Source organism: Actinoplanes awajinensis subsp. mycoplanecinus, assembly GCF_001509495.1.
GTDB classification, from domain to species: Bacteria; Actinomycetota; Actinomycetes; order Mycobacteriales; family Micromonosporaceae; genus Actinoplanes; species Actinoplanes palleronii.
In genome coordinates, this window is the sequence record NZ_LLZH01000318.1 from 57010 (window position 1) to 114680 (window position 57671).

The following is a 57671-nucleotide window of genomic DNA, read 5'->3' on the forward strand; positions in this document are numbered from 1 at the left end:
TCCGCCGCGCGCATCGGGCGGATTCTGCCAGAGCCACCTGACCGTCCGGCAAACGCGGCGCAGCTGCGGGGCACGGTGTGAGGTGCGCTTACGCTTCCGCTGAGGTCCTTCTCACCCCTTTTCCGGTACGAGGTGAAAGCCGCCCGGTCACCCGCCCGGGCAGCTCTGCCCCTCGTACCGGAAAAAGGGTCAGTGCGGCCGGCGGCGCGGAGCGGTCGCCAAGCGGACGGTCCGGCGCCGGCTCTCCACCGCGACCTCGCGCCGCAGCTTCCGCCAGCTGTCCAGGCGGCGAGGCGGCAGGACGCCGTCGGCGAGCGCGGCCTGCACGGCGCACCCGGGTTCGGCCTCGTGCCCGCAGTCGTCGAAGCGGCAGTGCCCGGCCAGCTCGACCACGTCGGCGAACGCCCGTTCCAGGCCGGAGCCGGTGTCGAGCAGGCCGACCCCGCGGATGCCCGGGGTGTCCAGCACGCAGCCGCCACCCGGCACGGTGACCAGATTCCGGTACGCCGTGGTGTGCCGGCCCTTGCCGTCCGCGTCCCGGATCGCCTGCACGGGCATCACCGTCGTGCCGGCCAGCGCGTTGGCGAGCGTCGATTTGCCGGCGCCGGACCTGCCGAGCAGGGCCAGGGTGCGGCCCGGCGCGACGAACTCGCGCAGCCGGTCCAGCCCGTCGCCGCGGTGCACGCTGACCGGGACGACCGGGACGCCGGGGGCGAGCTCGGCGAGCTGCCGGGCCACCGCCTGCGGATCAGGCGCGGTGTCGCTCTTGGTGAGCACCAGGATCGGGTCGGCCCCGGACTCGAAGGCCAGCGCCAGCAGCCGTTCCACCCGGGCGTCGTTCGGCTCGGGGAAGATCGGCTCGACCACCGCGACGGTGTCCATGTTGGCGGCGAGCACCTGGCCGGACGAGTCCTTGTCGGCGGTGCGCCGGATCAGCGCGGTCCGCCGGGGCAGCACCAGCTCCAGGGTGACCCGGCGGTCGGGCCAGTCGCGCAGCACCACCCAGTCACCGGCACAGGGCAGCCGGGACGGGTCGCGGGCCGTCTCGATCAGCGCGTTGCCGCCCAGACTGGCCCGGGTCACGCCGGTCGCGGTGAGCACGGTGCTGACCCCACGGTCGGCGCGCAGCACCCGGCCGGGCACGGTGTCCTTGCGGTCGAAAGGACGGTAGGAGGAGAGGAAGGTCTCGTCCCAGCCGAGCTGGGACAGGTCGAACGACATGGGAACCCTTTACGGTCGAGGAGGGGCGAAGGCCCCCGGGTGAAGGGACGCGAGATCAGCGGACAACACGTGCCTCACCTCCTCCGCGGGTTCGTTGTGAGCGACGCGTCTCGGGATCGACGGTACGGTCACGGTCATCACCGCGAAAGCGAATTCCGCGGTGCGGCGCACAGCGCTCGGGCAAGCGCCCGGAACCGGCTAGGGTCGGTCCCGTGACGATCGACCCACTGGTCCTGATGACCGACGTCGAGCAGGCCACCGAGACGCTGCTGCGGACCGCCGAGGGCCTCGACGACTCGGTGATCGGGACGCCGTCCGCGCTGCCCGGCTGGACCGTCGGGCACGTCCTGACCCACGTGGCCCGCAACGCCGACGCCTATACGAACCTGCTGACCTGGGCGCGCACCGGGGTGGAGACCCCGGCCTACGCCACGGCGGACGCGCGGGAGGCGGGCATCACGGCCGGCGCCGCCCGGCCGCTCGCCGAGCAGGTCGCCGACATCCGCGCCGCGCACGAGCGGTTCGCCGACGCGGCCGCCGCGATGCCGGCCGCCGCCTGGACGTTCCACCTGCCGGCCATCAACCGGTCCGCGGCCGCGGTGCCCTGGGCCCGGCTGCGCGAGGTCGAGGTGCACCACGTCGACCTCGGCCTGGCTTATTCCCCGGCCGACTGGTCGGAGGCGTTCGCGCTGCGGCTGCTCCGGGAGATCGCCGGCGACCTGCCGGCCTCGGCGCCGGCCATGGTCCTGCACCCGGCCGCGGTCGACCACGCGATCGTGATCGGCTCGGCGGACGGCCCGGCGATCGGCGGACCGCTCCGCTCGATCGCCGGTTGGCTGTCCGGCCGCGCCGACGGCGCCGACCTGACCGTCTCGCCCGACGGCGAACTCCCCCAGCCCGCTCGGTGGAAGTGAGATCCCGATGACCGACGACTACACCGGTACCGCACCCGGCACCCGTGACCTCGGCGGCGGCCTGACCCTGCGCAAGGTGTCGGTCGGCCCGATGGACAACAACGCCTACCTGCTGACCGCCGGCACCGACCAGCTGCTCATCGACGCCGCGAACGACGCCGCCGACCTGCTGAAGCTGGCCGGCGACGCGGGCCTGCGCACGGTGGTCACCACCCACCAGCACCACGACCACTGGTACGCCCTGGCCGAGGTGGTCGCGGCCACCGGCGCGCAGTCGCTGGCCCACACGGCCGACGCCGGCGCCCTGCCGGTGGTCACCGGCACGCTGCGCGACGGCGACGTCGTCGAGGTCGGCGCGCACACCCTCGAGGTGATCCACGTGGTGGGCCACACCCCTGGCTCGATCGTGCTGGCCTACCAGGAACCGGACGGCGGCCGGGTGCACCTGTTCACCGGCGACAGCCTCTTCCCGGGCGGGGTCGGCAACACCCGCGGCGTGAAGGAGAACTTCACCTCACTGATCAACGACGTAGAGCACAAACTGTTCGACCGCTTCCCGGACGACACCTGGTTCTACCCGGGCCACGGCAAGGACTCGACGCTCGGCACCGAGCGCCCCCACCTGCCCGAATGGCGCACCCGAGGCTGGTGACCGGCGGCACCGTCGCCCCACCGGCCGGACGGCATCCATCGATATCGGCGAGAATGAGCGCCGCTGTTCGCTTGGGGCACACCGTCACGGGGAGACTTCATGACCCATCCGCCACAGCCCGGGCCGCCCGATCCGCGGTTCCCGGGCCATTCCGGCTATCCGGGCCCACGTCTACCTGGCCGACGACAAGGAGTGGCTGGCCTGGAATGCCCCCGCCGCGGCCGATCTCGGCGGTGGGGTGCTGGCCTACGCGTCCGGGCAGGGAAAGTACGGATTCGACATCGTGGTGCGGATGAGCATGTTCGCCGGCGGAAAACGGGATCTCCGGGTCACGCTCCAGCACGAGTTCGGCCACGCGGTCACGCTGATGGGCATAGCTCCACAGCGCACCTTCGCGGATCGGGACACCGTGCTGACCGAGGGCATCGCCGAGTACATCGGCGAGGGCGCCGCCTCCCCGTTGAGGAGCGAACGCCTTCCGGAGGTCCGTCGGTATCTGCGGGACAACGCCGTCCTCGACCTGGACTTCAGCTGGCCGCGCCAGGAGAGCAGCGTCGATACCGTCAGCGGCGCGTACGGTGTCGGGCACTTCGCCGTGACCTGCCTGGTGAAGAAGTTCGGGCAGGACAAGATGTTCGCGTACTTCGACGCCCGGGTGCGGCAGGGACAGGACACCGACCGGGCGTCCGAGACGGTGTTCGGCAAGCCCTGGCAGACGGTGAGCAGCGATTGCGCCGCGTGGATCTACAAGACCGCCGGCGTGAAGCGGTAGCGCGCGGGTGGTAGACGTGTAAGCCGCCGGATCCGGGCGATTGGCGCGTCCGGATCCGGCGGCTTCGTCGGTACTGCTCGGGTCAGCCCCGGCCCTGCTTGGCGTTCGGGTTGACGTGGATGCCCTCGGCGAACTCGACGATCTGGTCGGCGGACCAGCCGATCCCGTCCCAGACCTGGATCTGCAGGTTCACGCCGGACGGCTGCGCTACGTAGAGGGTCCGGCCGTCCTTGGCGCCCTCTTTTTTGACCAGGGTGGCCTTCTTGCCGCCGACCTTGACGGCCTCGCCGGCCGGCGTGCCCTGCTCGTCGAGCGACTGCAGCGTCACGACGACCTTGCCGACGAAGCTGTACGGGTCGGTGTCCGCCTGGTCGCCCTGCGGCTCCGCGCTGTTCCGCGGCTTGGCACCCTCCGGGGCCAGGGTCAGCAGGTTCTCGTCGAGTCCCTGGACCTCCCAGCCGGCCGGAACCTTGTCGATGGAGAAGCCGGCCGGCTGCTCGCCCTTGTAGGCGACCAGCGCGAACGCAGCGCTCGCGGTCACGCCGGTGGTGGCGGCGGTCGTGGCGGTCGGGCCGGCGGCCTGCGGGGTGCTGGGCGCCGGGGTGCTCGTGGTGGTGAACGCGACGGCCGCGGCGGCGACCACGATCGCGAACGCCGAGCCGGTGGCCGCCTGCAGCGCCCGGCGGCGACGCAGCGCGCCACGGCCCCGGGCCAGGTCGGCGTCGGTCTGTGCGGTGGTGGGAGCGGCCGGGGAACCGGCCAGGGCTTCGAACTGCTCACGCAGGTTCGTCATGGTGATCCTCTGCTCAGAGGTGGGCGAGTGACGGGTTCTGGCCGATGACCGTCCGGAGCCGGTCGAGGGCCCGGGCGGTCTGGCTCTTCACCGTTCCCTCGGAACAACCGAGGGCGTCGGCGGTGTCAGCGACGTCGAGGTCGTAGAAGTAGCGGAAGACCAACGCCGCCCGCATCCGTGGTGGCAGCTGCTTCAGGGCCGCGCGCAGCCCGTCCGCCACCTCACCCTGTGCCACCTGTTCGGCGCCGGCCCGGTCGGGCACGTCTGCCATCGACTCCTCCCGGCGCCGCCACCAGCGCCGCCGCTCGTCGGTCAGCGCGTTGACCAGCACCCGGCGCAGATAACCGTCCGGGTTGTCGGCACGCTGGAACGCCGGCCACGCCACGTACAGCTTGGTCAGCGTCGACTGGACCAGATCCTCGGCCAGGTGCGCGTCACCCGCCGTGAGCAGAGTGGCCGTACGCACCAGGCCGGATCTCCGGGACACCACGAAGCGGTGGAATTGCTCGTCACGCTCGCTTCTCACAAGGCCTCCTTCGCTGTCACACCTCCCTGACGACTCCCGTTGCCGCCGGGTTGCACGCCGGTCAGAAATAGGTGGCCGCGCGCACCCGCCGGTCCCCGCCGAGGCTCAGCAGCACCCGGTGGACCGCGTCGTGGTGGGTGGGCGCGAAACCCGGTTCGGTCGCGAGCAGGTCACCGGTGCGCGGGTCCCAGGCCCGCAGGCCCGCCTCGTCCGAGCTGAACAGCCGCCGGCCGTCGCTGAAGAACCGGCCGGTCGGCCCGGGGATCGTGGTGACCTCGACGGCGTCCCCGGCCCCGGTCACGTCGAAGATCCGCGCGCCCGGCGCCATGTCCTCGTCGTCGTCGCCGATCCCCTCGATCGCGACCAGGTCGTCGCCGATCCAGGTCATCGCGTGGCCCCAGTAGTACTCCCGGGCGCAGACGTCGAGCCGGTTCCCGGGCAGCCCGCCGTCCAGGCTCCACACCACCGGGACGCCGACCGGGTGCCAGACCCACCCGTCGTCGAGCAGCCGGTCGGCGCCGGGGCTCAGGTGGAGCTCGCCGTGGAAGTAGTCCAGGTCCTGCTCGCCGGCGGTGAGCAGCTCGCCGGTGGTGACGTCCGAGACGTCGAGGCGGTTCCAGGCGGTCCGGTGCACCGCGAGGGCCCGCCCGTCGCGCTCGAGGAAGCGGAACGCGAACGGCACGTGCTCCGCGTGGTGGTCGCCGCCGTCGAGTTCCGTCGTGGCCAGGCCGGTGCCCAGGTCCAGGACCGTGCCGTACCGGCCGTGGTCCTCGACGACGGCGGCGAACCGGCCGGCCGGGTCGGCGTGCAGCCGGAGCTGTCCTTTCCGGGCGGCGGTGGCGAGGTGCCGCCACGTTCCGGAGCCGATGTCCCAGCGGCCGACCCGGCCGGTGTCGTCAAGGGTCAGCCAGGAGCCGGGGGCGCCACCCGGCGCCAGGTCGAGCACGGTGCCGGCCTCGGCGGGCAGCGGGGACTCGATCATGTTCGTCAGCACCGCCGCATCGTCGCAGGGTGCCTCAATGCCTGCTGAACTCCGCGAGCAGGCCGGTGTACGCCTTGGCCGGCGGCGACGCGTACTCGTCCCGTTTCGAGGTGCGCAGGCCCAGCGTGACCAGGGACTGGACCAGCACGGTCGCGGCGGCGACGCCGTCCACGACCGGCACGCCCAGCGCGGCGGAGACGTCGGCGCAGAGCGTCGCCATCCCGGCGCAGCCGAGCACGATCACGTCGGAGCCGTCCCGGGCCAGCGCGGTGCGGGCCAGTTCCACGACCCGGGGCAGGACGGCCGGGTCGTGCTCCAGTCGCAGGACCGGGATGTCGCAGGCCCAGACCCCCTTGCAGGCGCCGGCCGGTGCGTAGCGGTGGGCGAGGTCGAGGGCTCTCCCCGTCGTACGGGAAAGGGTTGTCACCACGCTGAAACCGCGACCCAGCAGCGTGGCCGCATGCATCGCGGCCTCGGCGATGCCGACCACCGGCCCGGCGGCGATCTCCCGGGCCGCGTCCAGGCCGGGGTCGCCGAAGCAGGCGATCACGTAGCCGTCGGCGCCGGCCCGCTCCCCCGCGGCGACCTCGGCGAGCAGGCCGGGCACCGCGAGGGCCTCGTCGTAGTGACTCTCGATCGAGGCCGGGCCCATCGCCGGGGTGATCCCCTCGACGACGACGCCCGGGCCGGCGACGGCCCGGGCGCTCGCCTCGATCAACGCGGTCATCGACGCCGTGGTGTTGGGATTGATGACCCTGATCAGCATCAGACGGTCTTTTTAAGGAGTCCGAGATAGGTCACGAAGCCCAGGCCACATCCGATGAACCAGCTGTACTGGGCGATGGTGTGCATGCCCGGCCCGCCGGTCCAGAGCACCGGGATCATCGCGATGACCGCGCCCACCGCGGTCGCGATGATCGCCGGCAGGTGGTAGCCGTTCCGGTAGAAGTACCTGCCCTCCGGCGCCATGGTGAACATCGCGTCCACGTCGACCTGCTGCTTGCGCACCAGGTAGTAGTCGGCGATCAGCACACCGAACAGCGGGCCGATGAAGGCGCCGAGCGTCTCCAGCGTGTAGTGGATGACGTCCGGGTTGTTGTAGAGGTTCCACGGGGTGATCAGCACCGAGCCGACCGCGGCGATCATGCCGCCGGCGCGCCAGCTGATCCGTTGCGGACTGACGTTGGAGAAGTCGAACGCCGGCGAGATGAAGTTCGCGACGATGTTGATGCCGATCGTGGCGATCGTGAAGGTCAGTGCGCCCAGGACGATCGCGAACGTGCTGTCGATCCGGGACACCGTCGCCACCGGGTCGGTGATCAGCTCGCCGAAGACCGGGAGGGTCAGGCTGGCCGTCACCACGGTCAGGATGCTGAACATCAGGAAGTTGATCGGCAGGCCGAGGAAGTTGCCCTTCTTGACCGCTGTGAACGACTTCCCGTATCGGGAGAAGTCGCCGAAGTTCAGCATCGGACCGGAGAAGTACGACACGACCAGCGCGATCGCGCCCAGCATGATCGGGACGGCGTCCAACCCGGTGTACTTCACCTCGCCCAGGTTCAGGTCGATGGCGCTCCACCCGGCCTTGTAGATCAGGTAGCCGGTCAGCGCGAACATCACCACGTAGACGGCCGGGCCGCAGAAGTCGATGAACCGGCGGATGGTCTCCATGCCGGTCCAGAACACCGCGGCCTGCAGCACCCAGAGGATCGCGTAGGTGCACCAGCCGAGCAGGGGCAGGCCCAGGAAGCCGTACTGGTTCACGTCGGCGTAGGGCAGCAGCGAGGGCCAGAGCTTCAGCACGACGACGTCCAGCGCCGCCGAGGCCAGGTACGTCTGGATGCCGTACCAGGCCACCGCGATCAGGCCCCGGATGATGGCCGGGACGTTCGCGCCGAGCACACCGAACGCCACCCGGTTGATCACCGGGTAGGGCACGCCGGTGGCCTGGCTCGGCTTGGCCACCAGGTTGCAGAAGAAGTAGACGATCGTGATGCCCACCACCAGCGAGACCAGCACCTGCCAGCTCGACAGGCCGAGCGCGAACAGCGAGCCGGCGGTGACGTACCCGCCGACGCTGTGCACGTCGGACATCCAGAACGCGAAGATGTTGTAGGAGCCCCAGGTCTGCTTGCGCAGCGGGGCCAGGTCCTCGTTGGTCAGGCGGGGGTCGTATCCGGGTTTGATGATGCCGCTGCCCGCCGGCATGCCGGCGGCTTCGACCAGGTCCTCGGGCTTGCTCGAGAGGGTGTCGGACATGCGAACACGCTAAGAACCAGGTGTTTCACAGCGATGAGCGGAAATGTATATCTTCGGCTGCCCACCGGGCCGGGCGGCTGCCCACCGGGCCGGGCGGCTGCCCACCGGGCCGGGCGGCTACCCGAGGATCCGGGCGGTGGCGCTGCCCTGCCACGGGATCGCCGGGCTCAGCTGCGGCACGGTGTCCAGCGCGATCGGCAGCTCGCCGGCGGACACGCCGACCGGCAGCCGGAACGTGAACCGGTGGGTGACGCTGCCACCCGCCGCGGGCGCGGCGACCGTCACGCTGAACGAGTCCGTTCCGCCGGTCACCCTGGGCCACCTGCCGGAGCGCTCCAGGCCCTCCGGCGGGTAGAACGTCAGAGTGACCCGCTCGGGGTGGGCGCCCCGGTGGTGGGTGACCGTCACGTCGACACCGCCGGACCGGAATCCGCCGACCGGCCGGCCGAGAATCACCTCACCGGCGGTGAGCCGGGTCTCGGTCACCCGCGGGTTGAGCGGCATCCGGGTCGGCCCGCTGACCTGGGCGAACCGGCCGTCGCGCAGGGCGTACCCGCGGGTCTGCCAGCTCTGCGGGGTCCGGTCGGCGCAGCAGCGCTGATAGTCGGCGACCCGCGCGGTCACCACGCCGGACCCGTCGACCCGGACGCCGGTGTTGCTGATGTCGCGGACCTCGCCGGTGGTCGCCGTGACCTGCCCGCGGGAGACGATCCGACCGTCGGCGTCCCGGTCGTAGGCGACGATCTGCTTGCTGCCGCCCTCGATCAGGCAGCCCAGCACGACGAGGGTCTCGTCGGTGCCGTCGTGGTCGATGTCGCCGTAGCTGACCGCCAGGATCACGATCGACTGCCCGTAGGGCGGGCGGCCGTCCGGCACGGTCCTCGGCGCGACCGTCACCTCGCCGTGGTGGAAGCGCAGCGGGCCGGACGGGCCCTGGACGTTGTCGGCGGGCCAGGCCGGCACGTCCAGGGTGGCCTCCCGGAGCGCCGCGAGGGAGATCCGGCCACCGTCCGGTGCGGGCGGCGCGGCGTGGGCGGGCACCGCGACCGGGAGGACGGCGGCGAGAGCGACCAGGGTGGTGAGCACGGAAGATTTCATCGTGGGGACATTCTGGGCCAAAGTCGTCCAACCGGGCACCCTTACCGGCCGGAATTCACCCGTTCCAGGTCCTCAGTAGGTCCATTTCTGGTTGTCGGCGCCGGAGCACTCCCAGATCTGCGCGGTCACCCCGTTCGCGGTGCTGGCGTCCGGCACGTCCAGGCACTTGTAGCCCCAGCCGCTCGTCAGGTCACTCGCCGCGTTGTAGTTGAACTGCTGCGCGGTCCCGCCGGTGCAGCCGGCCAGCCGCAGCTGAGTGCCGTTGGCGGTGCTGGAGATCTGCGCGCACTGCCCGCGCACCCGCATAGTGCCGTCGGCCGGGAAGCTGAACATCTGCGCCGCCGCGCCGGAGCAGGCCCACAGCTTGAGCAGGCCGGTGGTGCTCGGCGCGTAGAGGCAGGTGCCGGTGCCGTGGTTGCGGATCTGCCGCCCGACCGGCGCCGGTTCGGTCGTGGTGGCGGCGGTCGTCGCGGTGGGTTTGGCGGTGCTGGGGGTCACCGTCACGGTCACGGTTCCGGCCGGCGGCTTCGTGGGTTGCGCGGGCTTGCCGGTGGTGGCTCCAGGGCGCGCGGAGGGCGCGTTGGCGCGGGTCGGGCGCGCGGAGGGCACTGCCGCCGGGGCGCCGGCGGGTGTGAGGGCCGGCCCGGAGGACACCGCGATCACGCCGGGGTTCTGTGTCTCGGCCGCGCCCTCGGGTGCGCTGAGCATCTGCTGCACGCCGACGCCGGCCACGATCAACAGGATCGCTCCGGCCACCAGACTGCGGCGTCGCCACCGCGGCCTTCCGGCCGGCGCGGGGGCAGGTTGGTCCGGCGCCGGGTCCGCGGTGGCCGATGTCAACCCCTTCGTGGGTACGACCGGAGCCGGGCCAGCGGCGGCAGCCGTGGTCGCACTGCTGTCCGCCGGCGTCGCTCCCTTGCCGGGCGGCGTCGCGGCCGGGGGCGCTCCGTTGACCGGGGTCGCCTCCTTGACCGGCGGCGTCGCGGCCGCAGCGGCCCCGTTGACCGGGATGGCTTCCTCGGGCGGCGTCGTGGCCGGGGTCGCCCCGTTCACCGGGGTCGCTTCCTTGGGCGGCGGCATCGCGGCCGGGGGCGCCCCGTTCACCGGAGTCGCTTCCGCGACGGCGGGCGCGGTCGCTCCGTTGGCGGGCGGGGTCGCTCCGTTGGCCGGCGCAGCGGCGGGCGCTGCGAGAGGCGGTGTCGCGAACGGATGCTCGTTGAAGCGGGCCTGCGCGGCCGCCGGACTGTCCTGCTCCGCCGCGGCCATCAGCAACAGGTAGGCCGTCTCGGCGTCCGCGCGCTGTGCCGGGTCCCGCTGGAGCAGCGCGACGAGCGCCGGCCGCAGCGCACCGGCCCGGGCCGGCGGGGCCGGAAGCTCGGTGGCCAGCGCGGCCAGGGTCGCCATCGGCGACGACTTCGCGTACGGCGGCCGCCCCTCCACGGCCGCGTACAGGGTCGCCCCCAGCGACCACAGATCCGCCGCCGGCCCGATCTCGGCGTCCAGCGCACGCTCCGGCGCCAGGTAGGACGGCGAACCGAGCACCACACCGGTGCTGGTCATGCTGGAGTCCCCGGCCAGGGTGGCCAGTCCGAAATCGGTCAGCACCACCCGGCCGTCGTGCGCGAGCAGCACGTTGCCCGGCTTCACGTCCCGGTGCAGCAGCCCGGCCCGGTGCGCGGCCCGCAGCGCGGCGAGCACGCCCAGCCCGACCCGGGCCACCTGGTCCGGCGCCATCGGCCCCTCGGCCTGGAGCACGTCGTAGAGCGACCGGGACGGCACCAGCTCCATCACGATCCACGGGTCACCGGAGTCGAACACCACGTCGAAGACCCGGACCACGTTCGCCTGGTCCACCTGGGCGATGGCGCGCGCCTCCCGGATGGACCGCTCACGGAGCCCGCGCAGGGCGTCCTCGGTCAGCCCGGCCGGTGGCACCAATTCCTTGATCGCCACATCCCGGCCGAGCAGTTCGTCACGGGCCGCCCAGACCCGGCCCATGCCACCTTGGCCCAAGGGTCCTACCAGGCGGTAACGTTCAGCGATCAGCACTGGCGGCACGGTACCGGCAGTGATCGGTTCCGGTTGTCAGGCACGCGACGCGGACCACACCGTCCATCCATCGTCAATGACATGTCAAACCCTCACCGATCTGCACGATCGGCTGGTCAGGAGCGCTCCCATCGCGGCGCCCCGGTCCCGCGAACCGGCCTCGGCTCCCACACTGTGGATGATGTGAAATCAGTCACCCTCGGCGAAAAGTCCGGTGTGCTGGGGCAGCGTGGAGATGAAGCCCTGCAGCCGGTGATGGTGGTCGGCGCAGGCCCGGGCGAGCCCCTCCGGGTCCCGGCGCAGGAACGCGGCGAGCATCCCGGCGTGGTCCGAGTGCAGCAGCTCCCGGTCGCCGGCGGTCAGGTGGGACATCGGGCGCAACGGCTCGGTCATGTTCCACGCCGCCTCGAGCATGTGCAGCAGGCGGCGCATCCGGCACGGGCCGATCAGCGCCAGGTGGAACCGCCGGCTCTCCCGGTGGTACGACGTACCCCCGTCATCGGCCTCGCTCGCCGCGTCCAGCGACCGAAGAGCGGACCGCGCCTGCCGATCGTCCTCGGGGGTGGCCCCGGCCACCGCAGCGCGCAGCGCCGCCGACTCGAGCGCCTCCCGGACCAGATAGATCTGACCGAACTCCCGGGCGGTCATCATGGCCACCCGGTAGCCGCCGTTCGGCCGGTGGTCGACGAGGCCCTCGCCGATCAGGGTCATCAGCGCCTCACGCACCGGGATCCGGCTGACCCCGAACGCGGCGGCGACCGCGTCGACCGGGATCGCCGAGCCGGGCGGCACCTCACCGTGCAGGATGATCGCCCGCAGATCGTCCACGATCGCGCTCTGGGCGCTGCCCGCCGGCCGGTCCGCCAGGCGCGCCAGCAGCGCCGATCGGCGGCGAGGTCCGGACATGCCGGGACCCTAGCGGCTCACGGTTATCGGTAGGTTTCCGATGTGCCCCAGGCGGCGCCGAGGCGAAAGACTCCCGCGTACGCTGGCGAAAGCCCACCGGTGAACGTGGAGGCGCTCCGTGAACCTCAGACATGATCCGTCGCGGTGGGGTTTCCCGCCGCACCAGCCGCAGCAGCCGTTCGACCTGCCGCCCGGCGGGCCGGCCTTCCCCGGCTGGCTCGAGGAACGACTCTTCGACCAGCGCATCGTGATGCTGCGCGGCCAGCTCACCAGCGACCTGGCGACCGGCATCTCGGCCGCGCTGCTCACCCTGGACGCGGCCGGTACGGCGCCGATCCAGGTGCACGTGGCCTGCCCGGGCGGCGATCTGAGCGCCGCGCTCGCGGTGGTCGACGTGATCGACGCGCTGGTCTCCCCGGTGCACTCGCTCGTCACCTCGGAGGCCGGCGGCGCCGCCCTGGCCGTGTTGTCGGCCACCGACCGCCGGGCCGCCTATCGGCACGCCCGGTTCCGGCTCACCGAGCCACGGGCCGCCGGGGTGACCGGCACCGCCGACGAGGTGGCCGCCGCGGCCGGGCAGCACCTGCGGGAGCTGGAGGAGATCGTGGTGCGGCTGGCCGAGCTGACCGGCCGGCCGCGCAGCCGGGTGGAGGACGACCTCTCCGCCGGGCGCACCCTGAGCGCCGCCGAAGCCCTGGAGTACGGCCTGCTCGACGAGGTCGTCACGCCCAAGGCGCGGTGACCGGGACGTCCCGGAACGGGGAACGGCCCCGGACCGTCAGGTCCAGGGCCGTTCGCACGCATGAGAGGTCAGGAAGAAACCTTGACACCCATCGAACGCGCGGTGCCGCTGACGATCTGAATCGCGGCGTCCATGTCGTTCGCGTTGAGGTCGGGCATCTTGCGCTCCGCGATCTCCTTGACCTGCGTGACACTGAGCGTGCCGACGTGCTGGGTCAGCGGGTTGGATGCGCCCGACTGGATGCCCAGAGCCTTGCGGATCAGGAAGCTGGTCGGCGGCGTCTTGTAGACCAGCGTGTGGCTGCGGTCCTCGTAGACACTCACGATGACCGGGATGATCTCGCCCCGGTTCTTCGACGTGGCCTCGTCGTACTCGACCTTGACGGCGCGCATGTTGGCGCCGGTCGGGCCGAGCATCTTACCGAGGTCGACCATCGCGGCGTTACCCGCCTCAAGCGCGAGGGTTACCTCATGGGTCTTCTTCTTGGGAGGCATCGGGTAAGGCTCCTTAGGGTGAGCTGCGGGCCGAGACAACGCAGCTCGCCAGCATCAACGACACACGACAACCCCGAGACCTTACTACCGCGTTGACTACACGGTCAAAACGGCTGGTAAGCGGGGTCTCGGGTCCGGAACCAGTGTAGCTCGCAGCCCGGGACCGCCCCGGACCGCCCCGGGCTCAGTACCGGTCGCAGTCGCAGTCGCGCATGTTCGCCCGGATCAGGGCGACGTACTCGGGGTTGGACAACTTCTTGCCGTCCTTGAACGCCGTCTCGGTGGAACCGGCGCCCATGTTGTAGCCGTCGATCACCATGTTCAGCAGGCAGGGCGAGGCGTCCGTCTTGCACTTCGACGTGCTCAGGCTGTAGTCGTCCTTGAAGAAGTTCTCCCCGAAGTACTTGGTCAGCCAGGCCAGGTAGTTGGCGCCCAGGATGGCGTTCTGCCGGTAGTCGCCGGCGTCGTAGGACTTGGTGAACCGGCCGTTGATGAATTCCTCGGTGTCCGGCATGACCTGCATGAGGCCGTACCCGCCGTCACAGTTCTGGATGTTCGACACCCAGCCGCTCTCGTGCCAGGCGACCACCCGGACCAGCTCGGCCGGCACCTTGAGTTTCGGTGCGTTGATCGGCCAGTAGACCTTCGCCGCGGCCGCGTTCAGCGCCGCCTTCGCCTTGGCGAAGGAGACCGCCTTGCCGACGTACTTGGCACAGTCGGGCAGCTGGCGGTTGAACGGATCCTCGGTCGGCGTGGCCTTCACCGTCGGCTTCTTCGACGTCGTGGTCTTCGACGGCTTCGGCTTCGGCCTGGGCGACTCCTCCTCGGTCTCCTCCGGAGTCGGCGACTCCTCCGGCTCCGGCGAGTCGGCCGCCGTCACCGCCACCGGCGCCGAGCCCGACGACGTGTCGTCATCACCACTGCCGAGGAGACCACATCCCGCGGTCACCATCAGCATTGCTGTCGCTACCGCGAGCAAACGAACCTTCATCGATGAAGCCCTTCCCCCGTGCATATATCGATGAGGAACGCTAACAGCCGACGATCTCGCGGCAGCGACCGGCAAATCGCCCAAAAGAACCCAAGGTTCGGGACTTGACCCCGTGTCACGAACGGCAACCTGAACCGGGGACAATGGGGTTCATGCAGACCCGCACCGACCTCCGCAATGTCGCCATCATCGCTCACGTCGACCATGGCAAAACCACCCTGGTCGACGCCATGCTCCGACAGGGCGGTCAGTCCCACGCGCGTGGAGAGATGGCCGAACGTGCCATGGACTCCATGGACCTGGAGCGGGAAAAGGGCATCACCATTCTCGCCAAGAACACCGCGATCAGCTACAAGCCGGCCGAGGGCGAGCCGGTCGTCATCAACATCATCGACACCCCGGGCCACGCCGACTTCGGCGGCGAGGTGGAGCGCGGCCTGACCATGGTCGACGGCGTCGTGCTGCTGGTGGACGCGTCCGAGGGACCGCTGCCGCAGACCCGCTTCGTGCTCCGCAAGGCGCTGCACGCCAAGCTGCCGATCATCCTGGTGATCAACAAGGTGGACCGGCCGGACGCCCGGATCAAGGAGGTCGTGGACGAGACGTACGCGCTCTTCTTCGACCTGGACGCCGACGAGGAGCAGATCGAGTTCCCGATCATCTACGCTTGCGCCCGTGACGGCATCGCCACCCTGAACCAGCCGAAGGACGGCTCGGTCCCGGAAGACAGCGACGACCTCGAGCCGCTGTTCAGCACGATCCTCAACACCATCCCGGCCCCGACCTACACCGAGGGCGCCCCGCTCCAGGCGCACGTCGTCAACCTCGACGCGTCGCCGTTCCTCGGCCGCCTGGCGCTCTGCCGGGTGCGCGAGGGCTGGATCCGCAAGGGCCAGACCGTCGCCTGGTGCAAGACCGACGGCACGGTCTCCAACGTCCGCATCTCCGAGCTGCTGATCACCGAGGGCCTGGAGCGCAAGTCGGCCGAGAAGGCCGGCCCCGGCGACATCATGGCCGTCGCCGGCATCGCGGAGATCATGATCGGCGAGACCCTCGCCGACGCCGAGAACCCGGTCCCGCTGCCGCTGATCACTGTCGACGAGCCGGCCATCTCGATGGTCATCGGCACCAACACCTCGCCGCTGGTCGGCAAGGTCAAGGGCTCCAAGGTCACCGCCCGGATGGTCAAGGACCGTCTGGACAAGGAGCTGATCGGTAACGTCTCGCTCCGCGTCCTGAACACCGAGCGCCCGGACGCCTGGGAGGTGCAGGGCCGTGGTGAGCTGGCCCTCGCCATCCTGGTCGAGCAGATGCGCCGCGAGGCCTTCGAGCTGACCGTCGGCAAGCCCCAGGTGGTCACTAAGGTCATCGACGGCAAGATCCACGAGCCGGTCGAGCGGCTCACCATCGACTCGCCCGACGAGTACATGGGCGCCATCACCACCCTGCTCGCCACCCGCAAGGGCCGGATGGAGCAGCTGACCAACCACGGCACCGGCTGGCTCCGGATGGAGTGGCTGGTCCCGGCACGTGGCCTGATCGGCTTCCGCACCGAGTTCCTCACCGAGACCCGCGGCACCGGCATCATGCACCACCTGTACGAGGACCACGAGCCGTGGTTCGGCGAGCTCCGGACCCGCCAGAACGGCTCCCTGGTCGCCGACCGGTCCGGTGTGGTCACCCCGTTCGCGATGATCAACCTGCAGGAGCGCGGTCAGCTCTTCGTCGAGCCGACCACCGAGGTGTACGAGGGCATGATCGTCGGCGAGAACTCGCGCGAGGACGACATGGACGTCAACATCACCAAGGAGAAGAAGCTCACGAACATGCGGGCGGCGAGCGCCGACAACACCGAGAAGGTGATCCCGCCGCGTCGGCTGTCGCTGGAGCAGTCCCTGGAGTTCTGCCGCGAGGACGAGTGCGTCGAGGTCACCGCCGCCACCGTCCGCATCCGCAAGGTCGTTCTCGACCAGAACGCCCGCGGGCGCGCCGCCTCGCGTCGTAAGAACCAGTAATCAGCGTCACCTGAACGCCCTCGCCGGGTCCGGCGGGGGCGTTCTGTTTTCCCGGGGCGCGGCTGCGGCCGGCTTTCCGGCGCCGGGGCGGGCCCGGGGCGGGCCGCTGCTTCTGCTTTTCGGCGCTCAGCCGGGGCAGGGCGCGGGTCCGCTGCTTCCGCTTTCGGCGCTCAGCCGGGGTGGGGCGGTGGGGCGGGTGGTGGACAGGCAGCGGCCCGGGCGACATCGGTCGCCCGGGCCTGCGTGCTCACGTCGTACCCGAAAAGGGTTTTTATTGTTCTGCGGAGATCAGTTCTTTTTTGCGGTCCCGGGCGGATTTGGCCAGGCTGGCGACGGTGGCGATGCCGAGCGTGCCGAGGATCACCAGGAGCGACAGCCAGATCGGGATCTCCGGCGCCCAGTGCAGACCGTCACCGCCGTTGATGAACGACAGGTTGTTGGTGTGCAGCGCCTCGAGGAAGAGCTTCACGCCGATGAAGGCGAGCACGAAGGCGAGACCGATGTTCAGGTAGACCAGGCGTTCCAACAGGCCGCCGAGCAGGAAGAAGAGCTGGCGCAGGCCCATCAGCGCGAAGACGTTCGCGGTGAAGACCAGGTACGGCTCCTTGGTGATGCCGAAGATCGCCGGGATCGAGTCGAGCGCGAAGATCAGGTCGGTGGTGCCGATCGCGATCATCACGATCAGCATCGGGGTGAAGAGCCGCTTGCCGGTCGAGGTGACCACCCGGAACTGGCCCTCGGCGAACGAGGAGGAGATCGGCAGCGCCCGCTTCGCCCAGCGGATCAGCAGGTTCTCCTTGAAGTCCTCCTCGTCGTTCTCCCCACCCTTGACCAGCGTGATCGCGGTGTAGACCAGGAACGCGCCGAAGATGTAGAAGACCCAGGAGAACTGCGTGATCAGCGCCGCGCCGGCCGCGATGAACGCGCCCCGCATGAGCAGCGCGAGCACGATGCCGATCAGCAACACCTTCTGCTGGAACCGGCGCGGGACCGCGAACCGGCCCATGATGATCACGAAGACGAAGAGGTTGTCGACACTCAACGAATATTCGGTGAGCCAGCCGGTGTAGAACTCCCCGGCATACTGCCCGCCGGCGACGGCCCAGACACCCACTCCGAAGAGCAGCGCGAGCCCGACGTAGAACGCGACCCAGCCGCCGGCTTCCTTCATGGTGGGCTCATGCGGCCGGCGCCCGATGATCAACAGATCGACGGCGAGCACGGCCACCAGCGCCACCAGTGTGGCGATCCAGACCCAGGCTGAGATGTTCACAATCATCCTCCGGCAGACACGAGTCGTCGCTGCGCCCTCGCGAGAGATCGAAAAGGAGCAGCGACGTGCGACTGTCGGAGGTCTCTTCCGCCGCGCACTGTGACGCGACCTCCGGCCCCGGGCTTCCCCAGCTGGTCACCCAGCCGAGTGTTCCGTGTTGACGACACCGGAGCGGGGGAATACTCCCCTCCCACGTCGCCCATTGTTGCGCATCCGGGCCCCGATCGACACATCGGGAGGCCAGGAGTGGCGGGGCTCGCTCTCCAAACCACTCAGTGGGGCGACTACCGCCACGTAACTCCTGCCGGCGCTTCCTCCGCCTTACACTCGCCGTTGCGCCATCTGGTGCGTATGGGACGCTTGCGGGCATGCTCCTCGAAGTGACGCTTATCGACGTCTTACCCGGCCGAGAGAACGACTTCATCTCCGCCTACCAGCTGGCCCGCCCGGTCATCGCCGGCGCGCAGGGCTGCCACGGCGTCCGGCTCAAACGGTCCACCGACGTGTCGCCGCGGTATGCGCTGCTGGTCAGCTGGGAGTCGATGGAGGCGCAGGAGCACAACTTCCGGCGTACCGAGCGGTTCGCCCAGTGGCGGGCGCTGATCGCCGGGGCCCTCGCTCAGCCGCCGGTGGCGGAGTTCTTCACCGACGTACCGGCCCCGGACGGCCGCCCGGACGCCGACCACGACTTCTTCGCCGTCTGATCCCGGCCGGGGCCTCTCTGGTTGCTGGTGGGTCGCTGTCCGCGGCATGCTGCCGCTCACCCAGCGGCCCGGCGGCCACCTGGCTGCCGCTCACCCAGCGGCCCACCTGCCGAACAGCTGCCCCTCACTCAGCGGCCCGGCTGCCGTCCGGCGGCCCCTCGCTCAGCGGCCCACCTGCCGAACAGCTGCCCCTCGCCCAGTGGGCCTTCTGACCGCTTTTGCTCACTCCCGCAGCGCTTCTTGTGGCCGCCCGGCAGTCGCTCCTGAACGACCTTTTCGGCCGCTCTCTAGGCTGGCAGGATGACGTCCATCCATCCGCCGGGCGGCGGCTGGTCCGGCCAGGTGTGGGTCGGCGCAGGTCGGCTCGATGAGGGCGAACTCGTGGCGCTGGCGCATCGATGCTGGGAGCACGACGGCGGCATGCCCCTCGCCGTGGATCCGGATTTCTTGCGAAGCCGCTGGTCAGCCGAGGGAGGACAGCTTTTTGTCGCCCGCGACGGCGACGGTCGGCTGCTCGGAGCAGCGGCAGTGCGCCCCGCCCCGGACCGGGACACGAGAGCGATCGTCACCGGGCTCGTCGAACCGGCAGCGCGCGGCAGGGGCTGGGGCGGGCGCCTTCTGGATCTGGCCCTGGCCGCAGCGTCCGGCTCCTCCCCCAGCGCCAGCTCAGGCGTCGGTGTCGGCTCCGGGTCCGCGGCCGGGGCTGGGGCCGATGGGCGTGGGCTGGTGAGTGTGGAGACCGAGGGGCTGACGCCGGGGGCCGCGGCGCTCTTCGCCTCGCGGGGGCTGCGGCAGATCTTCGCGGAGGAGGTGATGCGGGCCGACCTGTCCGCCGGCCCGCTGCCGCCTGCGGTGTGGCCGGCCGGGGTCTCGGTGCTGGAGTGGAGTTCGGCCACCGCGGGACGGTTCCACGCCGTCTATGCGGCCGCGTTCCGGGACCGTCCGGGCTTCCCCGGCTGGCCCGCGGAGCAGTGGATCGCCGAGACGGCGGAGGAGGACGGTTTCCGTCCCCGGTGGTCGCTGCTCGCCGTCCGGTCTGCGGCCGACGGGCTCGGCGCCGGCACCGATCTCGGGTTCGTGACGGCCGCGGAGGGCTGGATCGATCAGGTCGGGGTGGCGCCCGGGGCACGGCTCGCCGGTGTGGGCACGGCCCTGATCCGGGAGTCGCTGACCCGGATGGCCGCCGACGGCCACCACGACGTCTGGCTCAACGTCAACGTCGACAATCCCACGGCAGCGGCGCTCTATCGACGACTGGGCTTCGCCCACCGCGGACGCCGAGCCCGCTTCCGCCCCGGCCCCGCCTGACCCACCCGGGCACCGGGCCGACGGCCGAACCGGCGGGCACATCCCGCGCCGTCCGGCGGCCAGCGGACGACCAGCACCCCAGCCGGGCTGACCGACCGACCCGACCCCGCACGGCCGGAGCCAGACCGCACCGCCAACGCCGGAGCCAGGCCGCACCACCGGAGCCAGACCGCACCGCCGGAGCCAGACCGCACCGCCGGAGCCAGGCCGCACCGCCGGAGCCGGGCCGGGCGGTTACTTCACGCCGGTCATGTCCATTCCTCTTAGTTCCTTCTTCAGTTCCTTGACCTCGTCGCGGATCCGGGCGGCCAGCTCGAACTGGAGCTCGCGCGCCGCGCCCAGCATCTGGTCGCTGAGGTCCTGGATGAGCTGGGCCAGCTCGGCGCGGGCCATGCCCTCGCGGGCCGGGCCGGCCGAACCGCGGGCCTTCGAGCGGGTCTCCGGGACCGGGGCCTTGCCGCGGGACATCTGGCGGCCGCCGCCGCCGACCATCGAGCCGGAGACCGTCGAGTCGGTGTCCTCGGCCTCGCGGTAGATGTCGTCGAGGATGTCGTGGATCTTCTTGCGCAGCGCCTGGGGCTGGATGCCGTTCGCCTCGTTGTGGGCGATCTGCTTCTCGCGGCGGCGGTCCGTCTCGTCGATGGCCAGGCGCATCGACGGAGTGATCTTGTCGGCGTACATGTGGACCTCGCCGGAGACGTTACGGGCGGCCCGGCCGATGGTCTGGATCAGCGATCGGCCACTGCGCAGGAAGCCCTCCTTGTCGGCGTCGAGGATGGCCACCAGCGACACCTCGGGCAGGTCGAGACCCTCCCGCAGCAGGTTGATGCCGACCAGGACGTCGTAGTCGCCCTTGCGCAGCTCCTTGAGCAGCTCGACCCGGCGCAGCGTGTCCACCTCGGAGTGCAGATAGCGCACCCGGATGCCGTTCTCCAGCAGGTAGTCGGTGAGGTCCTCGGACATCTTCTTGGTCAGCGTGGTGACCAGGACGCGCTCGTCCTTGTCGGTCCGGAGCTTGATCTCATACATCAGGTCGTCGATCTGGCCCTTTGTCGGCTTGACCACCACCTGCGGGTCGACCAGGCCGGTCGGCCGGATCACCTGCTCGACGAACTCGCCCTGAGCCTGCTCCATCTCCCAGTTGCCCGGCGTCGCGGAGAGGAAGACCATCTGGCCGACCCGGTCCAGGAACTCGTCGAACCGCAGCGGCCGGTTGTCGGCGGCGCTCGGCAACCGGAAGCCGTGCTCGATGAGGATGCGCTTGCGGGAGGCGTCGCCCTCATACATCCCGCCGATCTGCGGGATCGTGACGTGCGACTCGTCGATGACCGTGACGAAGTCGTCCGGGAAGTAGTCGATCAGCGTGTACGCCGGATCGCCGGGCCCCCGCCCGTCCATGTGCATCGAATAGTTCTCGATGCCGTTGCAGAAGCCGACCTGGCGCATCATCTCGATGTCATACGTCGTGCGCATCCGCAGCCGCTGCGCCTCGAGCAGCTTGCCCTGCCGCTCCAGCTCGGCCAGCCGCTCGGCCAGCTCGGCCTCGATGTCGCGGATCGCCCGCTCCATCCGCTCCGGACCGGCCACGTAGTGCGTCGCCGGGAAGATGATCAGCTCGTCGACCTCGCGGACCACCTCGCCGGTGAGCGGGTGCAGGTAGTACAGCTTCTCCACCTCGTCGCCGAAGAGCTCGACCCGGACGGCCAACTCCTCGTACGCCGGGATGATCTCCAGGGTGTCGCCCCGGACCCGGAACGTGCCGCGCTGGAAGGCCACGTCGTTGCGGGTGTACTGGATGTCGACGAGCCGGCGCAGCAGCTTGTCCCGGTCGACCTCGCCGCCGACCTTCACCTTGACGGCGCGTTCGATGTATTCCTGGGGGGTGCCGAGGCCGTAGATCGCGCTGACCGTGGCGACCACGATCGTGTCGCGCCGGGTGAGCAGCGACATGGTCGCCGAGTGCCGCAGCCGCTCCACCTCCTCGTTGACCGAGGAGTCCTTCTCGATGTAGGTGTCGGTCTGGGCGATATAGGCCTCGGGCTGGTAATAGTCGTAGTAACTGACGAAGTATTCGACGGCGTTGTTCGGCAGCAGCTCGCGGAACTCCTTGGCGAGCTGGGCGCAGAGAGTCTTGTTCGGCGCGATCACCAGCGCGGGGCGTTGCAGCCGCTCGATCAGCCAGGCGGTGGTCGCGCTCTTGCCGGTGCCGGTGGCGCCGAGCAGGACGGTGTGCCGGTCGCCGGCACGGACCCGCCGCTCCAGCTCATCGATCGCCGCGGGCTGGTCACCGGCGGGTTGGTAGTCGCTGATGACCTCGAAGCGATTGTCGAGTCGTGGGATGTCGAGCGCCATGCCCACCACCGTACGTCGGGGGTCCGACAACTTTTCGCCGCGCTCGCCGAAGCCGCCGAACCGGCCTTGGACCACCGCGTGCGGGTGGTGCACATTCGGCCCCGTCACGCGGCATTGTCGGGCCTTTCCCGCGCCACCTACCCTGGGCGGGTAGGCCGCTCGCGGCGGCCGATGAGCACGGCCAGAGGATCACCCATCGATCCAGCCGTGCCGCACCACGGTCGATGCGCCCCGGCACCCGGCGAGCGCACCCGAGGGGGTCGTGCGAGAGCCCGACCGGCCGCCGCGAGCGCCGCAAAACCAAGCCGCGAGCCAAGCCGCGAGCGCCGCAAAACCAAGCCGCGAGCGCCGCAAAACCAAGCCGCTAGCAACCGCTCAACCCGACACGAGCTCCGGCGGCTGCCACCCCGTGCTGAGCGCCCAGTCGTCAGCCGCCCGCGCCTCCTCGTCGAACCACGGCTCCTTCGCCGCCGCATACCCCGCACGATCCGCGAACCGCAGCGCCAGCGACGCCTTCGCCGCCGCGTACGCGTCCCGGGCCGCCGGCACCGCGCGCAGGTGGTCGCGCATCAGCAGCGCGAACCGCCACCCCGGCGACCCGGCCACCCGCACGTGCAGGATCACCGGCCGTCCCGGATCGGCCGAGCCGTACATCCGCTTCGGCCAGGTGTGCCCCGGCAGCCGGCGCGCGTTGTCCGCCCACTCCCCCCGCCGAGCCGGGAACCCGGCCGCGGCGAGCCGCTCGGTGAGCGCGTCGGCGGCGTCCAACGTCCGTACCGAAAGCATCAAATCGATGATGTCCTTGGCCGGCAGACCTGGCACCGCGGTCGATCCGATGTGGTGCACGTCGGCGGAGCCGAGGTGCTGCCGGAGGCGGGCGATCAACCGCGCGGCGGACGGCGCCCAATCCGGGTCCGGCGGCACGATGCACAGCTCAGGGGCCTTGCGTGCGGCGGTCCGCAGGCGCACGTTGCGCTCGAAGTCGACAAGCCGATCACGCCACAACTCATCGACCCGGGCGTGCAGCGCCGCGAGGTCCTCCTCGTTGGGCAGGACCACGTCGGCCGCGGCCTTCCGGGCGGCGTCGTCGGCCTGCGCGCCGATCCGGGCGGCGGCCTCCGCCGCCGACATGCCACGATCGCGGATCAACCGCTGGATCCGCACGTCCCGGTCCGCCGCCACCACAATCACCATCTGGTACGTCGGCGCCAGCCCGGTCTCCACCAGCAGCGGCACGTCATTGACCACGATCGCGTCGGGCGGTGCGGCCCGGACCAGTTCGGCGGTGCGCGCCCGGACCCGGGGGTGGATGATCCGTTCGAGGCGGCGGCGGGCCTGTTCGTCGCCGAAGACCTTCGTCCCCAGCGCCGGACGGTCCAGCGCGCCGTCCGCGGTCAGCACACCCGCGCCGAACTCGGCGACGATCTCGGCGAGCCCGTCGGTGCCCGGCTCGACCACCTCGCGGGCCAGCCGGTCGGCGTCGATGATCACCGCGCCGCGCTCCGCGAGCCGTGCCGAAACGGCGCTCTTGCCGGCGCCGATGCCACCCGTGAGACCGACCATCAGCATGGGATCAGTATCCCGGTCCGGCGACCGGACGGCGCGGCGAGGACCGGTCACGACTCGGCGAAGAGCGCGTGGCGGAAAACCGGGCGCCCCGGGATGCGAAAAGACCGCCCCGACCGGAGTCGGGACGGCCCTTCACGTTGTTACCGGAGCATTCTCACCGGAGCAACCGGGTGGGTCAGCTCTTGCCGCCGGCCAGCTTCTCGCGCAGGGCGGCGAGAGCCTCGTCGGTGGCCAGCGTGCCCGCGGGCTCCTCGGCAGAGCGCGTCGGGGCCGACGAGCTCGACGAGGAGGACGAGGACGACGTGGTCACGCCACCGACCGGAGCCGGGTTGAGCGCAGCCTCGGCGTCGGCGTCGCGGGACGCCTGCACCTGCTTGGTGTGGGCCTCCCAGCGCTCGCGGGCGTCGGCGTACTGCTTCTCCCACGTCTCGCGCTGCTTGTCGAAGCCCTCGAGCCACTCGCCCGTCTCGGGGTCGAAGCCCTCCGGGTAAATGTAGTTACCCTCGGCGTCGTACGTCGCGGCCATGCCGTAGAGGGTCGGGTCGAAGTGCTCTTCACCCTCGACGAAGCCCTCGTTGGCCTGCTTGAGCGACAGCGAGATCCGGCGACGCTCAAGGTCGATGTCGATGACCTTGACGAGGACGTCGGAGCCCACCTGGACGACCTGCTCGGGCAGCTCGACGTGCCGCTCGGCCAGCTCGGAGATGTGCACCAGACCCTCGATGCCGTCGTCCACGCGGACGAAGGCGCCGAACGGAACCAGCTTGGTGACCTTGCCCGGCACGATCTGGTTGATCGCGTGGGTCCGGGCGAACTGGCGCCACGGGTCTTCCTGGGTCGCCTTCAGCGACAGCGAGACGCGCTCGCGGTCCAGGTCGACGTCCAGGACCTCGACCTCGACCTCCTGGCCGACCTCGACGACCTCGGAGGGGTGGTCGATGTGCTTCCACGACAGCTCGGAGACGTGCACCAGGCCGTCGACGCCGCCCAGGTCCACGAAGGCACCGAAGTTGACGATGGAGGACACGACGCCCTTGCGGACCTGGCCCTTCTGCAGCTTGTTGAGGAACTCGGTGCGAACCTCGGACTGCGTCTGCTCGAGCCAGGCGCGGCGGGACAGAACCACGTTGTTGCGGTTCTTGTCCAGCTCGATGATCTTCGCCTCGAGCTCGCGGCCGACGTAGGGCTGCAGGTCACGGACGCGCCGCATCTCGACCAGCGAGGCCGGAAGGAAGCCACGGAGGCCGATGTCCAGGATGAGACCACCCTTGACGACCTCGATGACCGAACCGCGGACGACACCGTCGTCTTCCTTGATCTTCTCGATCGTGCCCCAAGCCCGCTCGTACTGAGCGCGCTTCTTCGAGAGGATCAGGCGGCCTTCCTTGTCCTCCTTGGTGAGGACGAGGGCTTCGATGTGGTCACCGACCGACACCACTTCCGCGGGGTCCACGTCGTGCTTGATCGACAACTCGCGCGAGGGGATGACGCCCTCGGTCTTGTAGCCGATGTCGAGCAGGACCTCGTCCCGATCGACCTTGACGACGGTGCCCTCGACAATGTCGCCGTCGTTGAAGTACTTGATGGTCTCGTCGATGGCTGCGAGGAAAGCTTCCTCAGAGCCGAGGTCGTCGACGGTGACACGGTTGGCGCTCGAGGTGGCCTCGATGCTGCTCGTCATGTGGACAGTTGCTCCGAACGGATGGATTTGTGGTGTCTCTCGCACTCAGCGGAACTGCCGCCGGTGTAACACGAACGAGACGACCCAACCCCAGAGAAGCAGTTTGATCATTGCCAGTCGATCATGTCGAGACCGGCGGCCACGGAACCTGCTCCCTGCCGAGGCACACGTTCCGCGAGCGCATCGACTAGCTTACCGTGCGCATTACCACAGGTTGCAAGCCCTCCTGAGTACCGAGGCACATTGTTAGGCAACAACCCGTCAGCATGACTGTTTTATGCCGAATAGGGACGCCTGACACGCCTGCCGTACCGTTGCCGGGTGATCGAGATCCCCAAAAAAGAGCCGTCCGCGCACCCCCGGGTGACCGAGGATGAGACGCGCCACGCCAACCGCGCCTGGTGGGATCTCGACGCCGACGAGTATCAGGACGAGCACGGCGCCTTCCTCGGCGACGTGGATTTCGTCTGGTGCCCGGAGCGACTCCGGGAGGCGGATGCCCGGCTGCTCGGCGACGTACGCGGAAAGCGGGTCCTGGAGGTCGGAGCCGGCGCCGCGGCCGGAGCCCGGTGGCTGGACCGGCAGGGCGCCCACGTGGTCGCACAGGACCTCTCCGCGGGCATGCTGAAGCACGCCCGCGACGCGGCCACCCGCAGCCGCGTGCGCGTGCCGCTGGTCCAGTCGGACGCGCTCGCGCTGCCGTTCCGCGACGACGCGTTCGACATCGTCTGCACGGCCTTCGGCGCGATCCCGTTCGTGGCCGACTCGGCCGCCGCCATGCGTGAGGTGGCCCGGGTGCTGCGGCCCGGCGGCAGCTGGGTGTTCTCGGTCACCCACCCGATGCGCTGGGTCTTCTGGGACGAGCCGGACGAGAGCGGCCTGCTGGCCCGGAACTCCTACTTCGACCGGTCGCCCTACGTCGAGCGGGACGACCGGGGCCGGGTCAGCTACCTGGAGCAGCACCGCACCGTCGGCGACCGGATCCGGGAGCTGGTGGCGGCCGGCTTCGTGCTCCGTGACCTGGTCGAGCCGGAGTGGCCGGAGGGTCACGAGGAGACCTGGGGGCAGTGGAGCCCGCTGCGCGGCCGGCTCTTCCCCGGCACCGCCATCTTCGTCAGCGACCTGCCGGCCCGCTGACCCCGTCCGGTCGCCGACCTTGCTCGGCGCGGCGCGGGATCAGCGCTGGCCAGGGGGCCAGGGCGTGGTGTTCAGCAGGCTCGCCAGCAGGATCAGCGTGGCCGGGACGGCGCGGTAGTAGACCCAGGTGCCGCGCCGGTCGCTGTCCACCAGACCGGCCTCGCGCAGGATCCGCAGGTGGTGCGAGATGGTCGGGCCGGTCAGGTGGAACGCGCTGCTCAGGTCGCAGACGCAGATCTCACCGTCCGGCGCGGACGCGATCATCGAGAGCAGCCGGAGCCGGACCGGGTCGCCGAGCGCCTTGAACATCGCGGCGAAGGTGCTGGCGCTGGACGCCTCCAACGGCGCCGTGCCCAGCCCGATCCCGTCGACCGGAACGGCCTCGAGGCCGACACCCGCCGAGGAGAGTGGCGACAGCGGCGGGCCGCCGAACCGGGCTTTTTCGGAGGACAGCGGCGGAGCGGACGGATTCATGGTCTGCTCCATCGACATCGATCGGCTCGACATCGGTCCAGCCTCGCAGATCTGAGCAAGTCACGAAGGCCCCGGGGTGCCCGAAAGAGCGTCGAGACGCCCGAACGACCCCAAAACCCCGCCAACCGTCACCCGGTCGGGCCACCGCCGGGCGCGGGCCCGGCGGTGGTCGCGGGTCAGCGCGCGGCGGTGCGGCGGGTCAGTGGTCGGCGCCGTTCCAGTCGCGGCCGGTGCCGACCGAGACCTCCAGCGGGACGGCGAGCGGATAGGCCTCGCCCATCTCCCGGCGGACCAGCTCCTCCAGCGGCTCCTTCTCCCCCGGCGCCACCTCGAAGACCAGCTCGTCGTGCACCTGCAGCAGCATCCGGGAGGTCAGGCCGGACGAGGTCAGCGCCGCGTCCACCTTCAGCATCGCGAGCTTCATGATGTCGGCCGCGGAGCCCTGGATCGGCGCGTTCAGCGCCATCCGCTTGGCCATCTCCTGCCGCTGCCGGTTGTCGCTGGTCAGGTCGGGGAGGTAGCGCCGGCGGCCGAGGACGGTCGCGGTGTACCCGTCCTTGGTCGCCTGGTTGACCACCGTCTGGAGGTAGTCCCGCACGCCGCCGAAGCGCAGGAAATACTCCTCCATCAGCGCGTTCGCCTCGGTGGTGGAGATGGTGAGCTGGTTCGACAGGCCGAACGCGCTCAACCCGTAGGCCAGGCCGTAGTTCATCGCCTTGATCTTGCGGCGCTGGTCGGCGTTGACCTCGCCGAGCGGCACGTGGAAGACCGACGACGCGGTGACGGCATGGAAGTCCTCGCCGGAGTTGAACGCCTCGATCAGCGCCACGTCCTCGGAGAGGTGCGCCATGATCCGCATCTCGATCTGGCTGTAGTCGGCCGTCATCAGCTGCTCGAACCCGGCGCCGACCACGAAGGCCCGGCGGATCCGCCGGCCCTCCTCGGTGCGGATCGGGATGTTCTGCAGGTTCGGGTCGGTGGACGACAGCCGGCCGGTGGCGGCCACCGTCTGGTTGAACGTGGTGTGGATCCGCCCGTCGTCGGAGGTCGACTTGAGCAGGCCGTCCACCGTCGACTTGAGCTTGGCGACGTCGCGGTGGCGCAGCAGGTGGGCCAGCACCGGGTCGCCGGTGTCGGTGAACAGCTTCTGCAGCGCGTCCGCGTCGGTGGTGTACCCGGACTTGATCTTCTTGGTCTTGGGCAGCCCGCGCTCGACGAAGAGGATCTCCTGGAGCTGCTTGGGCGAGCCCAGGTTGAACTCCCGGCCGACCACCTCGTGCGCACCCTGCTGGGCCGATTTCACCTCGGCGGCGAAATTCGACTCGAGCTCGGAGAGGTAGTCGGTGTCGGCGGCGATGCCCTGGCTCTCCATCTCGGCCAGCACCACCGACAGCGGCTGCTCCAGCTCGGCGAGCAGGCGCTGCGACTCGCCGCCGTCCTGGGACAGCTCGGCGATCAGCACGTCGGCCAGGTCCAGGGTGGCCCGGGCGCGCAGCATCACGCTCTCCTCGGCCGCGGTGTCCTCGTCGACGCCCTCGAAGGAGAGGGTGAGCTGGCCGTCGTCCGGCGCGTCGACCTTCAGCTCGCGCTTGAGATAGCGCAGGGCGAGGTCGGTCAGGTCGTAGCCCCGCTGGTCGGGTTTGGCGAGATAGGCCGCGAGGGCGGTGTCGGTGGTGACGCCGGCGAGCGTCCAGCCGTGCGCGCGGAAGGCGAGCAGGGTCGGCTTGGCGTCGTGGATCACCTTGGGCCGGGCCGGGTCGGCGAGCCAGGCCGCGACGGCGCGCTCGTCGGTCTCGTCCAGCGCGGCCGGGTCGAACCAGGCGGCCGGGCCGCCACCGGTGGCCACCGCGATGCCGCTGACCTGGCCGGTGCCACGACCGAACGTGCCGGTGACGGCGACGCCGACCGGCGCCGCGGCCGCGTGCTCGGTCAGCCAGGCGGCCACCCCGCCGGTCGGCAGGACCTGAGCCTCCAGGTCGAAACCGGACTCGGCCTCGGGCTCGACCGCCTCGAGGTACGAATAGAGCCGCTCGCGCAGCACCCGGAACTCCAGCGCGTCGAAGAGCTGGTGCACCGCCTCGCGGTCCCACCCGGCCCAGCGGGCGTCCTCCGGCCGCAGCGGCAGCTCCAGGTCGCAGACCAGCGCGTTGAGGTCGTAGTTGCGCAGCACCTCGGCGAGGTGGGCACGCAGGCTCTCGCCGGCCTTGCCCTTGATCTTGTCGGCCTGGGCGACGACACCGTCCAGCCCGCCGTACTCATTGATCCACTTGGCCGCGGTCTTGTCGCCGACGCCGGGCACACCGGTCAGGTTGTCGCTGGTCTCGCCGACCAGGGCGGCCTTGTCGCGGTACCGCGACGGGGGCACAAAATACTTCTCCTCGATCGCCGCCGGCGTCATCCGGCGGACGTCGGAGACGCCCCGGCCCGGGTAGAGGATGGTGACCTTGTCGGTGGCCAGCTGGAACGCGTCCCGGTCACCGCTGGAGATCAGCACGTCCATCCCACCCTCGCGGGCCTGGGTGGCCAGGGTGGCGATGACGTCGTCGGCCTCGTAGCCGGGCTTCTCCACCACCGGGATGCGCAGCGCCTCCAGCACCTCCTTGATCAGGCTGACCTGACCCTGGAACGGCTGCGGGCTCTCCGAGCGGGTGGCCTTGTAATCCGCGTACTTGTCGGTGCGGAAGGAGTGCCGGGAGACGTCGAACGCGACCACGATGTGCGTCGGCTTCTCGTCGCGCAGCATGTTGATGAGCATCGACGTGAAGCCGAACACCGCGTTCGTCGCCTGACCGGTGTGGGTGGAGAAGTTGTCCACGGGCAGCGCGAAATACGCCCGGTACGCCAACGAGTGGCCGTCGAGCAGCAGCAGGCGGGGGGTCGTAACGTCGTCGCTCACGTCCAGGAACTCTAGTCGCGCCGTACGACAGAAACGCCGACCACCCCGCCCGCTTCACAGCACTTTGCTGAGGAATGCCTTGGTGCGTTCCTGCTGCGGATTCGCGATGATCTCGCTGGGCGAACCCTTCTCGACGACGACACCGCCGTCCATGAAGACCACCTCGTCCGCCACCTCCCGGGCGAAGCCGATCTCGTGGGTCACCACGATCATCGTCATCCCGTCCCGGGCCAGGCCCTTCATCACCTCGAGCACCTCGCCGACCAGTTCCGGGTCGAGCGCGCTGGTGGGCTCGTCGAAGAGCATCACCTTGGGCCGCATGGCCAGGGCCCGGGCGATCGCCACCCGCTGCTGCTGCCCACCGGAGAGCTGGCCCGGGTAGTTGCTCATCTTCTCGGCCAGGCCGACCCGGTCGAGCAGCGCCCGCGCCCGTTCCCGCACCTCGCCCTTGTTCTCCCGCTTGACGCGGCTGGGCGCCTCCATGACGTTGTCCAGCACCGTCATGTGCGGGAAGAGGTTGAACCGCTGGAACACCATGCCGATCGACTGGCGCTGCTTGGCGACGTCCCGCTCGCTCATCTCGTGGAGCTTGCCGCCGCGCTCGCGGTACCCGACCAGATCACCGTCGACCAGGATCCGGCCGGCGTTGAGCTTCTCCAGGTGGTTGATGCAGCGCAGGAACGTCGACTTGCCGGAGCCGGACGGGCCGAGCACGCAGCTCACCCCGCCCTCCGGCACGGTCAGGTCGACGCCCTTGAGCACCTCGAGCGAGCCGAAGGACTTGTGCACGTTCTCGGCACGGACCATTTCGGTCACGGTGTCCCCTCCCCGGTGTCGGTCGGGGTGACCCGCCCACCCTGCTCGACCTGGATGGCACGGAGCCGCTGCCGGGCCTTGCCGGCCGCACCGTACCCCTTGCCGAAGTGCCGTTCCACGAAGTGCTGGACCACCATCAGCACGCTGCAGATGATCAGATACCAGATCAGCGCGGCCACCAGGCAGGGCAGCACCACGAACGTGCGGGCCTGCACCTGTTGGAGCTGGAAGAACAGCTCGGTGGTGACCGGGACGTAGGCCACCAGGGAGGTGTCCTTGACCATCGCGATGACCTCGTTGCCGGTCGGCGGCACGATCACCCGCATCGCCTGCGGCAGCACCACCCGGCGCAGCACCTGGCTGCGGGACATGCCCAGGGCCACGGCCGCCTCGGACTGACCCTCGTCGATCGACTGGATGCCGGCCCGGACGATCTCGGCCATGTAGGCCGCCTCGGAGAGGCCCAGCGCGATCATGCCGGCCACGAAACCGGCGAGCAGGTCGGTCGACCGGATGCTGAAGATCTGGCCGTCGAAGTTGTCGATGCCGAACAGGGCGCCGATCTGTTTATCGAACGGCAATCCAAAACCGATCCTCGTCCAGAGGATGTTGAGGTTACCGAAGATGATCGCCAGCACCAGGCGCGGCACGGCCCGGAAGAACCAGGTGTACGCCCAGGCCACCGAGGAGAGCACCTTGTTCGGCGAGAGCCGCATGATCGCGATGATGACGCCCAGCACGATGCCGATCACCATCGAGAACAGCGTGAGCAGGATGGTCCCGCGCAGGCCCTCCAGGACCGGCTCGGTGAACATCACGCCGCGCTTGCCCTCGGCGTACTCGAGGAAGATGAACGACCAGCGGAAGCCGGAGTTCGTGAAGATCAGGTGCAGGAACATCGCGCCGAGCACCGCGAGAACGGCGATCGCCACCCACCTGCCGGGGTGCCGGACGGGCACGGCCTTGATTGCTTCCGGCCGTGCCCGCTCGGTCTGTGTCGGTTGTGTCATACCCGGACGGCGATCAAGCTGCCGGGTTCACCGCGGGCGCGTCGATCGCACCGGCGGCGACACCCCACTTGTCGAGGATCGTCTTGTAGGTGCCGTCGGTGATCAGCGCCTTGACCGCCTCGGCGAGGAGGCCGGCGAACTCGGTCTGCTTCTTGTCCACCGCGTAGCCGTACGGGGCGGAGTCGTAGATGTCGCCGAGCAGGGCGAGCTGACCGCTGGTCTGCTTCACCGCGTACGCCACGATCGGGGAGTCGGCCAGCATGGCCTCGTCCTTGCCGGTCACCACGGCGTTGGTGGCGTCCGACTGCTTCTGGTACTGGTCGACGGTGATCTTCGCCTTGCCGGCCTCGGTGCACTTCTTCGAGCGCGCCGCGATGTCGTCGGCCTGCACGGTCGCGGTCTGCACCGCGATCTTCTTGCCACAGGCGTCGTCCGGGCTGATCGTGGCGCCGGTCTTGGCGGCCCACTGGGTGCCCGCCGAGAAGTAGGAGACCATGTTGACCTCCTTCATCCGGTCCGCGTTGATCGTGAAGGACGAGACGCCGACGTTGTACTTGCCGGTGCTGACGCCCGGGATGATGCTGTCGAACGTCGCGCTCTGCCACTCGGTGGTCAGGCCCAGCTTCTGGCCGACCGCGTCGAACAGGTCCACGTCGAAGCCGACGACGGTCTTGCCGTCGGTGTCGATGAACTCGTTCGGCGCGTAGGTCGAGTCGACGCCGATGACCAGCTTGCCGCCGGCCTTGATGTCGGCCGGAACCTTGTCGGCCAGCGAGGTGTCAGCAGCCGCGCTCGGCGCCGCACCGGTGTTGCTCGTGGTGTCGGACTCCTTGCCACAAGCGGACAGCGACACGGTCAGCGCCGCCGCGACGGCCGCGCCGAGGATCGCCCGCCGGCCGGGGGTGATGCGGAACATGGGTACTCCTAAGGGGTGACAAAAGGAGGAGGGGTTACCAGGGAGAATCAGGCGACGCCGAGGTACGCGTCCTTGACCGCGGGGTCGTGCAGGAGCTCCTGGCCGGTGCCTTCCTTGACGATCCGGCCGGTCTCCAGAACGTACGCCCGGTGTGCCCGGGACAGGGCCTGCTGCGCGTTCTGCTCCACCAGCAGCACCGTGGTGCCCTGCTGGTTGATCTCGACGATGATGTCGAAGATCTGCTGGATCAGCATCGGCGCGAGACCCATCGAGGGCTCGTCGAGCAGCAGCAGCTTGGGCCGGCTCATCAGCGCCCGGCCGACCGCGAGCATCTGCTGCTCGCCGCCGGACATCGTGCCGCCGGCCTGCTTCTCCCGTTCCTTGAGCCGCGGGAAGAGGGTGAAGACCCGGTCGAGATCCTCGTCGATCTCGGCCCGGTTGCGACGGGTGTACGCACCCATCTCCAGGTTCTCCCGCACCGACATGCCGGGGAAGACGCCCCGGCCCTCGGGTGACTGGGAGACACCGCGTACCACCCGCAGGTCGGCACGCAGCTTGGTGATGTCCTCGCCGTCGAAGAGGATCGTTCCCTGAGCCACCGCGCGCAGCCCGGAGATCGCCCGCATCGTGGTGCTCTTGCCGGCGCCGTTCGCGCCGATCAGGGCCACGATCTCGCCCTCACCGACGGTCAGGCTGATGCCGTGCAGCGCCTGGATCCGCCCGTAGAGCAGGGTGAGGTCCTTCAGCTCAAGCAGCATCGGTCGGCACCCCCAGGTAGGCGGCGATGACCGCCGGGTTGTCGCGCACCTCGGAAGGCGAGCCCTCCGCGATCTTCTTGCCGAACTCCAGGACCACGATCCGGTCCGTCACACCCATCACCAGACGCATGTCGTGCTCGATCAGCAGGATGCTCACCCCGGTGTCGCGGATCTTGCGGATCAGCGCGAGCAGGGACTCCTTCTCGGCCGGGTTGAAGCCGGCGGCCGGCTCGTCCAGGCAGAGCAGGTGCGGCTCGGTGGCCAGCGCCCGCGCGATCTCCAGGCGCCGCTGCTCGCCGTAGGCGAGGTTGCGGGCCAGTTCGCCGGCCCGGCCCTCGATGCCGACCAACTGCAGCAACTCCATGCCCTTGGCCCGGGCCGCCCGCTCCTCCAGGATGTGCCGGGACAGACCGAAGAACCTCTGACCGGTACGGCTGAGCTGCTGAGCCAACCGGGTCATCCCGCCGGTGGCGGTCACCTCGGTCAGCTCCTCGGGCTTGACCCGGACCCGGTACAGCCGGAAGAGCGCGCCCACCACGCTGGTCTTGTGCCGGGCGTCCGCGCCCACCAGCACGTTCTCCAGCGCGGTCATCTCCGGGAACAGCCGGATGTTCTGGAACGTCCGGGCGATGCCCATCCGGGTGATCTGGAACCGCTTCTTCCCGACGACCTTCTCACCGCGGAAGCGGATCGTGCCGGTGGTCGGGCGGGCCACACCGGTGATGGTGTTGAAGCACGTGGTCTTGCCGGCACCGTTCGGGCCGATCAGACCGAGGATCTCCCCCTTGTACAGGGTGAAGTCGACACCGTTGAGCGCTACCACCCCACCGAACTTGATGGTGACGTCGTCCACCTCAAGCAGAGGTTCCCGCTCCGCGAGCTGCTCACTCAACGACGCTCGCCTCCTTCGCCCGATCCTCGAGTTCAACCGACCGCCGCCGGCTGGGCAGCAGACCCTGCGGCCGGAAGATGGTCATCACGATCAGCGCCACACCGAAGATCAGCAGGCGGTAGTCGGCGAATTCCCGGAACCGCTCCGGGAGGTACGCCAGCAGGATCGCACCGACGGCCACACCGAGCTGGTTGCCGGCGCCGCCGATGACCACGGCCGCCACCCACAGGATCGACGTGAACAGGTCGAAGCCCTGCGCGTTGATGAACGTCTGCTTGCTGAAGAACAGAGCGCCGGACAGGCCGCCCAGCGCCGCGCCGATGGCGAACGCCCACAGCTTGTACTTGAACGTGGGGACGCCCATCACCTCGGCGGCCTCCTCGTCCTCCCGGATCGCCAGCCAGGACCGGCCGACCCGGCTGCGCTCCAGCCGGCGGACACCGAGGATGCAGAGCACCACCAGGGTCAGCGCCAGCCAGTAGAAGCCGATCACGTTCGAGACGCTGAAGATCTGTTTCTCCGACGACACGTACGGGAACCAGGTCATCCACGACGGCCAGTTCGCCTCCGACGGAACGGGAACGCCGTTGATGCCCCGGTTGCCGTTCGTGATGTTCGAGTTCAGCGCGAACACCCGGATGATCTCGCCGAAGCCGAGCGTCACGATGGCCAGGTAGTCACCCCGCAGCCGCAGTGTCGGCCAGCCGAGGAGCACCCCGGAGAGCATCGCCACCGCGATCGCGATCGGCACACAGACGATCCACGGGAACTTCACCACGACCGGCGAGTTCGGTGAGCCGAGGATGGCCACCGTGTACGCGCCGACCGCGTAGAAGCCGATGTAGCCGAGGTCGAGCAGACCGGCCAGGCCGATCACCACGTTCAACCCGACGGCCACCAGGACGTACACCGCGCACAGGAACAGCACCGAGGTGAAGTCCGTGTCCGGCGTCTTGATCAGCGGGATGTTCAGGCCCGGCAGCGAGTACAGCAGCACCATGAAGGCGCCGATCGCGCCGATCCGCCAGGCCCGGGGCAGCGACGACCACCGGGACCGCAGTCCGGTCATCGCGCGTGCCCGGCCCTCGTCGGCACGCCGGAGCGAAGACATGATCGTGCTCATGCGCGGGCCCTCCCGAGGGATTCGCCCAGCAGACCCGTCGGCCGGAACAGCAGCACCACGACCAACATCATGAAGGCGACCACGTCCATCCACTGATTGCCGAAGACGCCGGCGCCGTAGTTCTCCACGACGCCCAGCAGCAGACCGCCCAGCAGGGCGCCCCGCAGGTTGCCGATGCCACCGAGGACCGCCGCGGTGAAGGCCTTGATGCCGAGCAGGAAGCCCACCGAGTACGTGGTCAGGCCGACCTTGATGTCGTAGAGCACCGCGGCGGCACCGGCCATCGCACCGCCCAGGATGAAGATCAGCATGATGATGCGGTCCTTGTTCACCCCCATCAGCGCGGCCACGTCCGGGTTCTGCGCGACAGCGCGGACACCACGGCCCAGCCGGGTCCGGTTGATGAAGATGTCCAGGCCGATCATCATCGCCAGCGCGCTGAAGAAGATGCCGAGCTGGAGGTTCGTGACGTCGGCGCCCAGGAAGGAGAACTGCACCTTCGGCACGACCAGGGTCGGCATGCCACGCGGTTGACGGTCGGTGAGAGCACCCACCGCCTCGGACAGCGCCACCGAGGCGCCGATCGCGCTGATCAGGAAGATCAGGCTGGGGGCGTTGCGTTTACGCAGTGGCCGGTACGCCACCCGCTCGACCACCAGCGCGGTAGCGCCGGAGGCCGCACCTGCCGCGATCATCGCGATCACGATCAGCCCGATCACGCCGAGGGTGCCGGGTGCGGCATCGCCGACACTGAAGCCCAGACCGGCCCAGATGATCGTGGTGACGAACGTACCGATCATGAAAACTTCGGAGTGCGCGAAATTGATCAGCCGCAGCACGCCATAGACAAGGGTGTACCCCAGCGCCACCAGCGCGTAAATGGCTCCCTGGGTGAGCCCGGTGACGGTCAGCGACACAAAGTGGTCGCCCAGGAACTGAAAGTTCAAAAGATGCTCCAGGGACGGGGATACAGGTCGTGCGGCCGGGAATGCCCTTCCCGGCCGCACGATCCTGCAGCGTTTAGATCCAGTTGACCCCGCGGGTCAATTACTTCGGGGTCTCCTGCTCGGCAACGACCTTGCCGCCCTCGACCTTGTAGGCCCAGACCGCAACCGAAGCCGGGTCGATCTCGCCGTTCTCCTGGAACTTGAACTTCGTCGTCACACCCTGGCCCTGGTACGAGTCGACGAAGGTCTCGAGCTTGTCACGCGTGGTGTTACCGGCCTTGATGCCCTCGAGCATGATGTTGGCCGCGTCGAACGCCTCGGCGCTGTAGGTGCCGGCCTCGCGACCGGTCGCCGCCTTGTAGTCGGCGGCGAAGGTGCCACCGGCCTTCTCCGGCGGAACACACGGGCAGGTCAGGATCGCGCCCTCGGCGTTGGCCGCACCGGCGCCGTCCACGAACGCCTGGTCCTTGACACCGTCACCGGCGATGAACTTGGCCTTGCCGCCCGCGTCCCGGTACTGCTTCAGGAACGGCGACGCCTCGCGGTAGTAGCCGCCCCAGAAGATGGCGTCCGCGGCCGAGCCCTTGACCTGGTCGATGACCGCACCGAAGTCGACCTGCTGCTCCTTGACCACGGCAGAGTCGACGACGGTCGCGCCGAGGACCTGCTTGACCTGGTCGGCCAGGCCCTTGCCGTACTCGGAGGCGTCGTCGACGACGAACACCTTCTGCGCCTTGAGCACGGTCTTGATGTAGTTGGCGGCGCCCGGACCCTGCGAGGCGTCGTTGCCGAGGCCGCGGTGGAAGGTCTTGTCGCCCTGCGTCGCCAGCGCCGGGTTGGTGGCCGACGGCGTGATGATCACGACGCCTTCCTTGCTCAGGATCGGGTTGGCGACCTTCGACTCACCGGAGAAGGCCGGGCCGACCACGCCGAGCAGCTTGGTGTCCGCGACCAGCGAGGTCGCGAGGCCGGAGGCCTGCGCCGGGTCGCCGGCGGAGTCCTTCTCGACCAGGCCGACCTTGCAGTCGGCGTTCTTGGTGTTGTACTGGTCGACGGCCAGCTTGGCGCCGTCACGGATGTTGATACCCAACTGGGCGTTACCGCCGGTGAGCGCGCCAAAGAATGCGATCTTGAGATCGCAGGTCGAACCCGTGGCCGTGTCGCCGCTACCGGAAGAATCGTCAGCACAAGCAGCCGAAACGGCCAGCAGACCGATCATGGCCACACCGCCGATCGCCCGCGCGAGAGCCTGCTTCAAGGTTGGAACCCTCCTCATAACCGAACCCACCGGGCCACCATGCTCCAATTGGCACTTGCGTGCCTCCACACGGAGCACTTCGCCCGTCATGGGGCCGGACGCTATCCCACATTCCGAGCCGGACGATAGAGGCCGGTCAGGCTTTGACCGAACCGTTACCAGCAGTGACGCCGCACGCGGGGAGAGTGTTTCCAACGTCGTGTTGTCAAGATCAGATCGGTCGTCTTCGGTGACCCTGACCGGCTCTGATCCGCTCAGGGCACCTCCGGCACGCTCCCCGGCTCCTGGCCCTCGGCGAGGATCCGGTCGGCCACCTCGCGCATGGTCATCCGGTGGTCCATCGCGGTCCGCTGGATCCACTTGAACGCCTGCGGCTCGGTCATCGCATATTTCGTCATCAGCTCGCCCTTGGCGCGCTCGACGGACTTGCGCGTCTCCAGGCGCTCGGTCAGACCGGCGACCTCGGACTCCAACGTGGCGATCTCGGAGTATCGCGACAGCGCGATCTCGATGGCCGGGACCAGATCCGATTTCTGGAACGGCTTCACCAGGTAGGCCATCGCGCCCGCCGCCCGGGCGCGCTCCACCAGATCGCGCTGACTGAACGCGGTCAGGATCACCACCGGTGCGATCCGTCCGCCGGCGATCCGCTCGGCGGCCGCCAGCCCGTCCATGATCGGCATCTTGATGTCCAGGATGACCAGATCCGGCTTCAGCTCCTCGGCCAGCCGGACGGCGGTCTCGCCGTCGCCCGCCTCGCCGACGACGTCGTAGCCCTCCTCGACGAGCATCTCCGCGAGGTCCAACCGGATCAGGGCCTCGTCCTCGGCGATGATCACCCGTTTGCGCTCGGCACCAGCCTGCGTGTCGGCCACGGAACCTCTTCCCCCAACCCTCTCGTCGCGACACCCCGGTATCTGGGTGTCACCCTCCTCAGCGTAGTGGGTAGGCTGTCTCTCGCTGAGGTTGGCATCACCGCTTTCAACGGTGTTACCGATCCAGATGTCCCCGTAGACCAACCGGCAGAGTCGATGGACTCAAAATCCATTCAGTGTGGGTTCGAATCCCACCGGGGACACCAGGAATATCACTCCGCGCCGCGGCCGGCGAGAGCCACATTCATCGATAACCATACGGTGACGCGGGCCACACACGCCTGAAACATTCACCCACGTCAGCCCGCTTCCGGCTGATCGCGCGGCGGGGGCGTCCGCACCGCCCGCAGCGGCGCGCTCATCATCAAGATCGAGCATTTCCGGTACGACCTTTACGGCGTACGAAAAAAGCGTCTCACAAGCGTCTCCCCGCGCCGGGCAATCTGAGCGAACGCCCCGCCGCCGCGTGCCCCGGGTGCTGTCATGGCAGGGACAGCATCAGCGGGAGGCCTCATGTTGTGGTCCGGTTCTTCGCCACTGACCGTCACGCGTGGAGGTGTGTGGGGATTCCTGTTGTTCGCGGGTGCCGCCTGGCTGGTGATCGGCTGGAGTGTGCTGCGGCTGGAGCCGACCGCGGTCACCGCCGTGGCCGGTCCGATCGTGATGTTCGGCGCGGTCTGTGAGGGCCTGCGCGCGCTGGCCGGCACCCGCACCTGGTGGCTGAACGCCGGCTTGGCCGCGCTGTTCACCGCGACCGGCGTGGTCATGCTGACCGGCGGCGACTCCGGCTACACCACCACGGCCTCGCTGATCGGCTGGTACCTGCTGGTCCGCGGCGCCGTCGACGTCTCCGTCGGGATCATGACGCGGGGCTCGGACCGGGTGTGGAGCCTGGTCGTCACGATCGGCGTGCTGGAGACCGCGACGGGCTTCCTGGCCGCCAGCCCGATGGCCCGCGGCGCCGAGACCGTCCTGATGATCCTCGGCGGGCTGGGTGTGCTGCGCGCGGTGGCCGACCTGGTGACCGCGCTGCGGCTGCGCGAGGTCGCGTCGAAGGGTCGTGACCTGCTGGAACTGCCGCCGGAACGAGCCACCGGGCTGGCCGGCTACTCGGCCGGGCACACCGACTTCGAGGGCCGGAAGATCGCCAAGCACCGGGCCCGGGACGGTGTGCCGGCCGGCGGCGAGACGCACGAGGAGTCGTTCCACGAGCGGGTGCTGCGGACCACTGCCGACCTGGACGCGATGCTGGCCCAGGCCGGGATCTCCGGACCCCGGGTGGGCGCGCCCACCCCGCCGGACGCCAAGGACCTGCCCCCGGTGCCGGACAGCCCGGCAGGTATCGAGGGCACCGCGGCCGGAAACTCCGCCAAGCCGGAACGTTCGGCCGGCGGGCACTAGAAAGTCCTGTCCCCGGCCCCGTCGGGTGTGGATCCCTGGCCAGTCGCCAGGCCGAGGATCCACCCCGGCGGGGTCAACAGGAGTGTCAGGCGCCCACGCGGCGCAGCAGACCCTCTTGGACGGCGCTGGCGATGTGCCGGCCGTCCCGGGTGAACATCCGCCCGTTGGCCAGGCCGCGGGAACGGCTGGCCGAGGGGCTCACGCTGTCGTAGAGGAACCACTCGTCGGCCCGGAACGTCCGGTGGAACCAGAGCGCGTGGTCCAGGCTGGCGCCGACCACACCGCCCGGCCCCCACACCTCACCGTGGTACGACAGCACCGCGTCCAGCAACGACAGGTCGGACGCGTAGGTCAGCGCGCACGCGTGGATCAGCGGATCGTCCGGCAGCTTGCCGTCGACCCGCATCCACACCCGTTGCTTCGGATCGGCGTCCCGGTCGCCCGGCGGCACCCAGCCGGGCTGGCCGATGTAGCGCACGTCGACCGCCTGCGGGCTGGCGTTGAACACGGTCCTGCGGTTCGGATACTTCTCCACCCAGTCGCGCATGGTGGGGACGTCCTCGGGCGCGGGCACCCCGGTCGGCGCCGGCTCGTGGTGGTCGAGACCCTCCTCGAGCACCTGGAACGACGCCGACATGAAGAAGATCGTCTTGCCGTGCTGCTTGGCGGTGGACCGGCGGACCGAGAAGGACCGCCCGTCCCGGATCGTCTCCACGTGGAACGTGATCGGCTCGGTCGGGTCACCCGGGCGCACGAAGTAGCCGTGCAGCGAGTGGACCAGCCGGGACGGGTCGACCGTGCGACCGGCGGCGACCAGCGCCTGCCCGGCGACCTGGCCGCCGAACACGCGCTGGGCACCGGTCTGCGGGCTGTCACCGGTGAAGGTGGCCGCGTCGACCTGCTTCAGATCGAGGATCTCCAGAAGCTGGTCGACAGCGGCTTGGCCCTGCAGCGGCGTCATACCGCGGACGGGTCCACGAGGGAGCCGAGCTGGTGCACACGCAGGGTGTTGGTGGAGCCGGGCGCGTTCGGCGGGGAGCCGGCCACGACGACCACGTAGTCACCGGGCTTGGCCAGGCCGAGGCCGAGCATCTTCGCGTCCACCTGACGGAACATGTCGTCGGTGTGCTCCACGAAGTCGGTCAGGAACGCCTCGACACCCCAGCTGAGCGCGAGCGTGCTGCGGACGTGGTCGACCGGGGTGAACGCGTAGAGCGGCAGGTCGCAGTGCAGCCGGGCGAGCCGGCGCACGGTGTCACCGGTCTGCGAGAACGCCACCAGCGCCTTGGCGCCGATGTTGCGCGCGATGTTCGACGCGGCGATGGTCAGCGCGCCGGCGTGGGTCCGCGGGTCGTGCTGCAGCCGGGCCACACCCAGGCCGCCACCCTCGGTGGTGGTGACGATCTTGGCCATCGTGCTGACCGTGAGAACCGGGTACTTGCCGACCGAGGTCTCGCCGGAGAGCATGACCGCGTCCGCGCCGTCGAGCACCGCGTTGGCGACGTCCGAGGCCTCGGCCCGGGTCGGGCGCGAGTTCTCGATCATCGAGTCGAGCATCTGGGTCGCGACGATGACCGGCTTCGCGTTCTCCCGGCACAGCTGCACGGCGCGCTTCTGCACCAGCGGGACCTGGTCCAGCGGGAGCTCGACGCCCAGGTCACCACGGGCGACCATGACACCGTCGAAGGCCAGCACGATCGCCTCGAGGCAGTCGACCGCCTCCGGCTTCTCCACCTTGGCGATGACCGGGACGCGCACGCCCTCCTCGTCCATCACCTTGTGGACCATCTTGATGTCCTCGGGCGAGCGGACGAACGAGAGCGCGACCAGGTCGACGCCGAGCTTCAGCGCGAACCGCAGGTCCAGCTCGTCCTTCTCGCTCATCGCGGGCACGCTCACCGCGACGTTCGGCAGCGAGACGCCCTTGTTGTTGCTGACCGGGCCACCCTCGGTGACCAGGACCTGGATGTCCTTGCCGTCGACGACACCGGTCACCTCGACGGCGACCTTGCCGTCGTCGATCAGGAGCCGGTCACCGGCCTTGACCTCCTGCGGCAGCTTCGTATAGGTGCAGGAGACCCGCTCCCGCGTGCCCAGGATGTCGTCGCTGGTGATGACCACCTGGTCGCCGGTCTCCCAGCGGTGCGGGCCGTCGGCGAACTTGCCCAGCCGGATCTTCGGGCCCTGGAGGTCGGCGAGGATCGCGACCGCACGGCCGGTCTGCTCCGCGGCGGAGCGGACCAGGTCGTACATCTCCTTGTGGTTTTCCCGGGTGTCGTGGCTGAAGTTCATCCGGGCCACGTCCATGCCCGCTTCCACCAGGCCGAGCATCCGCTCAGGCGACTTGGTGGCGGGGCCCATCGTGCAGACGATCTTTACGCGGCGTGTCACGGCCATCAGGCTAGTCCTTCTTCTGGGGCGGCTCGGCGGCCGACCCCCGTCATCAGTATGAACTGCGGGTGTCGACGGCGAGGTCTGCCCGGAAAGTCACGGGTTCGCTGCGTCGTCCGCGGGCGTCAACGACCGCCGGGCCAGCTTATCGGTCGCCTCACGGCGACTGGCGCCACATGCCGCAAACCCTTTCACGGTACGACGATGAAAGCGCTGACCAGCAAAAACGGAGCCCGCCACCCCGGAAAGGGCGACGGGCTCCGGTGAACGATGACTCAGACGGAGAGCGGCTGCTGATCCGCCCGGACCGGTGCCGGCAGCTCGCCGGCCGCGCCCAGGTAGGTGTGGATCGCCGCGGCGGCGGCCCGCCCCTCGGCGATCGCCCAGACGATCAGCGACGCGCCCTTGTGCATGTCACCGGCGACGAAGACACCCTCGGCACCGGTCTGCCAGTCACTCGTCGCGTCCAGCACGTTGCGCCGGTTCCGGGTCAGGCCGAACTGGGCCAGCAGCGGCTGGTCCTCGGTGCCCTCGAAGCCGATCGCCAGCAGCACCAGGTCGGCCCTCAGCTCGCGCTCCGAGCCCGGTGTCACCACGACCGTGCGGACGCCGTCGACCCGCTGCACCGAGACCTCGGCCAGCCGGATCGCGACCAGGTTGCCGTTCTCGTCGCCGACGAACTCGCGGACGGCCACGCCGAAGACGCGGTCGCCACCCTCCTCGTGCGCGGCGTAGTTGCGCAGGATCAGCGGCCAGGTCGGCCACGGGTCGTTCAGCCCGGTCCGGGCCTCCGGCGGCAGCGGGTACTGGTCCAGCTGGGTGACCGAGGCGGCGCCCTGACGGTGCGCGACGCCGAGGCAGTCCGCACCGGTGTCACCGCCGCCGATGATGATCACGTGCTTGCCCTTGGCGTCGATCGGCGTGCTGTCCTGCAGGCCGGCCACCATCCGGTTCGCCGGGACCAGGTGCTCCATCGCCAGGTGCACGCCGTTGAGGTGCCGTCCCGGCGTCTCGGGGACGTCCCGGCCGGCCAGCGCGCCCGCGGCCAGCAGCACCGCGTCGTACCGATCACGAAGATCGTCGGCGGTGAGGTCGGCGCCCACCTCGACCCCGGCCTGGAAGACGACGCCCTCGGCGGACATCTGGGCGAGCCGGGCGTCGATCACGTGCTTCTCGATCTTGAAGTCCGGGATGCCGTAGCGGAGCAGACCACCGATCCGGTCGTCGCGCTCGTAGACGGTGACCGCGTGCCCGGCCCGGGCCAGCTGCTGCGCGGCGGCCAGGCCGGCCGGTCCGGAACCGACCACCGCGACCGACTTGCCGGACGCCACCGGAGCCGGCTGCGGCCGGACGAAGCCCAGGTCGAACGCGTGGTTCGCGATCTCCACCTCGACCTGCTTGATGGTCACCGCGTCGCCGCCGATGCCCAGCACGCAGGCCGCCTCGCAGGGCGCCGGGCAGAGCCGCCCGGTGAACTCCGGGAAGTTGTTGGTGGCGTGCAGCGACTCCGCCGCCGACTCCCAGTTCCCGGTGCGGACCAGGTCGTTCCAGTCCGGGATCCGGTTGCCCAGCGGGCAGCCTTCGTGACAGAACGGGATGCCGCAGTCCATGCAGCGGGTCGCCTGGTCGCGGATCAGCTCCTCGCCGGCCGGCGGATAGACCTCCTTGAAGTCCATCAGCCGCACCGGGACGGGCCGCCGCTTCGGCAGCTGTCGCTCGTACCGAAGGAAACCGTTCGGATCAGGCACTGGTGACCCCCATGACCGCCTCGTCGACATTCCGACCGGCGGCTTCGGCGGTCCTGATCAGTTCCATCACACGCTTGTAGTCCCGCGGCACCACCGCGGTGAACTGCTCGACCGCGGCCGGCCAGTCCTTCAGCAGCCGCTCGGCCACCGCCGAGGAGGTCTCCGCGTGGTGCTTCTCCACCAGCGAGCGCAGCAGGTCGCGCTCGTCCTCGGTGAGCGGCGCCAGGTCGACCAGCTCCGGGTTGACCAGGTCCTGGTTCAGCCCGAGCACAAACGCCTTGCCACCGCTCATGCCGGCCGCGAAGTTGCGCCCGATCGGGCCGAGCACCACGACCGTGCCACCGGTCATGTACTCGCAGCCGTGGTCGCCGACACCCTCGACGACGGTCGCGGCGCCCGAGTTGCGGACCGCGAACCGCTCGCCGACCCGGCCGCGCAGGAACACCTCGCCGGCCGTCGCCCCGTACAGAATGGTGTTCCCGGCGATGGTGTTGTCCTCGGCGACGAACGGCGCGTCGTCGGCCGGCCGCACGATCACCCGGCCGCCGGAGAGGCCCTTGGCGACGTAGTCGTTGGTGTCGCCGATCAGCCGCAGCGTGACGCCGCGCGGCAGGAACGCGCCGAACGACTGGCCACCGGTGCCGCGCAGGGTGAACTCGATGGTGTCGTCGGGCAGGCCGTTGCCGCCGTACCGCCGGCTGACCTCGCCGCCCAGCATCGCGCCGACGCTGCGCTGGTCGTTGCGGGTGCGCACCTCGGCGCGCACCGGGATGCCCTCGGTCAGCGCCGGCTGCGCGAGCGCGATCAGCTCGTTGTCCAGGGCCTTCTCCAGCCCGTGGTCCTGCTTCACGATGCCGCGGCGGGCCGCGCCCTCGGGCAGGTCCGGGACGTAGAGCACCGGCGCCAGGTCGAGGCCCTTGGCCTTCCAGTGGTCGATCGCCTCGACCACGTTCAGCACCTCGGCGTGGCCGATGGCCTCCTCGATGGTGCGGAAGCCCAGCTCGGCGAGGAGCTCGCGGACCTCCTCGGCGAGGAACATGAAGAAGTTCTCGACGAACTCCGGCTTGCCGGTGAACCGCTCGCGCAGCACCGGGTTCTGCGTGGCGATGCCGACCGGGCAGGTGTCCAGGTGACAGACCCGCATCATGACGCAGCCCGAGACGATCAGCGGCGCGGTCGCGAAACCGAACTCCTCGGCGCCCAGCAGGGCCGCGATCACCACGTCCCGGCCGGTCTTGAGCTGACCGTCGACCTGCACGGTGACCCGGTCCCGCAGCTTGTTCAGCAGCAGCGTCTGCTGTGCCTCGGCCAGGCCCAGCTCCCACGGGGTGCCGGCGTGCTTGAGCGAGTTCAGCGGGGACGCGCCGGTGCCGCCGTCGTGGCCGGAGATCAGGATGACGTCGGCCTTCAGCTTGGCGACACCCGCCGCCACCGTGCCCACGCCGATCTCGGAGACCAGCTTGACGTGCACCCGGGAGGCCGGGTTGACCATCTTCAGGTCGTGGACCAGCTGCGCGAGGTCCTCGATCGAGTAGATGTCGTGGTGCGGCGGCGGGGAGATCAGGCCGACGCCCGGGGTGGCGTGCCGGGTCTTGGCGATCCACGGCCACACCTTGTTGCCGGGCAGCTGGCCGCCCTCGCCGGGCTTCGCGCCCTGCGCCATCTTGATCTGCAGGTCGTCCGCGTTCACCAGGTACTCGCTGGTCACGCCGAACCGGCCGGAGGCGATCTGCTTGACCGCGGAGCGGCGCTCCGGGTCGTACAGGCGCTCGACGTCCTCGCCGCCCTCACCGGTGTTGGACTTGCCGCCGATCCGGTTCATCGCGATCGCCAGCGTCTCGTGCGACTCGGCGGAGATCGAGCCGTAGCTCATCGCGCCGGTCGCGAACCGCTTGACGATCTCGGTCGCCGGCTCCACCTCGTCGATCGGGACCGGGATCCGGTCGGTGTCGAAGCGGAACAGGCCACGCAGCGAACCGGCCTGGCCGGCCAGCTCGTCGACCTTGCTGGTGTAGCGCTTGAAGACGTCGTACTGCTTGCTGCGGGTGGCGTGCTGCAGCAGGAAGACGGTCTCCGGGTTGAACAGGTGGATCTCGCCCTCGCGACGCCACTGGTACTCGCCGCCGACCTCGAGCCGGCGGTGTGCCCGCTCGGCCGGGTTCGCCGGGTACGCCTTCTCGTGCCGCACCTTGACCTCGGCGTGGATGCCGGTCAGGCCGACACCGCCGATCCGGCCCGAGGTGCCCGCGAAATAGCGCTGGAGCAGCTTGTTGTCCAGTCCGACCGCCTCGAACACCTGCGCGCCGCAGTACGAGGACACCGTGGAGATGCCCATCTTCGACATGATCTTCAAAACGCCCTTGCCGAGCGCCTTGACGTAGTTGCGGATCGCCTTGCGCGGCTCGATGCCGACCAGCGCGCCGGTGGCGATCAGGTCCTCGACGCTCTCGAACGCCAGGTACGGGTTGACCGCCGCCGCGCCGAAGCCGATCAGCACCGCCGCGTGGTGCACCTCGCGGCAGTCACCGGACTCGACGACCAGCGCCACCTGGGTACGGGTCTGCTCCCGCACCAGGTGCTGGTGCACCGCCGCGGTGAGCAGCAGCGACGGGATCGGCGCCAGGTCGGCGTTGGAGTCCCGGTCGGAGAGCACCAGGATGCGCACCCCGTCCTCGATCGCCTCGGACACGTGCCGGCAGATCTGGGTGAGCCGGGCCTTGATGCCGGCCGCGCCGTCCCGCAACGGGTAGAGCCCGGAGACCCGGACCGCCTTGAACCCGGGCAGGTCGCCGTCCTCGTCGATGGAGAGCAGCTTGGCCAGCTCGTCGTTGTCGATCACCGGGTAGGGCAGGACGACCTGGCGGCAGCTCGCCGGACCCGGCTTGAGCAGGTTGGACTCCGGCCCGATGGTCGCGCCGAGGCTGGTGACCAGCTCTTCCCGGATGGCGTCCAGCGGCGGGTTGGTGACCTGCGCGAACAGCTGGTGGAAGTAGTCGAAGAGCAGCCGCGGACGGCTGGACAGCGGTGAGATCGGGGTGTCCGTGCCCATCGAGCCGAGCGGCTCGGCGCCGGTCCGGGCCATCGGCGCGACCAGGATCTTCAGCTCCTCCTCGGAGTAGCCGAAGACCTGCTGGCGACGCAGCACCGAGTCGTGCGTGTAGATCACGTGCTCGCGCGGCGGCAGGTCGGCGAGCTCGATCAGCCCGGCGTGCAGCCACTCGGCGTACGGCTCGGCGGCAGCCAGGTCGGCCTTGATCTCGTCGTCGTGCGCGATCCGCCCGGCCGCCGTGTCGACCAGGAACATCTTGCCGGGCTGCAGCCGGCCCTTGGCGACCACCTCGGCCGGGTCCAGGTCGATCACGCCTGCCTCGGAGCCGAGCACGACCAGGCCGTCCCGGGTGTGCCACCAGCGGCCGGGGCGCAGGCCGTTGCGGTCCAGCACCGCGCCGATGACCGTGCCGTCGGTGAACGCGACAGCGGCGGGGCCGTCCCACGGCTCCATCAGGCTGGCGTGGAAGCGGTAGAAGGCACGACGCGCCGGGTCCATCCCGGTGTCGTTCTCCCACGCCTCCGGGATCATCATCAGCACCGCGTGCGGCAGGCTGCGGCCACTCAGGTGCAGCAGCTCCAGCACCTCGTCGAAGCTGGCCGAGTCGGACGCCTCCGGCGAGTTGATCGGGAACAGCCGCTTGATGTTGCCGGGCAGGTTCGGCGTCGCCAGCAGCGCCTCGCGGGCCGCCATCCAGTTCTTGTTGCCCCGGATGGTGTTGATCTCACCGTTGTGGGCGATCAGCCGGTACGGGTGCGCCAGCGGCCACGACGGGAACGTGTTCGTCGAGAAGCGGGAGTGCACCAGCGCGATCGCGCTGCTCACCCGCTCGTCGGTCAGATCGGGGAAGAACGCCGGCAGCTGCTCGGGGGTGAGCATGCCCTTGTACGTGATGGTCCGCGACGACAGCGAGGGGAAGTACGCCGCGACACCGCGCTGCGAGGACTCCCGCTCGGCCTGCTTGCGGATGCAGAACGCCACCCGGTCCAGCTCGATGCCGGACAGCAGCTCACCGGCCTTGCCGGCCGGCGAGTCGACGAGCCGCTCGGCGGAGAGGAAGACCTGACGGATCCCGGGGCGCGCGTCCTCGGCGGTGGCGCCCAGGTCGGCCGGGTCCACCGGCACGTCGCGCCAGCCGAGCACGTCGCCGCCCTCGACGAGGGCGTACTTCTCGAAGACCTTGATCGCGCGGGCGGCCTCGGCGGGGTCGGTCGGCAGGAAGACCAGACCGGTCGCGTAGTGGCCGGCCGCCGGCAGCTCGAAATCGGTGATCGCGCGGTAGTACTCGTCCGGGACCTGAATCATGATCCCGGCGCCGTCGCCGGTGTTCTGCTCGGCGCCACGCGCGCCCCGGTGATCGAGGCGGATCAGTGCCGACAAACCCTTGGCCACCACGTCGTGACTACGACGTCCGTGAATGTCAGCAACAAAGGCCACGCCACAGGCGTCACGCTCGTACGCCGGGTCGTACAACCCCTGGGGGTGCGGATATGCCACCGGGCCTCCTGTCGTCTCTGGTGTTTCACATCAAGGTCGGGACGACGTCGGCCCTGCAAAGTCTCTCGAGTCTACGGTAAGAGACACCGATCTCCGCCAGGTGCGGATTGATCACACCTGGCTCCGGGGAGGGCTCTGCTTAACGCAGACTCGGCTCTGCGTGGACGAACTGAATAGCACAGCCCAACCGGCGACCGGTAGTCTCGCGCGATGGCGCGAGCGGATTCCGACCTCTTCGACCGGCTCGAACAGTTCTACGACGCTTTGCCCCGCCCCTGGGCCCGGATCGAGGAGATCGGGTCGCTGGTGCTCTTCGTCCGCGAGGGCGAGGGCTGGCCCTATTACGCCCGGCCCCGGCTCGGCGCACCGGCCCCGACGACCGGCGACCTGCTCGACGTCCGCCGCCGGCAGCGCGACCTGGGCGTGCCGGAGACGCTCGAATGGGTGCACGAGACCACCCCCGACCTGCTCGCGGTGGCCCGCTCGGCCGGACTGGACGCGCTGCTCGCGCCACTGCTCCGGCTCGACCCGCAGGCCCTGGTCCCGGACCTGCCGGTGCCCGGCGGGGCGATCCGCACACTCGACCCGGCCGGTGCCGGATTCGCCGCCGACCTCAGCGCCTCCCGTGCCGTGGCGCAGCTCGCGTTCGCCGCTCCGGCGTACCGATCAGCCTTGGAATCAGCCGAGAAAACCCTGCTCATCGAGGGTGCCGGGCCGTCCGAGCGGGATGCCACGGCCGGTCTCGGGCTCAGCGACGAGGTGATCCGGCACACCCGCCTGACGCTGGACAGCGGCGACTACGAGACCGTGGTGGTCGAGGCCGACGGCGAGGGCATCGTGGCGACCGGCACCAGCATGCGGGTCGGCGAGGTGGCCGAGATCGCCGGCGTGGCGACGCTGCCGACGGCGCGCGGGCGAGGCTATGCCTCCCAGCTCACCGCCACCCTGGCCCGTCGGCTGCTGGAGCGCGGGGTCCGCCTGATCTTCCTGTCCGCCGGCGACGACGACGTGGCCCGGCTCTACACCCGGGTCGGATTCCGCCGGATCGGCACCGCCTGCGTCGCGGAGCCGGCCGCTCTCCCGCTCTGACCGGCTCACGCGAATCCCTCACACTTCCCATCATCTGGTACGACGTAAGTGCCGAAACCGTATCCGCTCATTACCGATCGAGAGCGGACCCGCGGTTTCCGCCGGGAGTGGTCACCTGTATCGAACGGGTGAAATCACGATGACGAACCCATCCGTCCCATGATGTGACCGAAAACAGCAGTCCCCCGGCTGGCCACCAGGGGTGCCTCACCACCCCCGACACACCCCTGAGAACCAGCCCGGCACCCGAGCAGCAGTCCCCCGGCTGGCCGTCAGGGGTGCCTCGCGGGCCCTGACACACCCCTGGGGACCAGCCCGGCACCCGGCGGCGCGGGCTACTCCGGCGGGGACCAGTCGGAGACCGGGTCCAGCGTGCGGCCGAGGATGCGCGGGCGCATGTGGTTCAGCGCCGCGTCCCGGGCCCGCAGCGCGAGCCGCCCCCGGGCCTGCACCACCGCGGACATCCGCCGGTTCTGCCGGACCACCGTGGTGGTGCGCGGCTGCCGCAGCCGGGTGTAGCTCTCCAGCGCGCCGGTCAGCGCGTCGCCCGGCGCCGCGTCGGCGAGCAGCGAGCGCAACGTGGCGGCGTCCTCGAACGCCAGGCAGGCGCCCTGGCCGAGGTGATGCGGCATGGCGTGCGCGGCGTCACCGATCAGCAGCACGCCACCGGGTCCGGACGGGTAGGCGTACGTCCGCGGCAGCGGCCGCAACTCCCGGACGCCCTGCGGGATCAGCTCCTCCGGGCGGGTCAGCGCGAGCAGTTCGGCGACCGGCTCGTGCCACCCGGCGAACCAGCGCTGCAGCAACGCCAGCTGGGTGGCGGCCGGTTCCGGGCGCGGCGCGCCGGCCGCGGTGGCCACCCAGTAGATGCCGCCCTTGCCGGCCGCGTGCGCGCCGAGCGGGAGAGCCACGAACCGGTATCCGGCGCCGAGCGTCTCGCCGCCCAGCGCGCGGTCCTCGGTGAGGCGTGGCATCCGGTACCCCGGGATGACGGCCTGCCAGGCGGAGAAGCCGGAGCCGACGGCGACCGACTCGGGGGCCAGCACCGCGCGCACCCGGCTGTCGATGCCGTCCGCGGCGACGATCAGATCCGCCTCGATCATGGTGCGGCCGTCACCGCAGGCCGGGCGGATCCGGCGGCCGGTCCGCACCGTGGTGACCTCGAAACCGGTGCGGACCTCGGTGTCGCCGAGGCCCGCGACCAGCGCGTCGTACATGTCTTCCAGGTGGGCGACGGCCGGGGCCGGGCCGCCCGCGCCGGGCCGGGCGCGCGGCGGGACCAGCCACTGGCCGTCCGGGCGGCGCACTCCGCCGTCCGGCAGCGGGGACGCGATCGCCGACCAGCCGCCGTCCGGGTGCAGCGCGTCCAGGGCGCGGCGGCCGTTCGGCCAGAGCACCACGGCGGTGGGCGCCGCGGCGATCCGTTCGGCGCGCTCCAGGAGCGTCACCTGCCATCCGGACCGGGACAGCGCGCCGGCCGCGGCCAGACCCGCCATTCCCGCGCCCACCACCACGGCCGTACGCATGCCCGCCGCCCTCGTCCGGGACTCGCCGGTCAGCGCTCGCCGGCGGGCCGGTCGGCGGCCTCGTCGTCGCTCTCGGCCGTGACCACCGGCCCGGCCGGGCTGGTCACCGACTCGGTGTCCTCGGCATCCGGCACCGCATCCGCATCCTCGACGGAAGCGTCGACGTCGGCCGGTGGCAGCACGCCGGTCTTCTGGTAGGCCCGGAAACGCTCTTCACTGACCACCTGGTACGCGGTCGGCAGCTTCGGGGTGCTCGACTCCGCGGACACGTCCACCGAGGAGATGTCGCTCTCGGCGGCCGGCTCCGGTGCGGTCTCCGGTGCGTCGATGGGCACCACGTACTCGCGCGGGCCGCGCTTGACGATGAAGTAGATCGCCGCGCCGATGAAGACCACCAGCGAGACGAAGACGTTGATCCGGATGCCGAAGAAGTGGTTCGCCTCGTCGGTACGGAGCATCTCGATCCACACCCGGCCGGCCGTGTAGGCCATCACGTACAGCGCGAACGCCCGCCCGCGACCGAACTTGTACTTCCGGTCGAGCAGCCAGACCAGCCCGGCGACGCCGAGGTCCCAGATCGCCTCGTAGAGGAAGGTCGGGTGGTACAGGTCGGGCAGGGTGGTCGCCTCGCCGTCGATCATCGTGGCGTGGCCCGGGTTGGCCGAGTCCATCTCGTGCACCTGCAGGCCCCACGGCAGCGTGGTGACCTTGCCGTACAGCTCGTTGTTGAACCAGTTGCCGAACCGGCCGATGGCCTGGGCGACCGGCAGCGCCGGGGCGAGGGCCTCGGCGAACACGCTCAGCGGCAGGCCGATCTGGCGGGCCGCGATCCAGGCGCCGAGCGCGCCACCGGCGACAGCGCCCCAGATGCCGAGGCCGCCCTCCCAGATGTAGAGCGCGCGGATCGGGTCACCGCCGGAGCCGAAGTAGTCCTGCGGCGAGGTGATCAGGTGGTAGATCCGGGCGCCGACGATGCCGAACGGCACCGCCCACACCACCATGTCCAGCGACACCCACGGGGCCACGCCCCGGTGCCGCAAACGCTGCTCCATCAGGAGGGTGGCGACGACCATGCCGGCGATGATGCAGAGCGCGTAGGCCCGGACCGGGAACGGGCCCAGGTGCCACACCGACGTGGCGGGACTGGGGATGAGGGCGTAGTTCACGGGTGCACACGCTACCGTCGTCGCGCCGGTTGGCAATGCCCCGGGTGAGCCGATGATTTCGGCTCGATCGGCCGGTCAGGGCCAGAGCCGTTCCTTGATCCATTCATCGGCGGAGCGGCGGTACCGCAGGCGCACGTGCCGGCGGTCCGCGTCGCCCTGCCAGAACTCCACACTGACCGGGTCGAGCGCGTAGACGACGTGGCCGGCGGGCACGAAGCCGGGATCCTCGTCGATCAGACGCTGCGCCTCGGACCGGGCCAGACCCTCGTTCTCCGGATCGGTGATCACGTCGCTCTGCGCGCTGCTCAACGACGCGAGACGGGCCGCCGGGGACCGCGCCAGGAAGTCGTCGGCCGCGGCCGACACCCCAAGATCAAAGACATGTCCTCGTACGCGGATCTGCCGCCCCTGCTCCCGCCAGTGGAAGCCGAGAGCGGCGGCCGGGTGCGCGGTGAGGTGACGGCCCTTGGCGCTGGTCCGGTCGGTGACGAACTGCCAGCCACGGGCGTCCAGATCCCGCAGGACCAGCACCCGCACGTCCGGCAGCGCGTCCTGATCCACCGTCGCCACGCTCATCACGTGCGGTTCGCGCACGCCGGCGGCGACCGCCTCGCCGAGCCAGCGCAGGAACAGCTCACGCGGCTCGGCCGGGGTGTCGTCGAGGTCGAAGCCGGGCAGCTCCCCGGTCATCACCGGGAGGCCACGCAGCAGCCAGCTGATGCCGTCCATCAGCGGCGGCGCACACCCTCCGCCAGCTCCGTACTGAGCGCACGGAGTCGCTGGAGCCCGGTGGACCGGTCCGGCGCGTCGAGCATGCAGCGGATCAGCGCGCTGCCGACGATCACACCGTCGGCGAACGCGGCCACCTCGGCGGCCTGCGCACCGTTGCCGACGCCCAGCCCCACGCCGATCGGCAGCTCCGGGTCGATCGCGCGGATCCGGGCGACCAGGTCGGGCGCCTGCGAGGAGACCGAGGTGCGGGCGCCGGTGACACCCATCAGCGCGGTGGCGTAGACGAATCCCCGGCAGTTGCCCAGGGTCATCGCCAGCCGCTCGTCGGTGGAGCTCGGCGCGACCAGGAACGTCCGGTCGATCCGGTGCTTCTCCGAGGCGGCGATCCACTCCTGCGCCTCGTCCGGGATCAGGTCGGGCGTGATCAGCCCGGTGGCTCCGGCGGCGGCGAGGTCGCGGGCGAACGCGTCGATGCCGTACTTCTCGATCGGGTTCCAGTAGGTCATCAGCACCACCGTGGCGCCGGCCGACGCCACCGCCTCGATGATCTTCAGGGTGTCCCGGGTGCGGACCCCGTTGGCCAGCGCGATGTCGCTGGCCTTCTGGATCACCGGGCCGTCCATCACCGGGTCGGAGTACGGCAGCTCGACCTCGATGACGTCGCAGCCGGCCTCGTGCATCGCGATCATCTGCTCGATGCTGTGGTCGACCGTCGGGAAGCCGGCCGGCATGCAGCCGACCAGCACCGCGCGGTCGTCTTTCTTCGCCGCGGCGAAGGTTTCCGCGATGCTCACGTGACTCACGTGTTCTCCCCCGGGACGACCTTCTCGACCTGGTCGAGGATGCCGAAGTAGGCGCCGGCGGTGTGCACGTCCTTGTCACCGCGACCGGACAGGTTCACCACGATGGTCGGGGTCCGGCCCAGCTCCTCGCGCAGCCGCGGCGCGAGTTTCGCGACGCCGGCCAGCGCGTGCGAGCTCTCGATCGCCGGGATGATCCCCTCGGTCCGGCAGAGCAGCTGGAACGCCGCCATCGCCTCGGTGTCGGTGATCGGCTCGTAGCTGGCCCGGCCGGTGTCGTGCAGCCAGGCGTGCTCCGGGCCGACACCCGGGTAGTCCAGGCCGGCCGAGATCGAGTGCGACTCGATGGTCTGGCCGTCCTCGTCCTGCAGCAGGTAGGTGCGGTTGCCGTGCAGCACGCCGACCGTCCCGCCGGTGATCGACGCCGCATGCCGGCCGGTCTCCACGCCGTCGCCGCCGGCCTCGAAGCCGTACAGCCGGACGCCCTCGTCGGGGACGAACGCGTGGAAGATGCCGATCGCGTTGGAACCGCCGCCGACACAGGCCGCGACCGCGTCCGGCAGCTTGCCGAGCTGGTCCAGGCACTGCTGCCGGGCCTCGATCCCGATGCCGCTGACGAAGTCGCGGACGATCTCCGGGAACGGGTGCGGACCGGCCGCGGTGCCGAGCAGGTAGTGCGTGGTGTCGACGGTGGAGACCCAGTCGCGCAGCGCCTCGTTCAAGGCGTCCTTCAGCGTCCGGGACCCGTTCGTCACCGGGATCACGGTGGCGCCGAGCATCCGCATCCGGGCCACGTTCAGCGCCTGGCGCTCGGTGTCCATCTCGCCCATGTAGACCACGCACTCGAGGTCGAGCAGAGCGGCGGCGGTCGCGCTGGCCACGCCGTGCTGGCCGGCGCCGGTCTCGGCGATCACCCGGGGCTTGCCCATCCGCTTGGCGAGCAGCGCCTGACCGAGCACGTTGCGCACCTTGTGGGCGCCGGTGTGGTTGAGGTCCTCCCGCTTGAGCAGGATCTCCGCGCCGAGCTTCTTGGACAGCCGGTTCGCCCGGTAGAGCAGCGAGGGCGTGCCGGCGTAGTTGACCAGCAGGTCCTTGAAGGTCGCCTGGAACTCCGGGTCGACCTTGGCCGACCGGTACGCCGCCTCGAGCTCGTCGAGCGCCTTGATCAGCGCCTCCGGAACGAACCGGCCACCGTACTTACCGAAGTGGCCGGCCAGATCCGGAAAAGTGGGCGCGCTCACCGAACCGGCCTGGGCGTCGCCGGGTGGTTACCGGCGTTGACCAGCTCGGCCACCGCGTCGCGCGGCGACTTCTGCGTCACCAGACCCTCGCCGACCAGCACCGCGTCGGCACCGGCCGAGGCGTAGCGGATCAGGTCGTGCGGGCCACGGACGCCGGACTCGGCGATCTTCACGACGTTGTTCGGCAGCCCGGGCGCGATCCGCTCGAAGACCGACCGATCCACCTCGAGGGTGCGCAGGTCCCGGGCGTTGACCCCGATGACCTTCGCGTTCGCCTCGAGCGCCCGGTCCGCCTCCTCCTCGTTGTGCACCTCGACGAGGGCGGTCATGCCCAGCGACTCGATCCGCTCGAGAAGGCCGACGAGAGCGTTCTGCTCCAGCGCGGCGACGATCAGCAGTACCAGGTCGGCGCCGTGCGCACGGGCCTCGTGCACCTGATAGCTGGAGACCACGAAGTCCTTGCGCAGGACCGGCACCTTGACCGCGGCTCGCACCGCGACCAGGTCGTCCAGCGATCCGCCGAACCAACGGCCCTCGGTGAGCACGCTGATGCACCGGGCACCGCCGGCCGCGTACTCACCGGCCAGCTCGGCCGGGTCCGGGATGTCGGCGAGCGCACCCTTGGACGGGGACGACCGCTTCACCTCGGCGATCACCGCCACGCCGGGCTTGCGCAGCGCCGCGTACGCGTCGATCGCCGGCGGCGCGGCCGCGGCGAGGTCGCGCACCTTCTCCAGCGGCGTCGTCGCCTGACGCGCCGCTACGTCCTCGCGTACACCTGCGAGGATCTCCTCGAGTACGTTCTGCGGCCGTGCGGGGCCGCCAGTGCCCGCGTCCGCCTGATCGGATGTCACGTAATGACTCCCCTCTCCGGGTGTCTTCCGCCCGATGCTAGGAGGTCCGGCCGGTCCCCGGCCCTCCGGGGTATGGCGCGCCTCACGAGGTGGGCTGGGGCATAATGCCAGGCTGCCCCGGTCCGGCTGTCTTCTCGCTCACACCGGTTGAGCAGCCATCCCCCGTTGTACAGGGGCACTTCCTCCGAACGGCCGACACCACAATGCGTTGACGTTCGTGTCACCGTGCGGAAATACGGCTCCGGCATCGTATGTCTCGGGCAGACTGGTCCACGGCGTCGACGGCGCCGCCACCCGGACGATGATGCGGAGTCGACCAATGGCCACTGATCAGCACCCTCCCGTAGGTTTCGCCGAGGTCTCCCGGACGCTGGTCGCCATCGCCGCCGAAGTCGTCACCGGCGTGCAGCGCGCCGTGGTGGGCTCGGACAACGTGCGGACCGCGCGTGACAACGCCTGGTCCGCGATCGAGGCCGACCGGGCCCGGGCCGTCGCCCGCGCCGAGACCAGCCGGGCGGTTGCCGCCATCGTCGCCACCCACCCGCGCCGCACGGTGGCCGCGGCACACCGCCGGTCCCGCACGGCGGCCACGACGGTCCGCGGCTGATCCCTTACTTACCCCGCGAGAAAACCCTTAACCGCCTCAAGCGGTCGGATCGTCACCGCGGTCGAGAGCGTCCCAGGCCGCGCGGTTGTCGGCCGGCGCCAGCTCCGCGCTCTCCGGCCGGGTCGTCACCGGCGCGGGTGCGGCCGGACGGTCGTACCGGGCGGACATCGCCGCCCAGCGGTGGCCGTGCCGCGCGGCGAGCACCCCGCCCAGCGTGATCGCCGCGCCGCCCAGCACCGCGGCGACCAGCCAGAACACCGCTCCGGCACCGGCCTCACCGGCGTCCGTCCCGGTCCGGGCCAGGATCGCACCGGCCATGACGCCGATCCCGGCCAGCGTGAGCAGCCCGCCCAGCACCCGCCGCGCCAGGCCCCGGGTGGCCAGCAGCGCGCCGGCACCGGCCAGGGCGACCACCGCGAGACCGATCAGCCACGGCTGCGCGTCGGCGCCGGTGCGCGCGGAGCTCAGGTCGGTCAGCCCGGCGCGGTGCTCGACGGTCAGCGACCACGTCCGGGTGACCGCGTAGAGGGTCAGTCCGGCGCCGGCCAGGCAGGCGGCGATCGCGGCGAGGTGCGAGCGGCGGTTCATCGCGCCGGGCGCAGGGTCTCGGCGGCGGCGATCGCGGCGAGCACCGCGGCGGCCTTGTTCCGGGTCTCCTGCTCCTCGGCCGCCGGGTCGGAGTCGGCGACGATGCCGGCGCCCGCGCCGACGTACGCGACGCCGTCCTTGACCAGCGCGGTCCGGATGGCGATCGCCATGTCCATGTCACCGGCGAAGCCGAAATAGCCGACCGTGCCGCCGTAGAGACCGCGCCGGGTCGGCTCCAGCTCCTCGATGATCTCCATGGCCCGGACCTTGGGCGCGCCGGAGAGCGTGCCGGCCGGGAACGTCGCGGCCAGCGCGTCGAACGCGGTCCGGTCCTCGCGGAGCCGGCCGACCACTGTCGACACGATGTGCATGACGTGGCTGTACCGCTCGATCCGGGCGAACTCCGGCACCTCGACGCTGCCCGGCTCGCAGACCCGGCCCAGGTCGTTGCGGCCCAGGTCGACGAGCATGACGTGCTCGGAGCGCTCCTTCGGGTCGGCCAGCAGCTCGGCGGCGAGCGCGGCGTCCTGCTCCGGGGTGGCGCCCCGCCAGCGGGTGCCGGCGATCGGGTGCAGCAGC

At 70.2% G+C, this 57671-nt stretch carries 50 protein-coding genes, 1 tRNA gene and 1 pseudogene (2 of these 52 only partly in view); 13 read left to right on the top strand and 39 right to left on the bottom strand.

All coding sequences use genetic code 11. From position 1 onward, the window contains the following. A protein-coding gene (locus tag ADL15_RS41765; RefSeq protein WP_083972429.1) for a hypothetical protein crosses the window boundary here: on the bottom strand, nucleotides 1-14 show its beginning. The gene continues 1777 nt to the left of window position 1, outside the view; only the first 14 of its 1791 coding nucleotides appear in the window; the start codon lies at nucleotides 12-14; its stop codon lies off the left edge, out of view. 175 nt (nucleotides 15-189) lie between these two features. Further along, complete coding sequence (rsgA, locus tag ADL15_RS41770) at nucleotides 190-1221, bottom strand: ribosome small subunit-dependent GTPase A (RefSeq protein ID WP_067704230.1); 1032 nt, start codon at nucleotides 1219-1221, stop codon at nucleotides 190-192. Between the two features lie 212 nt (nucleotides 1222-1433). Here rsgA and ADL15_RS41775 point away from each other — a divergent pair, with 212 nt between their 5' ends. The 3 genes from ADL15_RS41775 (at nucleotide 1434) to ADL15_RS41785 (ending at nucleotide 3559) form a co-directional block, all read left to right on the top strand. After that, nucleotides 1434-2135 carry a maleylpyruvate isomerase family mycothiol-dependent enzyme gene (locus ADL15_RS41775; protein ID WP_067704233.1) on the top strand — a complete coding sequence of 234 codons (702 nt, stop codon included), beginning with the start codon at nucleotides 1434-1436 and terminating at the stop codon, nucleotides 2133-2135. Nucleotide 2136: 1 nt separating this feature from the next. Then, nucleotides 2137-2787 carry an MBL fold metallo-hydrolase gene (locus ADL15_RS41780; RefSeq protein WP_394326987.1) on the top strand — a complete coding sequence of 217 codons (651 nt, stop codon included), beginning with the start codon at nucleotides 2137-2139 and terminating at the stop codon, nucleotides 2785-2787. A gap of 292 nt (nucleotides 2788-3079) precedes the next feature. Further along, on the top strand, nucleotides 3080-3559 hold the full coding sequence (locus ADL15_RS41785) for a hypothetical protein (RefSeq protein ID WP_157441950.1): 480 nt from the start codon (nucleotides 3080-3082) through the stop codon (nucleotides 3557-3559). A gap of 82 nt (nucleotides 3560-3641) precedes the next feature. Here ADL15_RS41785 and ADL15_RS41790 read toward each other — a convergent pair whose 3' ends face one another. From ADL15_RS41790 to ADL15_RS41825, 8 genes are all read right to left on the bottom strand, one after another. Next, the gene (locus tag ADL15_RS41790; RefSeq protein WP_067704243.1) at nucleotides 3642-4352 is read right to left on the bottom strand and encodes a hypothetical protein; all 711 of its coding nucleotides are present in this window, start codon (nucleotides 4350-4352) and stop codon (nucleotides 3642-3644) included. A 13-nt stretch (nucleotides 4353-4365) separates the two neighbouring features. Continuing rightward, nucleotides 4366-4878, bottom strand: a complete 513-nt coding sequence (locus tag ADL15_RS41795; RefSeq protein ID WP_067704246.1) for a SigE family RNA polymerase sigma factor — start codon at nucleotides 4876-4878, stop codon at nucleotides 4366-4368. 61 nt (nucleotides 4879-4939) lie between these two features. Next, complete coding sequence (locus tag ADL15_RS41800) at nucleotides 4940-5872, bottom strand: WD40 repeat domain-containing protein (protein WP_067704250.1); 933 nt, start codon at nucleotides 5870-5872, stop codon at nucleotides 4940-4942. 22 nt (nucleotides 5873-5894) lie between these two features. Continuing rightward, entirely contained in the window at nucleotides 5895-6626 is a 732-nt protein-coding gene (locus tag ADL15_RS41805; RefSeq protein ID WP_067704253.1) for an aspartate/glutamate racemase family protein, read from the bottom strand. Further along, complete coding sequence (locus ADL15_RS41810) at nucleotides 6626-8119, bottom strand: NCS1 family nucleobase:cation symporter-1 (RefSeq protein ID WP_067704255.1); 1494 nt, start codon at nucleotides 8117-8119, stop codon at nucleotides 6626-6628. The genes ADL15_RS41805 and ADL15_RS41810 overlap by 1 nt, the downstream gene beginning before the upstream one ends. A 117-nt stretch (nucleotides 8120-8236) precedes the next feature. Further along, a complete protein-coding gene (locus ADL15_RS41815; protein ID WP_157441951.1) occupies nucleotides 8237-9217 on the bottom strand; it encodes a hypothetical protein in 981 nt (326 codons plus the stop codon). A gap of 72 nt (nucleotides 9218-9289) precedes the next feature. Then, nucleotides 9290-11275 carry a protein kinase domain-containing protein gene (locus ADL15_RS41820; protein ID WP_338025610.1) on the bottom strand — a complete coding sequence of 662 codons (1986 nt, stop codon included), beginning with the start codon at nucleotides 11273-11275 and terminating at the stop codon, nucleotides 9290-9292. Nucleotides 11276-11455: 180 nt separating this feature from the next. Further along, nucleotides 11456-12172 (bottom strand): GntR family transcriptional regulator, encoded by a 717-nt coding sequence (locus ADL15_RS41825; RefSeq protein WP_067704265.1) that lies wholly within the window; start codon nucleotides 12170-12172, stop codon nucleotides 11456-11458. Nucleotides 12173-12290: 118 nt separating this feature from the next. On the opposite strand from ADL15_RS41825, the gene ADL15_RS41830 reads away from it, so the two are divergent. Beyond that, nucleotides 12291-12914, top strand: a complete 624-nt coding sequence (locus ADL15_RS41830; RefSeq protein ID WP_067704268.1) for an ATP-dependent Clp protease proteolytic subunit — start codon at nucleotides 12291-12293, stop codon at nucleotides 12912-12914. A gap of 68 nt (nucleotides 12915-12982) precedes the next feature. Here the strand turns inward: ADL15_RS41830 and ADL15_RS41835 are convergent, their stop codons facing one another. After that, nucleotides 12983-13408: an uL11 family ribosomal protein gene (locus ADL15_RS41835; RefSeq protein ID WP_067704271.1), complete on the bottom strand. Its 426-nt coding sequence runs from the start codon at nucleotides 13406-13408 to the stop codon at nucleotides 12983-12985. A 184-nt stretch (nucleotides 13409-13592) separates the two neighbouring features. Next, the gene (locus ADL15_RS41840; RefSeq protein WP_067704274.1) at nucleotides 13593-14399 is read right to left on the bottom strand and encodes a transglycosylase SLT domain-containing protein; all 807 of its coding nucleotides are present in this window, start codon (nucleotides 14397-14399) and stop codon (nucleotides 13593-13595) included. A gap of 152 nt (nucleotides 14400-14551) precedes the next feature. Between ADL15_RS41840 and typA the strand changes: the two genes are divergently transcribed. Next, nucleotides 14552-16414 (top strand): translational GTPase TypA, encoded by a 1863-nt coding sequence (gene typA, locus ADL15_RS41845; protein ID WP_067704884.1) that lies wholly within the window; start codon nucleotides 14552-14554, stop codon nucleotides 16412-16414. A 271-nt stretch (nucleotides 16415-16685) separates the two neighbouring features. Here the strand turns inward: typA and ADL15_RS41850 are convergent, their stop codons facing one another. Continuing rightward, on the bottom strand, nucleotides 16686-17681 hold the full coding sequence (locus ADL15_RS41850) for a TerC family protein (protein WP_394326988.1): 996 nt from the start codon (nucleotides 17679-17681) through the stop codon (nucleotides 16686-16688). Nucleotides 17682-18055: 374 nt separating this feature from the next. Here ADL15_RS41850 and ADL15_RS41855 point away from each other — a divergent pair, with 374 nt between their 5' ends. From ADL15_RS41855 to ADL15_RS56095, 3 genes and pseudogenes are all read left to right on the top strand, one after another. Beyond that, nucleotides 18056-18391, top strand: coding sequence for an antibiotic biosynthesis monooxygenase family protein (locus tag ADL15_RS41855; protein ID WP_067704285.1), 336 nt, complete (start codon nucleotides 18056-18058; stop codon nucleotides 18389-18391). Nucleotides 18392-18811: 420 nt separating this feature from the next. Beyond that, a pseudogene (locus tag ADL15_RS57245) lies at nucleotides 18812-19021 on the top strand (GNAT family N-acetyltransferase); the annotation flags it as partial. 96 nt (nucleotides 19022-19117) lie between these two features. Next, nucleotides 19118-19699, top strand: a complete 582-nt coding sequence (locus ADL15_RS56095; RefSeq protein WP_067704293.1) for a GNAT family N-acetyltransferase — start codon at nucleotides 19118-19120, stop codon at nucleotides 19697-19699. A gap of 234 nt (nucleotides 19700-19933) precedes the next feature. Here ADL15_RS56095 and uvrB read toward each other — a convergent pair whose 3' ends face one another. The 3 genes from uvrB to rpsA form a co-directional block, all read right to left on the bottom strand. Then, nucleotides 19934-22051: an excinuclease ABC subunit UvrB gene (gene uvrB, locus ADL15_RS41865; RefSeq protein WP_067704886.1), complete on the bottom strand. Its 2118-nt coding sequence runs from the start codon at nucleotides 22049-22051 to the stop codon at nucleotides 19934-19936. Nucleotides 22052-22426: 375 nt separating this feature from the next. Continuing rightward, a complete protein-coding gene (gene coaE / locus ADL15_RS41870) occupies nucleotides 22427-23620 on the bottom strand; it encodes a dephospho-CoA kinase (protein WP_067704296.1) in 1194 nt (397 codons plus the stop codon). Nucleotides 23621-23795: 175 nt separating this feature from the next. After that, on the bottom strand, nucleotides 23796-25301 hold the full coding sequence (rpsA, locus tag ADL15_RS41875; protein WP_067704299.1) for a 30S ribosomal protein S1: 1506 nt from the start codon (nucleotides 25299-25301) through the stop codon (nucleotides 23796-23798). A 321-nt stretch (nucleotides 25302-25622) separates the two neighbouring features. Here rpsA and ADL15_RS41880 point away from each other — a divergent pair, with 321 nt between their 5' ends. Continuing rightward, the gene (locus ADL15_RS41880) at nucleotides 25623-26438 is read left to right on the top strand and encodes a class I SAM-dependent methyltransferase (RefSeq protein ID WP_067704301.1); all 816 of its coding nucleotides are present in this window, start codon (nucleotides 25623-25625) and stop codon (nucleotides 26436-26438) included. Between the two features lie 39 nt (nucleotides 26439-26477). Here ADL15_RS41880 and ADL15_RS53635 read toward each other — a convergent pair whose 3' ends face one another. From ADL15_RS53635 to ADL15_RS41935, 11 genes are all read right to left on the bottom strand, one after another. Next, nucleotides 26478-26855, bottom strand: coding sequence for an ArsR/SmtB family transcription factor (locus ADL15_RS53635; protein ID WP_067704888.1), 378 nt, complete (start codon nucleotides 26853-26855; stop codon nucleotides 26478-26480). Nucleotides 26856-27111: 256 nt separating this feature from the next. Then, complete coding sequence (gene polA, locus ADL15_RS41890; protein WP_067704304.1) at nucleotides 27112-29808, bottom strand: DNA polymerase I; 2697 nt, start codon at nucleotides 29806-29808, stop codon at nucleotides 27112-27114. Nucleotides 29809-29862: 54 nt separating this feature from the next. Continuing rightward, complete coding sequence (locus tag ADL15_RS41895; RefSeq protein ID WP_067704307.1) at nucleotides 29863-30615, bottom strand: amino acid ABC transporter ATP-binding protein; 753 nt, start codon at nucleotides 30613-30615, stop codon at nucleotides 29863-29865. Nucleotides 30616-30620: 5 nt separating this feature from the next. Further along, the gene (locus ADL15_RS41900) at nucleotides 30621-31634 is read right to left on the bottom strand and encodes an amino acid ABC transporter permease (RefSeq protein WP_067704310.1); all 1014 of its coding nucleotides are present in this window, start codon (nucleotides 31632-31634) and stop codon (nucleotides 30621-30623) included. 13 nt (nucleotides 31635-31647) lie between these two features. Further along, nucleotides 31648-32550, bottom strand: coding sequence for an ABC transporter substrate-binding protein (locus ADL15_RS41905; protein WP_067704312.1), 903 nt, complete (start codon nucleotides 32548-32550; stop codon nucleotides 31648-31650). A gap of 47 nt (nucleotides 32551-32597) precedes the next feature. After that, a complete protein-coding gene (locus ADL15_RS41910) occupies nucleotides 32598-33308 on the bottom strand; it encodes an ABC transporter ATP-binding protein (protein WP_067704315.1) in 711 nt (236 codons plus the stop codon). After that, entirely contained in the window at nucleotides 33298-34200 is a 903-nt protein-coding gene (locus tag ADL15_RS41915) for an ABC transporter ATP-binding protein (protein ID WP_157441952.1), read from the bottom strand. The genes ADL15_RS41910 and ADL15_RS41915 overlap by 11 nt, the downstream gene beginning before the upstream one ends. Further along, on the bottom strand, nucleotides 34193-35311 hold the full coding sequence (locus ADL15_RS41920) for a branched-chain amino acid ABC transporter permease (RefSeq protein WP_067704898.1): 1119 nt from the start codon (nucleotides 35309-35311) through the stop codon (nucleotides 34193-34195). The genes ADL15_RS41915 and ADL15_RS41920 overlap by 8 nt, the downstream gene beginning before the upstream one ends. Before the next feature lie 8 nt (nucleotides 35312-35319). After that, nucleotides 35320-36270: a branched-chain amino acid ABC transporter permease gene (locus ADL15_RS41925; RefSeq protein WP_067704319.1), complete on the bottom strand. Its 951-nt coding sequence runs from the start codon at nucleotides 36268-36270 to the stop codon at nucleotides 35320-35322. A gap of 100 nt (nucleotides 36271-36370) precedes the next feature. Next, on the bottom strand, nucleotides 36371-37528 hold the full coding sequence (locus tag ADL15_RS41930) for a branched-chain amino acid ABC transporter substrate-binding protein (protein ID WP_067704324.1): 1158 nt from the start codon (nucleotides 37526-37528) through the stop codon (nucleotides 36371-36373). Between the two features lie 254 nt (nucleotides 37529-37782). Next, entirely contained in the window at nucleotides 37783-38403 is a 621-nt protein-coding gene (locus tag ADL15_RS41935; protein ID WP_067704328.1) for an ANTAR domain-containing response regulator, read from the bottom strand. A 129-nt stretch (nucleotides 38404-38532) separates the two neighbouring features. Between ADL15_RS41935 and ADL15_RS41940 the strand changes: the two genes are divergently transcribed. Then, a tRNA-Leu gene (locus tag ADL15_RS41940) sits at nucleotides 38533-38609 on the top strand. 367 nt (nucleotides 38610-38976) lie between these two features. Continuing rightward, nucleotides 38977-39804 (top strand): hypothetical protein, encoded by an 828-nt coding sequence (locus tag ADL15_RS41945; protein WP_232344884.1) that lies wholly within the window; start codon nucleotides 38977-38979, stop codon nucleotides 39802-39804. Between the two features lie 85 nt (nucleotides 39805-39889). Here ADL15_RS41945 and ADL15_RS41950 read toward each other — a convergent pair whose 3' ends face one another. From ADL15_RS41950 to gltB, 4 genes are all read right to left on the bottom strand, one after another. Next, complete coding sequence (locus ADL15_RS41950) at nucleotides 39890-40765, bottom strand: acyl-CoA thioesterase (RefSeq protein ID WP_067704336.1); 876 nt, start codon at nucleotides 40763-40765, stop codon at nucleotides 39890-39892. After that, the gene (gene pyk / locus ADL15_RS41955; protein ID WP_067704338.1) at nucleotides 40762-42201 is read right to left on the bottom strand and encodes a pyruvate kinase; all 1440 of its coding nucleotides are present in this window, start codon (nucleotides 42199-42201) and stop codon (nucleotides 40762-40764) included. Before pyk ends, ADL15_RS41950 begins: the two co-directional genes overlap by 4 nt. A gap of 269 nt (nucleotides 42202-42470) precedes the next feature. Further along, the gene (locus tag ADL15_RS41960) at nucleotides 42471-43943 is read right to left on the bottom strand and encodes a glutamate synthase subunit beta (protein WP_067704339.1); all 1473 of its coding nucleotides are present in this window, start codon (nucleotides 43941-43943) and stop codon (nucleotides 42471-42473) included. Then, nucleotides 43936-48489, bottom strand: coding sequence for a glutamate synthase large subunit (gene gltB, locus ADL15_RS41965; protein WP_067704341.1), 4554 nt, complete (start codon nucleotides 48487-48489; stop codon nucleotides 43936-43938). Before gltB ends, ADL15_RS41960 begins: the two co-directional genes overlap by 8 nt. Before the next feature lie 210 nt (nucleotides 48490-48699). Here gltB and ADL15_RS41970 point away from each other — a divergent pair, with 210 nt between their 5' ends. After that, nucleotides 48700-49578, top strand: coding sequence for a GNAT family N-acetyltransferase (locus ADL15_RS41970; RefSeq protein ID WP_067704343.1), 879 nt, complete (start codon nucleotides 48700-48702; stop codon nucleotides 49576-49578). Nucleotides 49579-49913: 335 nt separating this feature from the next. On the opposite strand, the gene ADL15_RS41975 is transcribed toward ADL15_RS41970, so the two are convergent. From ADL15_RS41975 to trpC, 6 genes are all read right to left on the bottom strand, one after another. After that, nucleotides 49914-51104, bottom strand: a complete 1191-nt coding sequence (locus ADL15_RS41975) for an FAD-dependent oxidoreductase (protein ID WP_067704344.1) — start codon at nucleotides 51102-51104, stop codon at nucleotides 49914-49916. A gap of 29 nt (nucleotides 51105-51133) precedes the next feature. Further along, entirely contained in the window at nucleotides 51134-52270 is a 1137-nt protein-coding gene (gene lgt, locus ADL15_RS41980) for a prolipoprotein diacylglyceryl transferase (RefSeq protein WP_067704345.1), read from the bottom strand. A 75-nt stretch (nucleotides 52271-52345) separates the two neighbouring features. Beyond that, nucleotides 52346-52999 (bottom strand): pyridoxine/pyridoxamine 5'-phosphate oxidase, encoded by a 654-nt coding sequence (locus tag ADL15_RS41985; RefSeq protein WP_067704346.1) that lies wholly within the window; start codon nucleotides 52997-52999, stop codon nucleotides 52346-52348. Beyond that, nucleotides 52999-53796, bottom strand: a complete 798-nt coding sequence (trpA, locus tag ADL15_RS41990; RefSeq protein ID WP_394326989.1) for a tryptophan synthase subunit alpha — start codon at nucleotides 53794-53796, stop codon at nucleotides 52999-53001. Before trpA ends, ADL15_RS41985 begins: the two co-directional genes overlap by 1 nt. A 5-nt stretch (nucleotides 53797-53801) precedes the next feature. Beyond that, a complete protein-coding gene (trpB, locus tag ADL15_RS41995) occupies nucleotides 53802-55043 on the bottom strand; it encodes a tryptophan synthase subunit beta (RefSeq protein ID WP_067704351.1) in 1242 nt (413 codons plus the stop codon). Further along, nucleotides 55040-55897, bottom strand: a complete 858-nt coding sequence (trpC, locus tag ADL15_RS42000) for an indole-3-glycerol phosphate synthase TrpC (protein ID WP_067704354.1) — start codon at nucleotides 55895-55897, stop codon at nucleotides 55040-55042. The genes trpB and trpC overlap by 4 nt, the downstream gene beginning before the upstream one ends. Before the next feature lie 319 nt (nucleotides 55898-56216). On the opposite strand from trpC, the gene ADL15_RS42005 reads away from it, so the two are divergent. Beyond that, nucleotides 56217-56504 carry a hypothetical protein gene (locus tag ADL15_RS42005; protein WP_067704356.1) on the top strand — a complete coding sequence of 96 codons (288 nt, stop codon included), beginning with the start codon at nucleotides 56217-56219 and terminating at the stop codon, nucleotides 56502-56504. 36 nt (nucleotides 56505-56540) lie between these two features. On the opposite strand, the gene ADL15_RS42010 is transcribed toward ADL15_RS42005, so the two are convergent. Continuing rightward, nucleotides 56541-57092 (bottom strand): Trp biosynthesis-associated membrane protein, encoded by a 552-nt coding sequence (locus ADL15_RS42010; RefSeq protein ID WP_067704359.1) that lies wholly within the window; start codon nucleotides 57090-57092, stop codon nucleotides 56541-56543. Beyond that, nucleotides 57089-57671, bottom strand: partial view of an anthranilate synthase component I gene (locus ADL15_RS42015; RefSeq protein ID WP_067704362.1) — the final stretch only. The gene runs 926 nt beyond the window's last position; the window shows 583 of its 1509 coding nt (coding positions 927-1509); its start codon lies off the right edge, out of view — the gene reads right to left on this strand; its stop codon occupies nucleotides 57089-57091. Before ADL15_RS42015 ends, ADL15_RS42010 begins: the two co-directional genes overlap by 4 nt.

Excerpts from the sequence above, each read along its gene's own strand:
- ADL15_RS41790 (WP_067704243.1), bottom strand. The coding sequence starts at position 4,352 with ATGACGAACCTGCGTGAGCAGTTCGAAGCCCTGGCCGGTTCCCCGGCC.
- uvrB (WP_067704886.1), bottom strand. The coding sequence starts at position 22,051 with ATGGCGCTCGACATCCCACGACTCGACAATCGCTTCGAGGTCATCAGC.
- ADL15_RS41950 (WP_067704336.1), bottom strand. The coding sequence starts at position 40,765 with ATGACGCCGCTGCAGGGCCAAGCCGCTGTCGACCAGCTTCTGGAGATC.
- ADL15_RS41805 (WP_067704253.1), bottom strand. The coding sequence starts at position 6,626 with ATGCTGATCAGGGTCATCAATCCCAACACCACGGCGTCGATGACCGCG.
- ADL15_RS41985 (WP_067704346.1), bottom strand. The coding sequence starts at position 52,999 with ATGGACGGCATCAGCTGGCTGCTGCGTGGCCTCCCGGTGATGACCGGG.
- rpsA (WP_067704299.1), bottom strand. The coding sequence starts at position 25,301 with ATGACGAGCAGCATCGAGGCCACCTCGAGCGCCAACCGTGTCACCGTC.
- ADL15_RS41810 (WP_067704255.1), bottom strand. The coding sequence starts at position 8,119 with ATGTCCGACACCCTCTCGAGCAAGCCCGAGGACCTGGTCGAAGCCGCC.
- ADL15_RS41900 (WP_067704310.1), bottom strand. The coding sequence starts at position 31,634 with ATGACACAACCGACACAGACCGAGCGGGCACGGCCGGAAGCAATCAAG.
- ADL15_RS41855 (WP_067704285.1), top strand. The coding sequence starts at position 18,056 with ATGCTCCTCGAAGTGACGCTTATCGACGTCTTACCCGGCCGAGAGAAC.
- ADL15_RS41920 (WP_067704898.1), bottom strand. The coding sequence starts at position 35,311 with ATGTCTTCGCTCCGGCGTGCCGACGAGGGCCGGGCACGCGCGATGACC.
- ADL15_RS41975 (WP_067704344.1), bottom strand. The coding sequence starts at position 51,104 with ATGCGTACGGCCGTGGTGGTGGGCGCGGGAATGGCGGGTCTGGCCGCG.
- ADL15_RS41785 (WP_157441950.1), top strand. The coding sequence starts at position 3,080 with ATGAGCATGTTCGCCGGCGGAAAACGGGATCTCCGGGTCACGCTCCAG.
- ADL15_RS41970 (WP_067704343.1), top strand. The coding sequence starts at position 48,700 with ATGGCGCGAGCGGATTCCGACCTCTTCGACCGGCTCGAACAGTTCTAC.
- ADL15_RS42010 (WP_067704359.1), bottom strand. The coding sequence starts at position 57,092 with ATGAACCGCCGCTCGCACCTCGCCGCGATCGCCGCCTGCCTGGCCGGC.
- ADL15_RS42005 (WP_067704356.1), top strand. The coding sequence starts at position 56,217 with ATGGCCACTGATCAGCACCCTCCCGTAGGTTTCGCCGAGGTCTCCCGG.
- ADL15_RS41815 (WP_157441951.1), bottom strand. The coding sequence starts at position 9,217 with ATGAAATCTTCCGTGCTCACCACCCTGGTCGCTCTCGCCGCCGTCCTC.
- pyk (WP_067704338.1), bottom strand. The coding sequence starts at position 42,201 with ATGGCCGTGACACGCCGCGTAAAGATCGTCTGCACGATGGGCCCCGCC.
- ADL15_RS41905 (WP_067704312.1), bottom strand. The coding sequence starts at position 32,550 with ATGTTCCGCATCACCCCCGGCCGGCGGGCGATCCTCGGCGCGGCCGTC.
- ADL15_RS41895 (WP_067704307.1), bottom strand. The coding sequence starts at position 30,615 with ATGGTCCGTGCCGAGAACGTGCACAAGTCCTTCGGCTCGCTCGAGGTG.
- ADL15_RS41910 (WP_067704315.1), bottom strand. The coding sequence starts at position 33,308 with ATGCTGCTTGAGCTGAAGGACCTCACCCTGCTCTACGGGCGGATCCAG.
- coaE (WP_067704296.1), bottom strand. The coding sequence starts at position 23,620 with ATGCTGATGGTCGGTCTCACGGGTGGCATCGGCGCCGGCAAGAGCGCC.
- rsgA (WP_067704230.1), bottom strand. The coding sequence starts at position 1,221 with ATGTCGTTCGACCTGTCCCAGCTCGGCTGGGACGAGACCTTCCTCTCC.
- ADL15_RS41840 (WP_067704274.1), bottom strand. The coding sequence starts at position 14,399 with ATGAAGGTTCGTTTGCTCGCGGTAGCGACAGCAATGCTGATGGTGACC.
- typA (WP_067704884.1), top strand. The coding sequence starts at position 14,552 with ATGCAGACCCGCACCGACCTCCGCAATGTCGCCATCATCGCTCACGTC.
- ADL15_RS41835 (WP_067704271.1), bottom strand. The coding sequence starts at position 13,408 with ATGCCTCCCAAGAAGAAGACCCATGAGGTAACCCTCGCGCTTGAGGCG.
- ADL15_RS41825 (WP_067704265.1), bottom strand. The coding sequence starts at position 12,172 with ATGTCCGGACCTCGCCGCCGATCGGCGCTGCTGGCGCGCCTGGCGGAC.